Origin of the sequence: Nonomuraea sp. 3N208 (genome assembly GCF_052245935.1) — a bacterium.
In the GTDB taxonomy this organism is placed as follows: domain Bacteria; phylum Actinomycetota; class Actinomycetes; order Streptosporangiales; family Streptosporangiaceae; genus Nonomuraea.
On record NZ_JBQQBR010000002.1, the window covers coordinates 1 to 56446 of the forward strand.

Consider the following 56446-nt stretch of genomic DNA (forward strand, 5'->3'; position numbering starts at 1 on the left):
CTCCTTGGCCGGGTAGTCGTTGACGGCCACGACGTCACCCTGGCCGTTCACCCGCACCTTGGCCGCGGTGGCGAGCAGCTGCGCCGTGGTGGCGTCCTCGGCCCCGGCCACGCACGTGAGTACCCCTCGGGCGGGCGGCTGGTCCCCGGGGTAGGCGTCGGTGTCGCCGTCGCCGAAGTCCACCGCGACCGCTACCCGCTTGTGCCCGGACGCCGCGGTGTCCTTGCCGCACACGGTCTCGAACGCCGGCAGATCCCCGCCGGGAGACTCGCTCGACGCCCCGTCCGGCGCCGCGGAGAAGCGCCAGCCGATGACGGCGCCGTCCGCCGGCGTGTCCCCGGCCAAGGCCGCCAGCCAGGCCGTGCCGTCGCTCTGCCAGACGCTCCACAGCCGCGTGGCATTGGGGTCGGCAGCGCCGGGCAGGGGGGCGTTGGGATCGATCGAGAGAGAGGCGAGGGCGGAGGAGGGGAGGGAGAGGAAGGCGGCCGCCCCGAGGGCGACTCCTGCCGCAACACGGTACGCGCGCAGCATCGATTGACCTCCAAGCTCGGGAGTAGGGTTCCAGTGCCGTCGGAAGGTGCGTCGGCGAACCCGCGGAAAAGGAGCGTATGGCATGACATGGCGGTGGCGTTATGAAAATGCAAATGGTGGTGAGGTAACAGATCGCCCTTTGCCGCGAGAGGTTTTTCCGAGCCAGGCGGACGCCGAGTCCTGGCTCGGCGAGAACTGGCGTGACCTGCTCGAATTGGGTGTCGAGCGGGTCGCGCTACTCGATGAGGATCGCGTTGAATACGCGGGACTGTCATTGCGCCAGGAGTGAATTCTCGATAAATGAAAAACCCCTTGAGCACTGCTGTGGCTCAAGGGGTTTTTGCTGTGATGAGGGTTATGGGCGGGTACGGGGGCTCATGGTCTTGCTCGGGTCGCGCTCGACGACCGGGCCGAGCACGTCGTCGATCCGCCGTAGCACGTCCGCGTCCAGCTTGACGCCCGACGCCTTCACGTTGTCGTGTACCTGCTCGGGACGGCTGGCGCCGACGATGGCGCTGGAGACGTTGGGGTTCTGCAGCACCCAGGCGATCGCCAGCTGGGCCATGCTCAGCCCCAGGTCGGCGGCGACCGGCTTGAGCTCCTGCACGCGGGACAGCACGTCGTCGTTCATGAACCGGGCGATCATGGCGCTGCCGCTGGCGTCGGTGGCCCGCGAGCCCTCAGGCGGCTGCTGACCGGGCAGGTACTTGCCGGTGAGCACGCCCTGGGCGATCGGGGACCAGACGATCTGGCCGATGCCCTCCTTCTCGCTCAGCGGCACGACCTCGGCCTCGATGATCCGCCACAACATCGAGTACTGGGGCTGGCTGGAGACGATCCGGTCGAAACCCATCTCGTCGGCGATCTTCAACGCCTGGGCGATCTGGTCGGCCGTCCACTCGCTGACGCCGATGTAGAGGACCTTGCCCTGGCGTACGAGGTCGTCGAACGTCTTGAGCGTCTCCTCGAGCGGCGTCTCGTAGTCGAAGCGGTGCGCCTGGTACAGGTCGACATAGTCGGTCTGCAGGCGGCGCAGCGAGCCGTTGATCGACTCGGTGATGTGCTTGCGGGACAGGCCGCGGTCGTTCTGGCCGGGGCCTGTCGGCCAGTAGACCTTGGTGAAGATCTCCAGCGATTCCCTGCGCACGCCCTTCAGCGCCCGGCCGAGCACTTCCTCGGCCTTCGTCCCCGCGTAGACGTCCGCTGTGTCGAACGTGGTGATGCCTTCGTCGAGCGCCGCCTGAACGCACTGCTTGGCGGCGTCCTCCTCGACCTGAGACCCATGGGTGAGCCAGTTGCCGTAGCTGATTTCGCTGACTTTCAGACCACTGCGACCGAGGTGTCGGAATTCCATGGGTCCGACCTTAGTCCTGGCGCATGGGGTGATCTGTTTCGGGATAGGGTGCGCGACGTGCTGAAGCTCGTACGGCTGGCGTTGACGGCGGCGATCCTGACCGCGATAGCGGTACGGCTGCGCCGCCGTTCCCGTGTGTCCCGGGAGCGGCCCGAGTCCCCGGCGGCAAGGCCGGAGCGGAGCCCGAAGATGGGCCCGAGGATGGGCCCGGTGTGGGCCGCCATCGCGGCGATCGTGGCACTGACGCTGGCCGCCGCGCTGATCCCCACGGAGGCGGAGCACGCGGCCGAAGAGGCATGGCGGGCCTATCAGGTCGAGCAGGCGGCACTCACTGCCGAGCACGCGCTCCCGGCCGAGCTGGAGCGGCTGCCCATGGCCGCTCCCACCGGCTCGGCCACGCCCGCTCCCTCCGGGGCCCCCGTCACCCGGACGCCGCAGCCGATTCCCACCATCGACCCCACCTGGCCGCCGGCCGAGATCCCCGACCCCAACTGCTCGCCCGCCCAGCGCCCGGTCACCGTCCGGCCGATCGACCCGAAGGTCAAGCGGGCCGTGGACCGCCAGTGGCGGCGGATCGAGCGGTGGCTGCAGGCGAACGCACCCAGGACGTACATGACGCTCGGCCCGCCCGCCAGGGCGCGCACGATCGCCGTCGCCGAGTCGCAGATGGGCGTGGACTTCCCCGACGACCTGCGGGCCTCGCTCCTGCGCCACAACGGCTCGCGAGGAGCGTCGGTGTTCGGCTTCTGGTCCCACGGCGCTTACGCCCTCAGCATCCGGGAGATCAGGGACACCTGGCGCGACATGTGCTCGTGGGAGCGCACGGACATCGGGACCGATCCCGCCACCGAATACTGGAACGGCCGGATGATCCCGTTCCTCTACTTCCCGGAGCGAGATCCGGAGGAACTGGAGGCGGAGTACGCCGTGGTCGACTCCACCGGCGGCGCCGTCGGATGGGACGACACGGTCTCGGGCATGGAGCCTCGCCTGCGGTCCACCTATGCGCTGCTGCGGGCCGTCGCCGGCGCCCTCGAGCTGGGCGAGGAGGTCGACGGCTGGCGGCCCGCAGTCAGGCGAGGCGTGCTGCGCTGGGACTACGCCCAGCAGTAGCCGTCCCGTGAAGGGCTACTTCTTCTTCGGCGGGACCGGCTTGCCGCCGGGCCGGACCGAGGGCGGCGGGAAGCGCAGCTTGCGGATCTGCAGCGCCCGCATCGCCGCGTAGAAGCCCACGCCCCTGAGCGGCTCGTTGGGCAGCTTCTCCGCCACCAGTCGCTTCACCCTCCATGCCACGTAGACGGAGGTGAAGAGCACGCCCAGCATCATGACCGGCCACCCGATCGCGATGACGAGGTTGAGCACCATCGCCCGGACCTCGATGGGCCACGGAACCCACGTGGCCAGCAGGATCACTAGCGAGAACGGCAGGAAATACTGGCTCGGCAGCCGCCGCGAGTCGACCCAGTCACGCGCGAACTTGCGCGCGGGACCCTTGTCACGAGCGGGGAAATACCGCTCGTCGCCTGCGAGCATGCCCTGGCGGGCCTTGTCGCGGTCGGCGGCCTGCTTGGCCCGCATCGACCGATAGGCCTCTTTTCGGTCTTTCGGAGCATTGACCGGCTGGCGTCGTTTGCCTTCGGCATCTCGGCGCTTGGGAGTGGGACGTCCTTTACCTTGGGGCTTAGGATCGTCAGCGGGGACGGGGGTGTCGTCCACGGAGGTTTGGGAACGGCGTCGCAACACGACGTCAACCCTACCTGGACTGCAACTTAGTGACGCCCCCGTGCGTTATGCGTAGGGTAATCCCAAGGCGGCTGCGCTGCATTGGGTGACCACCAGCACGACCTAGAAGGGGACGGCCGACGCGCATGAGCGTGATGAAGAGACTTTCGATGATCTTCAAGTCCAAGGCCAACAAGGCCTTGGACAAGATGGAGGATCCGCGCGAGACCCTGGACTACTCCTATCAGCGGCAGCTGGAGCTGCTGCAGAAGGTGCGCCGGGGGGTGGCCGACGTGGCCACGTCGCGCAAGAGGGTGGAGCTGCAGATCAACGGTCTCGAGCAGTCCTCCCGGCGTCTGGAGGAGCAGGGCCGCAAGGCGCTGTCCGTCGGCCGTGAGGACCTGGCCCGGGAGGCGCTGCAGCGCCGGTCCAGCCTGCAGACGCAGATGGCCGACCTCAAGATCCAGCATGACAACCTGCAGGCCGAGGAGGAGAAGCTGACCACGGCTTCCCAGCGGCTGCAGGCCAAGGTCGACTCCTTCCGCACGAAGAAGGAGACGATCAAGGCGACCTACACCGCCGCTGAGGCGCAGACGCGCATCAATGAGGCGTTCTCCGGCATCTCGGAGGAGATGGGCGACGTCGGCCTGGCGATTCAGCGCGCCGAGGACAAGACCGCTCAGATGCAGGCCCGCGCGGGCGCCATCGACGAGCTGCTGGCCAGCGGCGCGCTCGATGACTTCACCGGCACCAAGGGCGACGACATCCAGGCCGAGCTCGACCGCATGGGCGGCGGCATGGACGTCGAGCTGGAGCTGGCCAGGATGAAGTCTGAGCTGGGCCAGGGCCCGGCGCCGCAGTCCGCCATCGAGCCAGGGCAGCCGCAGCAGCAGGCCCAGCCCCAGCAGCAGGGGCAGCCTCAGCAGCAGGGCCAGGGCCAGACCCAGCAGCTGCGCCAGCCTGGGGAGGGCGCATGATCGTCAGGATCATGGGCGAGGGCCAGGTGGAGATCTCCGCCGACGACATCACCGTGCTCAACGAGCTGGACAGCGAGCTCGAGGCGGCCATCGAAGGCGGCGACGAGAAGGCCTTCCGCGTCAAGCTGCACGCACTGCTCGACAAGGTGCGTCACGTGGGCAAGTCGCTGCCCGACGACAGCCTCGAGCCTTCAGAGCTGATCCTTCCCCCGGCGGACGCCTCGATCGATGAGGTCCGTGAGATGCTCGGCGATCAGGGCCTCATCCCCGGCTGAGCCTCTTGCGGACGCGATTCGCGTCCGGCCGGCGACAGCGGTATTCGCCGGCGTCTTGACCGCCCGGATGGCCCTGGGCGTACGGCGCCGACCGCGCTGGTGCTCGCATGCCCGAAGCCGTGGGTGGCGATCGCGGATTGCAACGTCCCCGACGCGTTCGCCACCGGCTTCCCCGCCGTTCCTGTGCGGCGATCGCCCAAAGTGATCTAATGATCACGTGGAGCGAAGGTTGTATGTGCTCGCGGCCTCCGCGTTCATCGTGGCGGCCGTGCTGGGCAGCGCCTGGATCACCGGTCAGTTCACCACTCCGGGAGTCGACAAGGCCCACGGGTACGTCACCGAACTGGCCGCCCGCGACCAGCCGTGGATGCGCCTGTTCCGGACCAGCGACGCGCTGTCCGGTCTGGCCTGCCTCCTCGGCGTGGCGTTCGTGCCCCGGGTGGAGCGTGAGTGGCTGGGCTGGCTCGCGCTGTCCGCGTATGCGCTTCTCACCACCGTCGCCGCGGTGTTCCCCCTGGACTGCGCCGCGCTGAGCGATCCCGCCTGCGGGCAGCGGGGCCTGTCCCTCGCCCATCACGCGCACCTCCTGACCGGGGCGCTGGCGGTCGGCGGCGTGGTGGCCGCGATGGTGCTGCTGGCGGCGCGGTGGCGTACGCGGATCGCCTGGTTGCTGACCTGGGTGACACTGGCCGCGACGGCGCTCACCGCGGCCGCGCTCGCCGCCGGGCGCGGCGCGGGGCTCGCGCACCGTGCGCAACTCACGCTCATCGCCGTCTGGCTGGTGTACGTGGCGCTGCGCCTGCTCGTCGCCGACCGGCAGCACCTCAGGTACGGCACGCCGCACGTCGTCGAGGAGGGCGACGGACCGGCGGTGCTCATTACGGCGGGACCGGCGGGCGCCTGGTTCCACTGGGACGCGGTCGCCGGCGCACTGGCAGGGAGCCGCCGCGTCATCCGCTTCGACCGCCCGGGGCTCGGCCTCAGCCCGCGCTCGCCGGCCCCGCCCACCCTGTACGCCGAGGTCGCCCGCCTGGCCGCGCTGGCCCCCGCCCACCCGGAGCAGGTCACGGTCGTCGCCCACGGCGTCGCCTGCTGGCACGCGGAGGCCTTCGCCCGGCTGCACCCGCTCCGCGTGGCCAAGCTCGTCCTGGTCGAGCCCGCCTGTCCGGACAGCCGCCGGCCGCAGGCCGCCGCCAGGGCAGTGGGCAGGTGGCTGCCCGCCCTGGGCGGCACGTGGGCCGCCACCGCGCTGGCCCGCCTGGCAGGGCCGGCCGCGCATCGGAGGCTGGCCGGTGTGCCCGACCCGCTCGGCGTCTACCGCATGGGCAAGGTGCCCGCGGCCGTGGCGGGGGAGTGGCTGGCCCGCCGCGACATGGCCGCCGACCTGCGCCGCATCAGGGAGGACAAGCCGTTCCCTGAGGTGCCGGTGACCGTGCTGTGCGCGGGGGAGCGGCCCGGCTGCGCGGAGCGGCTCGCCGACGACCTCGGCGGCAAGCTCGTACGTCTGCCGCGGGTCGGAGGCCAGACCCACCTCGAAGACCCGGGAGCGATCGTGGACGCGGTCTGAGGCGTACCCGGAAGCCCGCCATTACGGGTGACGGGGAACCGCGCGACGCACCAGAATGGCGAGAAAGACGCCATATATGGGAGTCGCCAATGCCAGACCTCGCGGACCCAAGGCCAGGGGATCCCGCGTCGGTGGGGGGATACACCGTGGTCGGGCGCCTCGGCGAGGGCGGGCAGGGCATCGTCTACCTCGCCACGGCCCCGGACGGCGCCAAGGTCGCGCTCAAGCTGCTGCGCGCCGACCTGGCCGGCAACGCCGAGGCGTCGGAGCGGTTCGTCCGCGAGGTGGCGATGGCCAGGCGGGTGGCGCCGTTCTGCACCGCGCAGGTCATCGAGACGGGGTTGTTCGGCGGGCGGCCGTACATCGTGAGCGAGTACATCGACGGCCCCACCCTGGCCGACGTCGTCCGCACCCAAGGGCCCCGCTCGGGCACCTCCCTGCACCGGCTCGCCATCGGCACCATCACCGCGCTCGTCGCCATCCACCAGGCCGGCATCGTGCACCGCGACTTCAAGCCGTCGAACGTGGTGCTGGCCTCCGACGGCCCCCGGGTGATCGACTTCGGCATCGCCAGGGCGCTCGACCTGTCGTCGACACTCACCGGGACGGCGATCGGGACACCCTCGTACATGGCGCCCGAGCAGCTCACCGAGTCGAGTCCCGGGCCGAAGTCGGACATGTTCGCCTGGGCGTGCACGCTGCTGTACGCGGCGTCGGGGCGGGCGCCGTTCGGGCACGACAGCCTGCCCGCGGTCGTCAACCGGATCCTGCACACCGAGCCGGACGTCGGGGCGATCGAGGATCCCGGGCTGCGGGCACTGGTGCGGGACTGCCTGGCCAAGGACCCGGCCCGGCGGCCGGCGGCGAGTGAGGCGCTGATGCGCCTGCTCGGCCACGCCCCCGCCGCGCAGCCTCCCGCCCTTCTGCAGGAAGGCAGCGCCGCGGCCGCGTCAGGACCGGTGCCCGGGGTGGCTGGGCCGGCCTGGCAGGCACCGGCACACCACAGGCCCTTCGACCAAGGCCCGCCCAACAGGCCCGCTCCACGCCGCGCCACCGGCTGGATCGTCGCCGGCAGCGCCGTCGGCGCGCTCGTGCTCATCGCGGTCACCGCCTTCGTCGCCATCCGCCTCAGCGACCTGTCCGGCGCCGGCCGTACGACCAGCGCACCACTCGCCTCCAGCGGCGCGGTGACGACCTCCACCACGCCTTCCGCGCCGACCTCCAGCGCACCACCCACCTCGAGCGGCGCGGTGACGACCTCCACCACGCCTTCGCCGACGGCTTCCGCCACACCCGCACCGACGAGCCGCTCGATCGCACTCCCCGGCACATCCGTCCGCATCGAGGAAACCGACGGCGACCCCATCAAGCTCGCGTCTTACACCGTCAACAGTGGCAAGCGCCTCTACGTGCGCAAGCACGCGACCAACGCCTTCTCCGCCGACTCCCGCTACTTCGAGTACGCCCTGGACGCCAAGACCGGCCTGGCCCTGGGCACCGACGTGGACTACAGCACCGACTCCTTCGCCACCGTGTCGATCATCAATCACGTCAGCGGCACCAAGCGGATCGTCAAGGTGAGCAGGAAACCGGTCTTCCCCACCACGCCCCGCTGGTCCCCGGACGGCAAGCACGGGCTGGTCACCCTCTACAAGGACGCTGGCGGCGACTCCGTCGAGTACGGGTACGGCATCATCGACGTCACCGCCGAGCGGGGACGCGCGTTCGAGATCAAGGAGACGGGGGCGGGGGAGTGGCGCTTCTTCTGGGACGCGGGCGGCCGGGCGGTCGGCACGTGGGTGGGCGGCCAGATGAAGTTCTACGACCTCAACGGCAAACTGCTGCGTACTCTGTCGAACGTGGGGTCGCCGGTGTGGGTGGAGGGCGACGACATCTCCCCGTCCGGCACCCGCTTCCTGGCCCACTGCACGCCGGCGGGCACCGCGCTCTGCGCCCGCTCCACATCCGGTGACGACCCGCAGCCGATCACGATCCCGTTCGCCAGCAGCCGCCTCATCGGATGGTGGGACGACGACCACCTCGCGGTGTGGCGCAGCAAGGGCACCGGGTACGAGGCCGTGGTGATCGACCTGACCGGGCAGGTCAGCCGGGTGCTGGCGACCGCCCCCACGAAGGCCGAGTTCGACAAGATGGGCTTCCGCTTCACCCGTACCGCCGCATGAGCTTCGGCTTGCCGGGCATGCGTCTTAGGATCAAGGGCGGAACCCATCAGAGGGGGTTGGCGTGGACATCACCGTCATCGGCGAGGGCGCCGTCCTGGCCGCGCCCGACATCCTGCGCCTGCACGCCGGCGTCGAGGTACGCAGGGCGTCCGCCGCGGAGTCCTTCACCGCCGTCCGCGCCGCCGCCGCCCGCCTCGCCGACGCGCTGCGCCAGGTGGGGATCGCCGCGGAGGACGTACGGACGGTCGAGCTGTCGCTGGGACCGGAGTACGAGACGTACCCGAAAGTGGCCGCCTACCGTGCGGCTCAAGGCGTGGAGGTCGTGGTGCGCGACCTGACCCAGGCCGATCGCGTGATCGACACGGTGGCCGGGGTCGGCGAGGAGGCCAGGCTCAACGGCGTGGCCTTCGAGCTGTCGAGCCCCGCCGACGTGCTGCGGGAGGCCAGGACCAGAGCGTTCCGCGACGCCGCCGCCAAGGCCGCGCAATACGCCGAGCTGGCCGGCCGCCCGCTGGGCCGGGTCGTCTCGGTGAGCGAGGACGTCAAGGGCGGCCCCCAGCCGCTGATGACCCTGGCCGCCGCGGCAGCCGACACCAGCGCCTCGATCAGCCCCGGCCGCCAGACCCTCACGGTCACCGTCGAAGTCGGCTACGACTTCGCCTAGGAGGCGCCGAGCCCCGCCCGGCGGGACGCCGGACGGGGCACGGGTGGGTGTGTCACCTCACATGGGGTGGCGCTTGAGGAACGCGTGGGCGGCCTCGCCCACGGCCACCGGGTTCATGCTCTGCATCCCGTGCGTGGCGTTGGGGATGCCGGCCCGCTCGGCCTGCGGCAGCCAGTTCATGAGGAACCGCTGCGTCTCGCGGAACCCGGGCATCACGGACTCGCTGTCCAGGCCCATCACCGCGAGCACTGGCATGTCCGGTTTCCGCGTGACCAGCCGGTCGGCCTCCGACGGCTTGAAGCCCCACTGCGAGATCGCCGGGAAGTCGACGGTGAACGTCGTGTCGACGCACTGCTCGACGCGGTCCCACACGTCGAGCGGGCCCGTCATCTCGACGGCGGGCAGGAAGCTCGGCCCGCACACCGCCTCCATGTACAGCTGGGCAGCGCCCAGCTTGTCGCCCGTCTCGTATAGCTTCATCGCGTTCATGAACGCGTCGACGTTGGCGGCGATCGCGTCCGGCTCCTCGCGCGGCAGGTACGGCTCCAGCAGGATCGCGCTGTGCGCCCGCTCGGGGTAGTTCAGCAGGAACTGGAAGGCGATCACACCGCCGAAGGAGAAGGCCATGATGTGCGCCTTCTCGATGCCCAGGTGATCGAGCAGTTCGCGGGCGTGCTGGGCGCCGCCCTCGATGCTCAGCTCGGGCTTGTCCAGTGTGCTGCCGTTGTAGCCGGCGCGGTAGTAGCTGATGAGCTGGTAGTCGTTCATCAGCGGCGGGTGGAACCGCATCGGCGTGATGAGGCTGTCGGCGATGCTGGTGCCGTGGATGCACAGCACGGGCTCGCCCTCGCCCAGTACGGTGTACCTGAGCTCGGCGTCGCTCACCTGCGCCCGCCGGTCGTGCTCGACGTTCCATTCGCGCCCGATGTACAGGGCGTTTCGCATCATGGCTTGTGCTCCAATCCGGCCCGGTGGCCGATCTCGTCCAGGCTCGGCATGAGATCGAAGACGAGGAACTCCAGGTAGTAGCGGCCCCACAGCAGGCTCCAGAGCGGGAACCGCTCGTTGAACTCCTCGCCGCGCTCGCGCGCCAGCCGCTCCTCCAGCTCCCAGATCAGCGAGTTGAACTCCGCCGCGGTGAACGGCAGCCCGGCCGCGGCCGCCGCCGCGATGACCTCGTCCTTGGACCTGTCCTTGAGCCGGTCGCACTGCTCGGGCCGCTCGGCCAGGCCGCGCAGGAAGTCGATGAGATTGGCTTCACTCACGACAGCTCCTCGTCGGTGAACCGCGCCACCACGTGGTGGACCAGATAGTCCAGGTAGCGGGTGCCCCACATGTGCCGCCACAGGGTGCTGCCGCCGTCGAACGGCTCCTTGTCCTTGTCGACGATGACGCCGGCCTCCAGCCGGCCGATGACCCGCTCGGCGTCGGCCTGGGTGAAGGCGAACCCCTCGTTGCGGGCGTGGAAGAGGACCTGGGGCAGGTCCATGGGGGAATAGCGGGCCAGCAGGCCGGGATCCGACCGGGCCGACTCCAGGAATCTGACGAACTCCGCCTCGGACACGACTAGCTCTCCAGAGCGTGCCGGATCACGTCGTCGATGGCCTTCACGTCCGGCTCGGCCAGCCCGAACGTGGCCAGGTGGCCGAAGATGCTGTCGATCTGCCGGAAGGTCGCGCCGGGGATCCACCCGGCGTACTCCTTGAGCTCGTCCGGCGGGAACAGCGCGTCGCCGGTGAACGCGGCGATCGTGGTCTTGGCCTTGATGCGGCCCAGGGCCTCCCGGAGCGATTCGCCCTCGGCGCCCGGCCAGGCCGCGTACGCCTTGCGGGCCTGGCTGACCACGTCGTTGGGGTCCTGCGGCAGCCAGAAACCCTCCCAGAAGCCCGCGACGAACGCGTCCACGCTGTCGAAGCCGAGGTTGCGCCACACCTCGGCGCTGTCGTAGTAGAACGTGCGCGGCGGGGCGGTGAGTGCGGTGCCGTGGGCCACGCGGGCCAGGCCGCCGCGCACGCTGGCCGCGTCCTCGTAGGCGCCGTCGTTGTAGTTCGGGTCCGCGGTGATGGGCTCCTCCACGACCGTCTTCAGCCAGAGCTTGGTCCACGGCGGCGGGGTCGGGGCCCCGGCGATGGGGGCGATGCTCCGTACGATGTCGCCGAAGCGCAGCGCCCACTCGTACACCTGGATCGCGCCGATCGACCAGCCGAGCGCCAGCCGGATCTCGCGCACGCCGAACACCTCCTCCAGCAGGCGCTGCTGGGCGATGACGTCGTCGGCGACCGAGACGGCGGGGAAGGGGCGCGCCGGGGTGTTGCTCGGCGCGGAGGACGGCGGCAGGCCGAAGTGGCCCGGCAGCACGATGAAGTGGGTGCGGGGATCCAGCGCCCGGTTCTCGCCGATCCAGCCGTTGAGCACCTCGGCGGGGGCGCCGAGGAAGGTCGGGAAGACGACCACGTTGTCCTTGGCCTGGTTGAGCTCACCGAAGGTCTGGTAGGCCAGCCGGGCACCGGGGAGCGTGGCGCCGGAGGTGAGGGGGAAGTCGCCGAGATCGAAGGTGTTCATCACTGGCTCCAAACGTCGTCACGCGTCGAACCGCAGAATGGTCTTGATGTTCTTGCCGGACCTGAAGTCCTCCGCCGCCGTCTGGATGTCGGCGAAGCCGTACTCCTTGATGAGCGGCTGCACGGGCAGCCGGCCGCCCCGGATCAGCCGGGCCAGCAGCGGGACCAGCCGGTCCGGGTCGCTGTCGCCCTCGCACACGCCCAGCACGCGGCGGCCGGGCAGCAGCCGGTGCACGTCGATGGAGACCTCCACGCCGTACGGGGGAGCGCCCACGACGGCGACGGCGCCGCGCGGCGCGAGGGCGTCGATGCCGGCGCGCAGCACCTCGGGGTTGCCGACCGCCTCGATCACATAGTCCACGCCCGCGCCGCCGGTCACTTTGCGCAGCTCGGCGGCCACGTCCAGGCCGGAGGCGTCGATGGTGTGGGTAGCGCCGATCTTGGCGGCCAGCTCGAGCTGCGCCGGCCGGCGGCCCACGGCGATGATCTCACTCACCGGGGTGAGTGCCGCGCCCATGATGGCCGCCAGCCCCACCGCGCCCGTGCCGATCACCGCGATCGACGTGCCGGGCTCCGGGCGCAGCGTGTTCCACACCGCGCCGCAGCCGGTCTGCACGCTGCAGGCCAGCGGGGCCAGCAGCTCGAACGGCAGGTCCGGGTCGACCTTGACCACGCTGCGCTCGTCGGCGATGGAGAGCCGGGAGAACGACGACTGGCCGAAGAACCGGCCGCCGAGCGCGACGCCGTCCCTGCTGATCGGCGAGCTGCCGTCGCGGCGCTTGCCGCCGATGAGGTTCTGCGGGATCCACGTGGTGCAGTAGGCCGGGTGGCCGGTCCGGCAGGAGGGGCAGCTCCCACAGGAGGTGAAGGTGAGCACCACGTGGTCGCCGGGCCGGACCTTGGTCACGCCGGGGCCGGTCTCCTCGACGACGCCTGCCCCCTCGTGCCCGAGCACTCCGGGCAGCGGGAACGGGATATGTCCTGCGGCGACTGTGAGGTCTGTGTGGCAGATGCCGGCCGCCTTCATCCGGACCAGGACCTCCCCGGGACGCGGGGCGTCCAGCTCGACGTCCCGCACGGTGAAGGGCGCTCCTGGCGACTCGACGACTGCCGCTTGCGTGATGGTCACGAGTGTCTCCGATCGTCGGGGGTGAGGGTGTACGTGCTCGTGACGCGGGTCCACTCTCCCGGCCCCCACTCCGCGCCGTGCCCGACCTGGGGCGGTTCGCCGACCACGCGGACGACGTAGTAGTCCAGCAGGCCGGGGGCGCGGCGGGTCCAGATCGAGCCGAGCTCGTCGTGGTGGCGCTGACCGAAGTAGAGCCGGTCGCCGTCGCCGTTCCCGGCGCCCGAGCGGGCCAGGCCGAGAAGGTCGTACTCGAGCGGGCACTCGTCCACGCCGGGCAGGTCGATGATGGAGCAGCCACCGTGGGAGACGTCCTGCCACTCGCCCGGCCGCCAGTTGCCGTCGCCCGCCTTGATCTCGTCGGCGCCGGCCACCAGACCGCTGTCGAACAGGCGCAGACAGACCTTGACCCGGGAGAAATCCGCATCCCGTGCCTCGGGCGTGTTCCGGCCCGGGCCGAGCAACTCGAACATGCCCATGATGATGAGTTCGAAGAGCCGGCCTTCGCAGCGGGCGTCCTTGTACGCGTTGAAATGAATCGCCCAGAATGGAGTCTGCAGCCAGAAATCGTCCACGCCGAATATCCCCGGGAATACTTCGGCGGCTTCTGGGCTGCGCCACCTGCCGGAAATCTCTCCGAGCGTGAAATCGGCGGTGATATCCATGACATCTCGCATAATCGATTCTCTTTCCGGCGGCCCGGCCGGCGTCAAAGAGGCGGCGCGTACATTGGCAAGTCGGCCGGGCCGCGCGAGGTAATTCGTGCAGTTCTACTCCGGCCGGAGGGCCGGCGGCACGTGCGCGCCCACCTGATCGGCCAGCTCGGCCACCCGTGTCCCGGCCGCCGCGGCGAGCGCCGCCGCCGGCCCTCCTGCCCGCGCCGCGGCGCGGCAGCGCTCCTCGAGCATCCGCATCCGCTCGTGCAGCAGCGCCCACGATGGCTCGCGCCAGGGCACGTAGTTGCTCATGGCGTAGTACATCTCGAACGCGAACCCCGCCGTACGGCCGGGGTGCTCGGGGCCGATGGGCAGCGTCGCCATGACGGCGGCCAGGGGGCGCAGCACGTCGGCCATCAGGCTGATGGACGTGCCGACGAGCAGGCCGAGCTGCTCCTCGGTCTCGTCGGTGTGGGTGAAGAAGCGGGTCAGGATGTGCAGGACCAGCTCGTAGGCCACCGCCGCCAGCTCGGCCGTACGGCGGGTGGCGGGGTCGGTGATCAGGGGCTGGGGCTCGGCGATGTTGTACGGTTGCCGCAGGTAGCCGGCCAGCGCCGGCCGCGCAGGCTCGAAGCCCGGATCCCGCTCGCGTAGCTCGCCGAACTGCCGCCACATCGCCAGGAAGCGCCCGTAGTGGGCCTGCTGCCAGTCGCCGCGCGCGCCCTCGCCCTGCTCGATGATCACCTCGATAGCGGCGAGCGCGGACTTCAGATCCGTGACGGCGACGAGCTGGGGCCAGCGGAAGAGCTCCGGGGTGGCCTGGGCGCGCGCGGACCCCACGAACACCGCGTTCTCCCCGAGCTTGTCGCACAGGGCGCGCAGCCCCTCCTCCAGCCCGCGGTACAGGTGGCCGATCGTCTCGTACTCCTGGCCACGGGGCATGAGCTCGGCGGGGTCGAGCCGGGCCCGGGAGGGCGGGACCGGCTCGAACGCCTCGGCGTCCTGCAGCTGCATGCCCTCGGGGCGCTCCAGATACAGGAAATGACGCAGCGCCTGCTCGCCGAACGGCAGCAGGTCGAGCTGGATGCCGGACGGGAAGTATCCCGAGCGTTGCGGGAAGTTGGGGCGGCCGAAAGTGGGCGCGGCGCCGATGGCGGCCAGCAGGTTGGACACCAGCGCCAGGTGCAGCATCTCCTCGACCGCGATGGAGCTCAGGACCTTGCGCCAGCCGGCGACCGCGTCCGCCTGCTCCGCCGTCAGGCCCTCCTCCGTCCCGCTCTTGAGGCTGGCCTCGGCGAAGAGATACTGGCAAAGGATCATGTGTTCCAGCTGGGAGGCCTCGTTGAGCAGCCACCACAGGTGCTCCCGGTTCGCCACGACGATCGGGGGCTCGGACATGTGGGAATCCTCCTCAGTTGGGTTGAAGCACGGCGCGGTAGCGAACCTGGCCGGCTTCCACGCGCTTGAGCACCTCGTTGATCTCGGCGATCGGATAGGTCTCCACGCGGGGCTTGACCTTGCCCGCGGCCATGAGGGAGAGCACCTCGACCAGGTCGGAGCGGTTGTTGTGGGTGCTGCCCTTGATGGAGCACTGCTTGAACAGCAGCGTCGCCATGTCGTCGATCTTGAGCGGTCCCGTGACGCCCATCGTGACCAGCCGGCCGCCGTAGCGCAGGCCGGACAGCACGCGGGCGACGAGGTCGGCGGAGGTGGTCGTGGCCAGGATGATGTCGGCGCCGCCGGCGTCGGTCAGCGCCTTGCCGGGGTCGTCGCCCACGACGACGCCCTCCGCCGCGCCCAGCTCCCTGGCGTATTCGGCCTTGTCGGGCGAGGTGGTCAGCACCACCGTCTCCAGGCCGATCGCGGCGGCCAGCTGCACCGCCATGTGCCCGAGCCCGCCGACGCCGAGCACGCAGACGCGCTCGCCCGGCTGGGGTGCGGCGTTGCGCAGGCCGCTCATCGAGGTGAACCCGGCGCAGAAGGCCACGGCCGCGTCGGTGTAGCCCAGGCCCTCGGGCAGTAGCGTGCACCCGGACTCCCAGGCCAGCATCAGGTCGGCGTAGCCGCCGCCGAGGTCCATCCAGGTCTGGAAGTGCTCGCAGGCCACCGGGTGCCAGCTCTGGCAGTGGACGCAGCGACCCTCGCCGCGCTGGTTCCACGACACGCCCACCCGGTCGCCCACGCGAAGCGTGGTGGTGCCGGGCCCGAGGGCGACGACCTCGCCGACCGGCTCGTGCCCGGGCACGATCGGCAGGCGGACGGGCCAGTGGCCGCGGTGAACCAGCACGTCGCTGAAGCACATGCCGCACGCGTGGATGCGCACGACGACCTGGCCGGGCCCGGGCTCAGGATCGGCCACGTCCTGGAATTCCCATGCTGAATTGAGTGCGGTGATGACTGCTGCGCGCACGGTTTCCTCCTTTGCGCGGACAGGTGAGAAGGCCCACGATAAATATCGGGAACGCACTTGCGGCACCCCGACTTAACGCTTTGTCAGGCCGGGTCCTGACTTTCTCGGCCGGCCGCTCGTCGAACGACTCCGCTGCGGTATTCCGCGGCCACGGGAATAACGAGTTTCCATGCGGCCGGGAGAATCGCCGTCAAGCAACCGGGCACCGGGACGCTCGCGAGCGTCAGTCGCCGACGTCGTCCGGGTCGTCGGGCCGGTCGTAACGCAGCCGGGTCTCCATGGCGTAGGCGAGGGGCGCGTACCCGGTGCGGAGGTCCTGGAAGACCGTCCACGCCTCCTGCGCGTCGCGCTCGGCCGGCAGCCCCGCCTCGCCCGCCAGCAGCAGCGTGTCGGAGAAGTTGCGCTCCTCCCGCCCCTCCAAGCTCACCGGGATGGGCGGCAGCCTGATGCACATTCCGGCGGCCAGCCGGCGCACGCAGCGCGTCCCGGTCATGAGCAGGGCCTTGGTGTGCGCGGGGGCCCAGCTCGGCGCGAGCGCCTCGATGAGTGCGGCCACGTCCAGGACGATGACCGCGGCCTTGAGCCAGTCCAGGTCCCCCGCAGGGCGGCGGAAGGTGAGCGCCGGGTGGGCCAGGTGGGAGTGCTCCACCTCGGTCATCCACCCCGTCCACTCGGCGAACAGGGTGTCGAGGTGGTCGCGCGAGCCGGTCTTGAGGTAGACCGCGAGCAGCGTCTCGGCGTCGCGCGGGTTGCACACGCTGCCCGCCAGCCTGGCGACGAGCCGCTCCCGGCGGCCGTAGGCGGAGGCGAAGCGCACCAGGTACGTCGTGATGGCCGCCACCAGCACGAGCCTGGAGGTCCACTCGGCCGCGCGCAGCGGCGTCCCGTCCAGCAGCGCGAACCCGGCGGACGACGCGCCGAGCCAGATCCCGGCCACACTGAGGACGGCCAGTGGCCCGCACAGGTCGAGCAGCGGCTCGCGGAGGGCGGTCGGGAGCCGGCCGCCCACCGCGAGAAGGGGGCCGGCGAACGTCCGCAGGACGCAGCGGACAAGCCGGGTCGGTCTGCCCCGGGGGGTGAACACGGTCAGCACCACGCTCAGCCACACCGCCACCACGAGCGCGGTACCGGCCAGAGCTTGCACCACGGCTGTCACCATGCCACGTATCCTCCGGCTCTTGACAAGAAAACCCCAGAATCAGTTAGTGCTAGTAGTCGGAATACCACCTTCAGATGAGCGAAACGAGGCTCCGCATGTGGCGGAGCCTCGTTTCCGAATAGCGTTTTCCGAACGCCGATCAGCGCACCGCGGCCGTCCGTAATTCGGTGGTGAGGTCGAGCAGCGTCCCGGGGCCGAGGAGGAGGCGGACCGGCACGTCCACGCCCAGCTCCCGCCGCATCCGCTCGCGGAACCTGGTGGCCAGCACGGAGTCCAGCCCGAGCAGCGTGAGCGGCACGTCGACGCCGATCTCGTGCCCGGGCACCGCCAGGACCTGCGCCGCCAGGTCGGCGATCAGCGCCGCCAGCTCGGTCTCCGGCACGCCGGCCAGGTCAGGGCGCTCCCCGCGCCCGGGGCCGGGCTCGTGGGCGGTCTCGGGCGGGATCGCGGTCGTGGCCGAGCCGGGCCAGAAGCGCCGCCGCTGCCAGGGGTAGTTGGGGAGACGGACGTACCCGCCGCCGGGGTAGACGCGGTCCCAGCGGGGGCGGCAGCCCAGCACGTACGCCTGGCCGAGCGCGGCCGCCAGAGCGGCCGCCTCCTGATCGTCCCGCCGCAGGCAGGACACGACGGCGGCGGCCGCGCCGGCCGCCTCGACCTCGTCCTCCAGCGAGGACTGCAGCACCGGGTGCGGGCTCATCTCGATGAACACCGTGGGACGGTCGCCGGCGAGTGCGGCGCGGGTGGCGTCCGCGAATCGGACGGGCAGCCGCAGGTTCTCGAACCAGTAGCCGGCGTCCAGTTCCGCGCCGTCGACCACCCGGTCCCACGCGCTGGAGTGGATGGGCACGGCGCAGGGGGACGGCCGGATGCCGGACAGCGCGTCCAGCAGCGCCTCGCGTACCGGCTCCACCTGTGGCGCGTGTGAGGCGTAGTCCACGTCCACCTGGCGGCAGAACACGCCGCGGCGGCGCAGCGGCTCGACCACCCGCTCCAGCGCGACGGGATCGCCGGACAGCACCGTGGAGTGGCCGCTGTTGACCACCCCCACGCACACCCGGCCGGCGTGCTCGCCGATGGCCTGGCGGGCCGCCTCCTCCCCGAGCCCCACTGCCCACATGGCGCCCGGGGCGGGCAGCTCACGCAGCAGCCGGCTCCTCCTGGCCACGACGGCGGCGCCGTCGGCCACACTGAGCGCTCCTGCGGTGACGGCCGCGGCGATCTCGCCCATGCTGTGGCCGATGAGCAGGTCGGGGTCGATGCCCCACTCACGCCAGACGGCGGCCAGCGCCACCTGCATCGCCCACAGAGTGGGCTGGATCTGGTCCACGCGCGCCAGCCGCTCCCCGCGCACCAGGACGTCCACGGGCGACCAGCCGAGCTCGGCCTCCACCGCACGGGCGCACTGCCGCAGCCGCCGGGCGAAAGCGGGCTCGGCGGCGAGCAGCTGCCGGCCCATGCCGGCCCACTGGCCGCCCTGGCCGGGGAACACGAACACGACCTTCGGCTCCTTGGTGACGCGGTGCCCGCTCACGAGCCTGGACCGCCCATCGCCCGGCTCGCTCACGAGCCCGGACCGCCCGTCGCCCGGCGAGCTCACGATCGGAGAGCGCCCGCCGTCCTGTGTGCTCGCGCGGAGCTCGCGCAGGCAGCCGGCCAGGGACCGCACGTCCTCGGCGACCGCGGCCAGCCGGTACTCGTGGTGCGTGCGCCTGGCGCCCGCGCTGAAGCAAAGGTCCCCGACGTCGAGTCCGGCGTCGAGCAGGTCGGCGTAGGCGCCGGCGAGCGCGTCGAGCGCCCGCGGGTCCCGCGCCGACAGCGGCAGGACGTAGTGCGATCGGGTCCGCGTGCTCGCCGGGTGCGCCGGCCCGGGCGCCTCGGAGAGCACGAGGTGGATGTTGGCGCCCGACATGCCGAAAGAGCTGACGCCCGCCAGGGCCGGCCCCTCCCGCTCCGGCCAGTCCTGCCCGCGCAGCGCGAGCTCGATGGCCGCGGTCGGCCGCCGCACGACGGCGTGCGGCTCCTCCACGTGCAGGGTCGGCGGTATGGTGCGGTGCCGGAGCGCCAGAGCCGTCTTGAGCAGCCCCGCCAGCCCCGACACGAACTCGGTGTGCCCGATGTTGGACTTGACCGACCCGACCAGGCAGCGCTGCCCGGGATCGCGGCCCTCCCGCATGACCACGTCCAGGGCCGCCAGCTCGGTCGGGTCTCCCACGTGGGTGCCGGGCCCGTGCGCCTCGACGTAGTCGACGTCGCCGGGAGAGACGCCGGCGTCGGCGTACGCGCTGCGCAGCATCGTCTCGTGGCCCTCCAGCCCCGGGGCGACCATCGAGCCGCCGGTGCGGCCGTCATGGGTGGCGGCGCTGCCCAGGATCACCGCGTACGGGCGGTCGCCGTCGGCCACAGCGCGCGACAGCGGCTTGAGTATCACGGCCAGCACACCCTCGCTGCGTACGTACCCGTCGCCTGACACGTCGCCGAACCGGCACCGCCCCGAGCTGGACAGCACCCCGGCGTCGGCGAGCGCGAAATACAGGTCCGGCACGATCTGCAGGTTGGCGCCGCCCACGATGGCCAGGTCGATCTCGCCCGACCACAGCGCCCGGCAGGCCACGTGCACCGCCATCAACGACGTCGCACACGCGGCCTCCACTCCCATGCTGGGGCCGCGCAGGTCGAGCTTGGTAGAGATGCGCCCGGGGAAGATGCCGCTGACGGCGGCCCCAAGCGCGGCGTGCATGTCGTACATGCCCGCGCTGCGCAGGAGGTCCCAGTAGCCCGAGGGCAGCAGGCTCGTGTAGACGCCCGTGGAGCTCCCGGCCAGGCTCCCTGCCGGGATACCCGCGTCGTCCAGCGCCTCCCAGGTGACCTCGAGCAGGATCCGCTGCTGCGGGTCCATCCGCAGGGCCTCGAACGGCGTGACGCCGAAGAAGCGGGAGTCGAACCCCGCGATGTCGTCCAGGTAGCCGCCCGCGCCCTCCAGGACCTCCGGCCGTCGGCCAGGGGTCGCGCCGAGGTCGAACCTCTCCTGAGGGATCGTGCCGATCGCGTCCCGGCCACCGCTGACGATCTGCCACAGGTCCGCCGGGCTCTCCGCGCCTGGCAGCCGGCAGGCGGCGCCCACCATCGCTATGGGATCTCGCTCGCGATTCACATGCATGAGTCCCGTCCCCGTCCGCGCCTTGGTCATCGATGAATTCGGTGACGCCCGGGCGCACTCGTCGATTGGCTCCATGACATGACCTAAGGTCCGGGTCACGCCACGTGGGTGTCAATTAATAGGTGACGAAATACGTGGACAGAGAAAAGCGCTATTCGTCCGCGGGCGCCGGGAAATGGATGACGAGCCCGACCAAAGGCTCATCCGGGGTCACCATCAGAGCCATGCGCAGCGTCCGCAGGCCCAGCCGGGGATGGCGGAAACGGCGGGTGAGGGTACGGTGCTCCAGCACCTCGTGCCTGCGCCACAGGGAGGCGAACAGGGGGCTCAGCCGGTTGAACTCGGCGATCCTCGCCGTCAGCCGCTCGTCGTGCGGCCACCTGGCCAGCTCCGAGCGCCATCGGGCGACGACGTCGCTCGTGACGTCCTCCCAGTCGGGCAGTCGCTCCTTGGCCTTCGGCGAGACCAGCAGCCAGCGCAGCATGTTGCGGTGCTCGGGGTCGTAGCTGCCCCAGTCGTCGTACCATTCGGCGGCGGCAGTGTTCCAGGCGGTCAGGTCGCAGTGGATGTCAGCGGCGTATACCGGATACTCGCTGTCGTCCATCAGCCTGATCAGCGGCCCCATCACGTCGCCCGTCCATTGTTGCCCATCGAGCGGCTGCGGGTTGGTCACCTGACCGTGCACCAGTGTGTGGAGGTAACGGCGCTCGTCCTCGGTGAGGTCGAGCACCCGAGCCAGGCTGTCGAGCACCTGGACGGAGGGGTTGATGTCACGGCCCTGCTCGAGGTAGGTGTACCAGGTCGGGCTCAGGCCGGCGAGCACCGCCACCTCCTCGCGACGCAGCCCCTTCGTACGGCGGCCCACTCCCTCGGGGAGCCCCACGTTCCGCGGCATCACCCGTGCTCGCCTGCTCCGTAAGAACCGCGCGAGCTCCTGACGACTCCAGCTGTCGCCTGACACAAGCGCCCCCCTGGATTCCCCCGGCTGCGCATGCAGATCGGCCAGTTTGTCCCTGAGTCTAGGAGCGTTGACGAATGTTTGTCACGAGACGCTGATTTCGTCAATTTGGCGTTGACATTACGGCACTGTACTCAAAAGATGAATTCTGAAATTTCTCTCTTAAGGATTCACGGAATGAACTGGTATTTCGTCGGGCGGCGTGAACAGCTCGCCGCGATTGGGTCAGTCCTTCGAGCCGCCGATGGCGGTCCCATAATCGTCACCGGTGAGCCTGGCGCCGGGCGTACCCGGCTGGTCGAGCACGTGCTCGAATCGGGTGAGGTGGCCCGCTACGAGACCGTCCTGCTGGGCCCCAGGGACGGCGCCGGCGAGATCGCCGCCCGCGTGCAGGCGGTCCCCCGAGACCGCCCGTTGCTGCTGGTCATGGACGACGCGCAGGCGAGCGACGACGAGAGCCTGCTCGCGCTGCGCGCGGCCGTCGGCCGAAGCCCGCACGCCAGGCTGCTGGTCACCACGGTGTCGGGCCCCGCGGCACGGCGTCCGGATCCGGTGGACTGCCTCCGGTTCGAGCCGGGCGCGCACATCGTCGACGTGCCCCCGTTCACGGCCGATGAGGTGAGCGCTCTGCTGGCCGGGCTGGCCGGCGGGCACGTGCGGCAGGCTACCGCCGATGCCCTGCACGCGGCGACCGGCGGCAATCCCGGCCTGCTGCGCGAGTTCCTGGTCGGGCGCGGGTTGAGCGAGCGCCTGACCCGCGGCGTGGCCGGGTGGGAGTTCCAGTGCGCCACCGAGTGGCCGCCCCCGCCGGATCCGGCCTCGGCCACCCCGCGCCTGGTGAACGCGACGCGGGAGGCGTGGGCGTCCCTGGCCTTCGACCGGGCCTTCGAGCTGTGCAAGGCGGCGGTCTGGTGCGGTGAGGGCCACGCCGTCTCCGTGCCGCTGGCCCACCTGCTGCTCCTGCGCGGCAGGGGGCGCGACAGCATGGCGTTCCTGGACTCGCTGCCGGACGGCGTCGTGCAGAGCACGCCGCACCTGGCGCTCGCCCGCGCCGTCAACCTCACCCGCGGGCCGGGCGGGCCGGCGGGCGCCGCCGAGTTCCTGCTGCGTGCCGCCGTCGCCGCCGGGCCCAGGCCCCGGCCGCTCCTGTTGGCCTACCGGGCGTGGATCCTGGCGCTGACCGGCCGGCCCGCCAAGGACGCCGGCGCGATCGAGCGGCCGGACCGGGAGACCGCCCTGTTCGTGCACGCGGCGCAGGCCATGGCGACCCTCCGGACCCGCCCCGAGGAGGCGGTCTTCCACCTGCGGCGCGCGCTCGCCCTCACCGCCGGGGGAATGGAGGCGGGCCCGCCCTGGCTGCCGCCGCACCTGACGGCCTGCCTGATCGACGCGCTGCTGCTGGCGGGCCGGGCGGGTGAGGCGACGTTGCTGGCGGCCGGCTTCCACAGAGGCGAGCCCGGCTCCGGCTGGGACGTCGCCCTCGCGATGTCGCTGCTGGCCGCCTGACGCCGGGGGATGGGGCGCTGGAGCCGGCGCTCGTCGCGTCAAACCAGGTTCCTGGTCAGTGCCAGGGTCGTGATGTCGTCGGACTGCTCGGCGGTGCCCACGAAACCCCGCACGGCCGTGTCCACCGCCGCGAGCAGGTCCTGCGCGTGCGCCCCCGTCCCGGCCAGCACCTCCTGAAGGCGGGCGGTGCCGTACAGGGAGTGCGCGGCGTTCCTCGCCTCCACAACGCCGTCGGTGTAGGCGAACAACGCGTCGCCAGGGCCGAGCTGCACGTGCCCCAGCGTGTACGAGCTGTCGGCCAGGATGCCGACCGCCGGTCCCGTCGGCGGCAGCAACGTCTGCCGGCCGTCGGCGTGCACGACGATCGGTGGATTGTGCCCCCCGTTGATGTAGAGCAGGTCCCCGGACCACGGGTCGAGCACACCGAAGAACATCGTGGCGAAGTACGCCTGCTTCAGGTGGTTGCGCGCCATGTACCGGTTGGTCCCGACCACCGCTTGAATGAGCGGCCCCGCGCCCAGCGACAGCAGCGGCAGCGCCGTGTCGCCCGTGGCATCGTTCAGGGCCATCGCGGCGTCGTCGCCGACATCCTGGACGATCCCGGTGTGCTCGGCCGTGTGCCGCAGCAAGGTCCTGATCAAGGCCATGAACAGCGCCGCGCCTACGCCCTTGTCGCACACGTCGGCCACCACCAGAGCCAGCTTGCGCCCGTTGACGAGGGTGAACACGTCGTAGAAGTCGCCGGCCACCTGCCGGGCCGGACGGAAGCTGGCCGCGATCTCCCAGCCGTCCAGCATGGGCATCGACTCCGGCAGGAACCCCGCCTGGATATCGCGGGCGATGCGTAGTTCCCGCTCGTACTCCCGCAGGCTGGCCAGGGCCGCCATCTCCTCGACCGTGGTGCTCAGCTGCCACCGCTCCCAGCAGGAGTTCGCCCTGCTGCGCAGCAAGCTGGGCAGGAAGGGGCGGGTCACGAAGTCGAAACCGCCGCGTACGCACTCCTCCAGGGCGGCGAGGTCGTCGTCGGGAAAGGCCACGATGGTGGGCATCCGCCCGTCCACCAGGAACCGCTGGCTCACCAGCGCCATGCGCTGCAGCCCGAGGGCGGCCGAGATCAGCAGCAGATCGGGGTGGGGGTGCTGCAGCACCAGGGCGTCCGGGACGACGTGCTGGACCTCGAAGCCCTCTTGGCGCAGCGCTCCGTCCAATTCGAGCACCGCCGGGGACGCGGGCTTACCCGGTTCGGCGACCACCAGGGCCGTGGGCATTCGAGCCTCCAAGCAATCGCATGATCAGGGTGTTGCGGTTGCGGCCGCCGACGTACTCGTAGTGGAATTCGTCGACCTTGCCCATGGCCAGGAGCAGTCCGTAACCGCCTTCTTCGCGCTGCCCGGGCGGCAGCGCCAGCCGCGGCGCGGGGTCGTAGCAGGTGGGGTCGAACCGCGGCGCGTCGTCCTCGATGCTGACCCGCAGCCGGTCGTGCTCGATCGCGCCGGACAGGTCCACGACCCCCGCTCCTCCGCGGTAGCCGTGCTGGGCGATGTTCGTGGTGATCTCGTCCGTGGCCAGCCGCAGCCAGTAGGCCTGGCGGGAGGTCAGTCCCGCCTCGTCTGCCAGCGCCTCGATGAAATCGGCCACCACGCCCGGCAAGGACGTGTGCTGAGCATCTATCTTGAGCCGTTTCTTGAGCCGCCAGTCGAGCATCACTGCATCACGATGCTGCGGTCGAAGCCGGTGAGCCGGATCGTCTCCGCCACCTCCGGCTTGGTTCCCACCAGGGTGATCTCCGAGCCGTGCGGCAGCTTCTGATGCGCGAACACCAGGCAGCGCACGCCGGCCGACGACATGTACGTCAACTCGTCGAGGAGCAGGACCAGCTTTCCCACCTGCCGCCCTACGGCCTGTGTCACGAGGTCGTTGAGCTGGGGCGCGGTGCTGCCGTCGAGCTCACCGGCCAGCCGGATCGTGGCGGTGTCGCCCTCCACGTTCATCTTCATGTTGAATGCCATGACATGCTTCCCTTCACTAGTGCGTGACCAGGATCGTGACGCTTCTGGGGCCGGCCACCAGGTGTGACTGGTTGGCCAGCGGCGGCTCGGCGTCCGGCTCGAAGGCGTCCATCGGCGGGGCGGCGGCGGTGTCGGCGAACAGATGCCAGGTCTGCCCGCGGGGCGCATCGGGGAGCTCCAGCGTGTGCGGCTCCCAGTGGGCGTTGGCGGCCACGTACACGCAGTCGTCCCCGCCTCCGTCGAACATCGCGGCCAGCACCCGCGAGTGCGCCGACCAGTCCGGCGACCAGGCGCGCACGCCGTGCCAGTGCACCGAGGCAGGTGAGCCGCCCCGCAGCACCGGGTGCGCCCGGCGGAATGCGATGGCGCGCCGGGTGAAGCGGAACAGGTCGGCGTTCTCCTCCAGCAGCCGCCAGTCGAGCCACGTGAGCGGCCCGTCGTGGCAGTAGGCGTTGTTGTTGCCGCGCTGCGTGCGCCCGATCTCGTCGCCGGCCAGCAGCATCGGCACGCCCCGGCTGGCCAGCAGGAGCAGGAGCGCGTTGCGCTGCTGCCGGGCGCGCAGCGCCAGCACCGCCGGGTCGCCGGTGTCGCCTTCCTGCCCGCAGTTCCACGAGTGGTTGCCGTCGTCGCCGTCCCTGTTGCCCTCGCCGTTGGCCTCGTTGTGCTTGTGGTCGTACGAGACCAGGTCCCGCAGGGTGAACCCGTCGTGCGAGGTGACGAAGTTGACCGTGGCGGCAGTGCCGCGGCGGCTGTACATGTCGGGCGAGCCGATCATGCGGGTGGCCAGCTCCCCGGTGACGCCGAGATCGCCTTTGACGAACCTGCGCACCGTGTCGCGGTAGCGGCCGTTCCACTCCGACCACCTGCTGTAGTGCGGGAAGCTGCCCACCTGATAGAGCCCGGCCGCGTCCCAGGCCTCCGCGATCAGCTTGCGGTCGCGCAGCACCGGGTCGTAGGCCAGCGACTCCAGCAGCGGCGGGTTGTGCAGCAACTCACCGTCGGAACCCCGCCCGAGTATGGCCGCCAGGTCGAACCTGAACCCGTCCACGTGGCACTCGGCCGCCCAGTAACGCAGGCAGTCGAGCACGAACCCGCGCACCACCGGGTGGTTGCAGTTGAGCGTGTTGCCGGTGCCGCTGAAGTTGTAGTAGTAGCCGTCGGGCGTGAGCATGTAGTACGTGGCGTTGTCCAGCCCCTTGAAGCTGATCGACGGCCCGCGCTCATCACCCTCTGCCGTGTGGTTGAACACCACGTCGAGCAGCACCTCGATGCCCGCCCGGTGCATCTCCTTGACGAGGTGCTTGAACTCGTCGACCTGCATGTGCTCCCGGCCGGTGACCGCGTAGGACGCCTTCGGTGCGAAAAACCCGATCGGGCTGTATCCCCAGTAATTAGCCCCCGTGAACACGTTGTCGGTCTCGTCGAACTCGAACACCGGCATCAGCTCGACGCAGTTGACCCCTAGCTCCCGCAGGTAGGGAATCTTCTCCACCAGGCCCGCGTACGTGCCGGGCGCCGACACTCCCGAGGACGGATGCCTGGTGAACCCGCGCACGTGCAGCTCGTAGATCACCAGGTCGTCATGTGCCACGTGCGGCGGGCGGTCGTCCTCCCAGTCGAAGTCGTCGAGCGCGACCCGCGAGCGGTGCCGGTACGGTCCGTGGCCGGTCAGCATCCTGGCGTACGGATCGCTGAGCACGACGTCAGGGTCGAAGCGGTGGCCGCGCCACGGCAGGTGGGGTCCGTCCACGCGGTAGCCGTACTCCAAGCCCTCGACGTCGAGGCCGAACACGGTCATCGCGTAGACGCTGCCCACTCGGAACGACTCCGGGAAGGGCAGCTCGGCCATCGGCTCGGGCTCCCCCTCCCGGTAGAGCACCAGCGTCACGGACGTGGCGTGGTTGGAGTAGACAGAGAAGTTGACGCCCCCGGGCACCCGCGTGGCGCCGAACGGCAGCGACCGCCCCGCGCGCACGGGAAACCCGGCGATCCGCTGCGTGGGGTAGGCGTCGATCGGCTCCAGGATGGTCATACAGTCAACGCCTCCACGCCCTCTTCGATCGACTCCACTACGGTGAAGAACCCGAGGAAGCCCGTCGCGTCCATGATCGCCCGCACGTCGGGAGCCAGCCCGGTGAGCGCCAGGCGCACCGTGCTGCGCTGCGCCTGCCGATAGATCAGCAGCAGCACCCGCAGCCCGGCGCTGGACATGTACAGGGTGTGGCTCAGGTCCAGCACGACCTGGCCCTCCTCAGGGAAGAGAGCCTGCAGCTCCTGCTGGACGCGGGGCGCGGTCTCGCTGTCAAGACGGCCGTCCATGCTGATGACGGTGACCCTGCCGCGCAGCTGTTTCCGCAGGTTCATGGTCATGTCATTCCTCCACCGGAGCGAGGTGGGCGCGTACCGTCACTGCCGAGGCGGAGTCGGGCAGCTTGACGGTCATCGCCGCGGCGTCGAACAGCTGGTACGGCGAGCCGTCCACCTCCACCCAGTCCAGGCGCACCCTGCCGGGCGGGAGCGCGTCGGGCGAGACCCGCAGCACCCGGTCGCGGAACCCGTCCGGCCGCGGCTTGAACCACAGCGTCAGCGGCAGCCTGTCGATCAGGAGCCGCTGGTAGACGGTCGCCAGGAAGCACAGCTCGGCCGCGTGGCACATGCTCATGGAGTGGCTGCCCTTGAACCGCTCGTTGCCGAGCAGGTACGGGTAGCCGTTGGCGAGCACGTTGAAGTACACGCCGCCCTCGTCGTGGTCGAGGAAGAAGGCGCTGTAGAAGGCGGCCGACTCCCGCGCCCTGCGCAGGAACCCCTCCTCGCCGCTCAGTCCGGCCAGGATCTGGTAGGCGAGGATCGCCTGCTCCTGCTGCCACCAGGCCTTCCTGTCGTGCCAGACGAACCGGTGCACGTGCTGGCCCGGCGCGAGCCGGCGCTCGACGACGTCGTACCAGCCGCCGCGCTGCGGGTCGCTGCCGAGGGCCGGCATCTTCTCGCCGATCTCGGTGGCCAGCGTCCGGTAGCGGTCCTTGGGCCGGATCGACATCATCCGCATGAGGTTCCAGGCGATCTTGAGGTTGTGCCCCACCACCGCCCGGTCCTGCTGCCAGTGCCAGGTGGTGTCCGGCGTCCAGTCGGCGTGGAAACGCTCCTGCACGTAGGGGCTGTCCTTCCTGGGCATGTGCTCGACGATGAGATCGAACGTCTCCTCGAGCATGTCGGCGTGCCGGTCCTCGCCGGTGGCCAGGAGCAGGTTGATGAGGTAGGCGGGCGCGTGGTCGCCGACGGAGTTCCAGTTCTTCCTCGACCGGTTCGGGCCCAGCGACTCGTGATGCGGGTTGAGCAGGATCGGGTCGATGTGCGAGAAATACCCGCCCTTGTCGGGGTCGTGGAAGAACTTGGCGAACAGCCGCAGCGTGCCGTCGATGTCGGCGGCGATGCGCGGGTCGCCGGTCAGCCGGTAGAGCTGCGTGGGGCCGGCCAGGGCGTAGATCTGCTCGTACATCGGGATGGCGTCGTAGTCGTCGCCGAACTCCGAGGTGAACAGCTTGCGCTCGGTCCCGTCGCGCACGTCGATGCCGTGGTACCAGTACACGACGTCCTCGTCGCGGTCCACGAAGCGCATGTGCTCGCGCAGGTAGGCGGTGCCCTGCTCGGCCACCTCCAGGAAGTCCTCCTCGCCGGTGAGCATGTACGCCGAGGACATGCCGTACACCAGCCGGGAGATCGTGTCGGTCTCCTGCACATACCCGTCGGCCTTGTCGCCGCCCAGCCGCAGCATCGTCCGGTAGGCCGAGTAGTCGATCGGCCCGTCGGCCCCGAACTGGGCCTTGCGGTAGAACCGGCCCAGCTCGCGAATCTGCTTGACCCACCAGTCGGGCTGCTCGAAGGCGTATTGTCCCGGCTGCCTGCCGAGGAAGGTTAGCGCCTTGGCCTCGATCGTGTGGGAGCCGTTCTCGTAGTAGAAGATCCCCTTGACGAACACGTAGGTGCCCGGCGTGAGCAGCTGCTCCAGGTGTGCCGAGGCGTCCACGTACGGCTCGGCCAGGTTGCGCACGAACTCGGCCGAGGTGGTGCCGGTGAGGCGCACCCGCATCGGCCGCCCGTCGTTGGTACGCAGCCTGATCTCGCCGTGGTCGAAACCGGTGACGTAGCCGGCCACCAGGTCGGAGAAGGTGAAGTCGGGCCGGTAGGCCGTCTCGGCGGTCCCATCGGCCGCCACCAGATCGATGATCATGCGGGCGAAGGCGGCGCAGTGCTCGGCGGTGCGGCCGGTCACCAGGTCGCGGTCCACCACCACGTCCTGGTCGGTGTAGACGGCGCCCATGTTCCGCACGTCCGCGACCAGGTTGTTGTGGCAGGTCACGCGCCGGCCCTCGACCGCGCCGGCGATGGGCGCGGCCAGCCAGAGCCCGTGGCAGATGATCCCCTTGATGATCCGGCGGTCGTCGAAGGCGTCCTTCAGCAGCCGGACCGCGGGGGCGAGCTCGTGGACGTCCTCGCTGTAGCGCAACCGGTCCGACACCATCCCGGACGGCACGATCAGCACGTCGATCTCGCTCAGATCGGCGCGCTCCAGGTCGCCCGTCACGGTGAACGGCATCTTGTACTCGTGGCCGTGGAAGGTCAGCGAGTCCTGGCCCCACAACCGGGTGAGGAACTGGACTCGCGCCCCCTCCTCGGCGAAGCGCCGCTGGTAATAGTGCAACTCCTGCTCGACGAAGTCGCTCTCCATCAGGATCGCGACAGTGCGCCCGGCCAGTCGCTTCTCACGCACGATGTACCTCTCAGGTGGTAATCAGATCAACGAGGAACGGCCCCGGCGCCGCCAGCATCCGCTGGACCGCGGCCTCCACCTGGGCGGGCTTGCTCACCCTGACGCCGGGGACTCCCAGGCTCGCGGCCAGCCGCACGAAGTCGATCTCGGGGTGGGACAGGTCGAAGCCCTCGGGATGGGGGTGCGAGACGATGCCCCGCTCGCGCCAGTACTGCTCGAGGTTGTCGTCGAGCAACTGGTAGCGGCGGTTGTCACAGATCACGAACCGGGCGGCGACGCCGTACCTGACGGCGGTCCACAGGGCCTGGATGGTGTACATGCTGCCGCCGTCGCCGGTGAAGGCCACCACTTCGGCCTCGGGACGCGCCAGCTTGATCCCGATCGCGCCGGGAATGCCGACGCCCAGCGAGCCGCCCCTGGTCTGGAAGTAGGTGCCGGGGCGGCTCGGCGGCAGCTGCCTGAGCAGGGCGGGGGAGCCGGTTAACGCCTCGTCGAAGATCACCAGCTCGTCCGGGGCCCGGGCCGCCAGCTCGGCCGCGAACACGTCCATCAACGTCTCGCCGTACGGCTCGGCGGGCTCGCGGGCGGGCCCGGGGCGCGCCGGGCCGAGCAGGCCGGCCAGCGCCGCGAGGGTCGGCTTGGGGTCGGCGACGAGCGCGACGTCGACGGGGAAGTTCTTGGCGATCTCGTAGTCGTCCAGGTCGACGTGGACGATCGCGACCCCCTCCTGGAAGGGGCTGGTCAGCAGCGGGAACACCTCGGGGAAGAGGTACGTCCCTACCACGAGCACGGCGTCGGCCCCGGCCACCGCGGCGGCGCTGTGCTCGCCGAACATGTGCCCCAGGTCACCCCGGTAGAGCGGGTGCGTGGTGTCGATGTTCAGCTCCGAGGAGTTCACCGTCCACACCGGGGCGCCGAGCGCCTCGGCCGTCCTGGCCAGCTCCTCCTGGGCGCCGGACACCGCCACCCCGTCGCCGGCCAGCACCACCGGCCGGCGGGCGCCACGCAGCGCGGCCGCGGCCCGCTCCAGCTCCCCGGCGACCGGCAGCGTGGCCCGGCTGGGGATCGTGCTGGGCACGGCGGGCTCGTCGGTGTCCTCGTCGAGCACGTCCATCGGCAGGGCCACGAAGACCGGCCCGCGCGGCGGCGTCATCGCGGTCTTGATCGCGCGACGCAGCACCCGGAGCACCGAGCCCGGATGCGTCACCCTCATGGCCTGCTTGGTGACCGGGCGGGCCATCGCCACCAGGTCCACCGCCATCTGGCCGTCCAGCGCCTCGTACCGCACGCCGGCCTCGCCGGCGATCACCACCAGCGGCGAGTGGCCGCGCTTGGCCTGGTAGAGCAGGCCGACGCCGTTGCCGAGGCCGACCCCGCTGTGCAGCTGGACCAGCGCCGGGCCACCGGTGGCCCGCGCGTAGCCGTCGGCGATGCCGACCGCCGCGGACTCCTGCAGGGCCAGCACATACCTGAAGCCCGGCGTCTCCTCCAGCACGTCCAGGAAGCCCTGCTCCACCGTGCCCGGGTTGCCGACCATCAGCGTGAGGCCGTCGGCCGCGAACTGCTCGAAGATCGCCTTCTTGGCGGGACGGGCGGCCATGGGTCACCAGCCGTAGCGGCGCAGGCCGGACTCGAGCACCTCGACCAGCTTCTCGCCGGACAGGTAGGAGTCCGGGGTCGACCGGCCGGTCACGAAGGGATAGTCCACGATCACCGACGTCTCCTTGCCCACGTTGCCGTGGTAGCGGCCGTCGGGAGCGGTGGCGTCGCGCAGGATGTACTCCAGCGGATACGGCGGCGGCCCCATGTTGAAGTCGACGCCCAGGAAGCCGGTGCCGTCCTTGTAGTCGTACTCCTTGCAGTGGCCCGTCACGTGCTTACCCCGCAGGATGCTCGTGCGGTCCTCCCAGTCGCGGGCGAAGGCCAGGCAGGCGATGCCGTAACACTCGGCGAGCACCGGCTTGCCGGCCCGCACGAAGGCGAGGATCAGGTCGTGCACCCGCCCGTTGTTGGCCAGGTCCACGATCGGGCCGCTGCCGCCCACGATGACCAGCGCGTCGTACTGCTCGACGTCCCGGTCCAGCCGGCCGAGCTCCCGGTAGTAGCCCTCGACCTTCCTGAGATATCCGTCCTCGCTGTTGTAGGGCCGCTCGGGAATCCAGTCGGCCAGGCTGAGCGGCGCGTCCAACCGGTCCGACTCGTCCAGCTGTCTGGCCGCCACGGCCACTTCGGGCGTGGTCACCGAGCGGCCCAGCGGCGGGTCGATGTACCCCGGGTCGAGGCTGGGGGGCAGCGCCCGCGCCCGCTTGCCGGTGGGGGTGGCGAACACGCTCCGGTAGCCCTGCCGATCGAAGGCGGCCAGCGGGCCGACGAGTTCCTCTCCCCAATATCCGTACTCGGAGAGAATAATAAGAATGGTGCGCGTCATGCGTTAATTGGAGCAATAGGCGAGATTCGCGGACAAGGCCGGCCTGCCTATTCCGTCAAGTCAATGAAATTCACCCGCACTTCGTCAGGTGTCGGGGCACGGTCCCGGAAATGGCGGCAGAATGGTCGGCAGCCGATTCTGGAGGCTTGTGATGCCCGAGCAGCACCGGCCCGTTCTGCTGGCCGTCGACGACGACGACCACGTGCTCCGCGCGGTGCGGCGCGATCTGTCGCGCGCCTACCAGGAGCGCTACCGGGTGCTCGCGTCGAGGTCGCCGATCGAGGCCCTGCGCGTCCTCGACGCGCTGCGCGAGCGCGGCGAGGAGGCCGCGCTGATCCTGTCCGACCAGCGGATGCCCGAGATGACCGGGATCGAGTTCCTGGTGGAGGCCGGCCGGCGCTTCCCCGCGGCCCGCCGCGTACTGCTGACCGCCTACGCCGACACCAGTGTCGCCATCTCGGCGATCAACGAGGTGCGGCTCGACCACTACCTGGTCAAGCCGTGGGAGCCGCCGGAGGAGCGGCTCTATCCCGTGCTCGACGACCTGCTGTCGGACTGGGAGTCCGCCTACGAGCCGCCGTACCAGGGCATCCGGCTGGTCGGCCACCGCTTCGCACCGGCCACGCACCGGCTGCGCGACCTGCTCACCCGCTACCGGCTGCCGTTCAGGTTCGAGGAGGGGACGCCGGGCGACGCCTCGCTGCCCGAGGTGGTGCTGCCCGACGGGCGACGCCTGGCCCGCCCGGGGCACGGTGACGTGGTGGAGGCGCTCGGCCTGGCCATGGAGCTCAGCCACCCGCATTACGACGTGGCGATCGTCGGCGGAGGCCCGACGGGGCTGGCCGCGTCGGTCTACGCCTCTTCCGAGGGCATGACGACGTTGCTGATCGAGGCGTACGTGCCGGGCGGCCAGGCCGGCACGTCCAGCAGAATCGAAAACTACCTGGGCTTCCCCTCCGGCATCTCCGGCGTCGACCTGACCAGCCGCGCGATGGCCCAGGCACGCAGGTTCGGCGTGGACGTGCTCGCGCCCGTCGAGGCCGAGCGGCTGAGCCGGGACGGGCGGGCCTGCGTGCTGCGCCTGTCCGACGGCAAGGAGATCACCGCAGCCACCGTGCTGCTGTCCACCGGGCTCTCCTACCGCAGCCTCGACGCCGAGGGCGCGAGCCGCTTCGAAGGGGCGGGCATCTACTACGGCGCGGCGCTGACGGAGACCGAGTCCTGCGCCGGGCGGCACGTGTGGATCGTCGGCGGCGCCAACTCCGCGGGCCAGGCGGCACTGCACTTCGCCCGCCACGCCAGCCACGTCACCATGGTGGTGCGCGCCGGCAGCCTGGACAGCGGCATGTCCGCCTACCTCGTGGACGAGATCGCCGCGAACGGCGACATCACGGTCATGACCACCACCCGCGTGGTCGCGGCCGACGGCTCGGACCGGCTGAAGCGCATCACGCTGTGCGACACCGCGACGGGGAGGCTGACCACGCACGACGCCGAGCACGTCTTCGTCTTCATCGGCGCCCGCCCGCGCACCGAGTGGCTGGACGGCCTGGTGCGCAGGGACAGTCGCGGGTTTCTGCTGACCGGCCCGGACCTCGGTCCGGCCACCGAGCTACCCGCCTGGGACCTGCCGCGGCCGCCGCTGCTGCTGGAGACGAGCGTGCCCGGCGTGTTCGCGGCCGGAGACGCGCGCGCCGGCTCGATCAAGCGGCTGGCGTCGGGCGTCGGTGAGGGCGCGATGGCGGTGTCGATGATCCATCGCTATCACTCGGAGAGCTGAGACAGCGGGAGCCGGACCACGAAACGCGTGTCGCCGGGCCGCGAAGTCACCTCCATCGAGCCGCCGTGCCGCTGCGCCACGATGTCCATGCTGACGTGCAGCCCGAGGCCGGTTCCCTTGCCCAGGTCCTTGGTGGTGAAGAAGGGCTGGAACACCATCGGCAGCACGTCGGCGGGGATGCCGGGGCCGCTGTCGCGGAACTCCACCACGGCGTGGTCGCCCTCGCGCCTGGTGCTGATCGTCAGCTCGCCCTCGCCGCCCATGGCGTCCACGGCGTTGTCGATGAGGTTGGTCCAGACCTGGTTGAGCTCGCTGGGGAAGGCCCGGAGGTCGGGCAGGCCACCGTACTCGCGGCGCACGCGGACGTTGCGCAGCTTGGGCGCCATGAGGGCGAGCGTGGCCTCCAGCCCCTCGCGGAGGTCGGCCTCCCGCTCGGGAGCGCGGTCCAGGTTGGTATAGGAGGAGGTGCGCCGTACCAGCTCCACCACTCGCTCGGACGCCTCGGCGGCGTCGCCGGCGAGCGTCGCCGCCCGCAGCGCCGGCGCCAGGTACGCCAGCGCCGTGATCAGGACGCCGGGCCGCATCCCCGCGGCCAGCTCGTCGAGCGCGGCGCGGTCCACGCCGTGCTCGGCCAGGTCGTCGCAGAGCTCGGCGAGCTCGCCGAGGCCGCGTTCGCGTAGCCAGTCCGCGACGTCGTCGGCCGCTTCCGCCTCGGCCAGAGGGTCCCGCCCGCGCCTGGCCGGCGGGCCGAGACGGACGTCCTCGCTTCGCGGATCCGGCTCTGCCGGGTCGAGCCGCTCCTGGATCCGCTCCAGGAGCAGCAGTTCGGAGTGCTCGGCGGTGCGGCCCCACTCGACCGCGGCCGCGGCCAGCCGGGGCGCGAGGCCGCGTAGCTCACGCGTGGCCCGCACCGCTGCCGCGGCGGGGTTGTTCAGCTCGTGGGCCAGGCCCGCCGCCAGCATGCCCAGCCCCTCCAGCATGCGGCTGCGGCCGGCCTGACGCTCCATGGCGTTGATGCGCCCGGCCAGCACGGGCAGCAACATCCGGCACACCTGCGGGCAGCGCTCCAGCATGTCGAAGAACGCGCTCTTGTCGTAGACCACCACCCGCGCACCGGAGCTCGGCCCCACGGCCAGCGCGGTTGCCAGGTACTCGTCACTGGTGAGCAGTGGTAGCTCGCCGATGAACTGGTGCTCCAGCGTGTCGCCGACGTGCCGGGCGAGCACCTGCTCGCGGCCGCCGACCAGCTTGGAGACCACGATCTCGCCGTCCAGCAGGACGAAGAAGGCGTCCGCCGGCGCGCCCTCGACGAAGAGCACCTCCCCGTCGGAGAGGTCCTTGACCGTCCCCGTGCGCGCGAGCCAGTCGAGCTGCTCCCTGGACAACCCGGCGAACAGCTCGACGCCGGCGAGCCGGTCAGTCAGCCATGCGGGCGCAGGCACAGTTCCTCCTCCTGCCCGGCCAGGCCGCGCAGCTGCCGGTAGCCGTGGGCCACTGACACCAGCGTGACGTGGTGATGCCAGCCCTGATAGGAGCGGCCTTCGAAGTGCTGCAGGCCCGACTCGGCGGCGACCGCGTTCATGACGGCCGCCGCCCTGTTGCGCATCCTGACCAGCCCGGCCAGGTCCGGGACCCGGTTGCGCCCCAGGTCGGTGAGCCACATCGTCCGTGCCGGAGCTCGGCCCGATCGGGGACGCCAGTTCTGGCCCGGCCCGTGCGGGCGCGGGCCCACCTGCGCCGGCACCACGTGCAGTCGCGGCCTGGCCGGCTCCGGCACCGGGCGCGCGGGCAGGCCGGGCCCGGCGGCCGGCATGGTTCCGGGCGAGACCCGTACGAGATAGGGCAGTCCGCGCTCGGCGAGCCCGGCGAGCAGGAACTCCACGCCGGGCATCGCCCTGCCGTCCACCACGACGGGCGCGGGCGGCAGCCCCCAATCGAGCACCATCTCGTCGATGGCCTGGAGCAGGTGGCGCCAGTGCGGCCTGCTGCGCTCGTGCTCGGGCAGACGGGTCCGGCTACGCAGGCCGGCGTCGTCGTCCCACGAGCGGGGGAGCAGCAGCCGCCAATTCACGGGGCAGCCGCCCTCGTCTCCCACCATAACGACGGCCAGGCCGAGCTGGCAGTTCATGAGCCGCCCCGCCGAGGGGACGAACTGTCGCGCCACGCCCACCGACTTGGAGCCGTTCTTCGGGAACACCACCTCTTCCAGCACCCAGGCCTTCGGGCGGATGGCCTCGACGAGGAACTGGGCCAGGCGCTGCCGCACCGGTGCCCAGTCCCAGGGACTCTGGTTGATGAACTGTTGCAGGCACTGGTCGACAGGTTCCCCCACCACCTCGGTGGAGATCCGGCGAATCGACTTGCGGCCGGGGACCGAGATCAGTCCCTGGACGTAGACCTCGCCCCATCTGCGCTGGTCGGAGCGGAGGAAGGATGAGAATAGATCCTCGCAGAAAGGAGAGAGCCAAATCTCCCGTGTATCCAAATCCGAGTAGATGGCCATAGGACCAACCCCTATAAAATCCGAACGTCCCCCTTTCTTTCATTATGGAAATACGCCGGACGAGATGACAGGAGCGGTTTGTGCTGGCACTCTCAGTTCTATTTATGAGGACGGGCCGGCCGCGCCCGCGACGAAGTCGGCCGCACGCTCGCCGATCATCACGACCGTGGTGTGCGGATGCGCGCTGACCAGCGAGGGCATGACCGAGGCGTCGGCCACGCGCAGCCCCTCGACGCCGCGCACGCGCAGCATGGGGTCGACCACGGCCGCGTCGTCCGTGCCCATCCGGCAGGAGCCGGCGAAGTGGTAGTACGACCCGGTGTTGGCCTTCACCCAGGCGCGCAGCTCGTCGCGGGTGGTCACGTCGGGCCCCGGCGCCACCTCGGAGAGCCCCCAGCCGTCGGCGAACGCCTTGGTGCGGTAGACCTCCCTGGCGATCTCCACGACCGTGACCGTGCGCTCCAGGTCGTACGGGTCGCCGAAGTAGTTGGCGTTGATCCTCGGATAGGCGGTGGGGTCGGTCCCGGCCAGCCGTACCCATCCTCGCGAGACCGGTCCCATCAGGCCGGACAGGCTCAGGATCACGTGCGGGTCCACCAGCTCCCGCACCGGCGCGACCGGCTGGCCGGTCTGCACGCGGCGGATGACGTTGGCGAAGAACTTCTCGCCGAACGGCGCCCGGTGCACCAGCGCGATCTCCAGGTCAGGCACCTGCAGCCCCTCCTCCGACCCGCAGAACAACGCGACCTCGGTCACCTGGCCGCGCGGGTCGTCGCCGGGCTTGGCCATGTAGCCGATCGGCCCGATGACCAGAGGGTGGTCGTGGAAGTTGGCCCCGACGCCGGGCAGGTCGGCCACGACCGGGATGCCCAGGCCGGTCAGGTCGCCGGCCGGCCCCAGACCGGACAGCAGCAGCAGCTTGGGTGATTGGATCGCACCCGCGCACACCACGACCTCGGCCTCGGCCCGCGCCGTGCGCGTGGCGCCGTCGCGCACGTACTCCACGCCGACACAGCGCGTCCCCTCGAACAGCAGCCGGGCGGCCATGGCGGCGGTCAGCACGGTGAGGTTCGGCCGGCCGAGCGCGGGATCGAGATAGGCCTCGCGGGCGCCCCAGCGCCGCCCCTCCTTGATGTTCACGTGATGCCAGCCGGCGCCGGACAGGCCCGCGTTGAAGTCGTCCAGCCGCGGGTAACCAAGTTCGGCGCAGGCCTCGATGAACGTCTGCGAGACCGGGTTGCCCGTCTCGGCCGCGTCGGCCACGGTCATCGGGCCGCCCCTGCCGGCCAGCGGGTTGTGCCCGTCCCGCTGGTCTTCCAGTCGTTGCAGGTAGGGCAGCACGTCGTCGAAGGACCAGCCGGGACAGCCCCGGCGGGCCCAGCCGTCGTAGTCCTGCGGGCGGCCCCTGGTGTGCATCATGTGGTAGATGTTCGAGGTGCCGCCCAGGCCCCGGCCGGCGGCCGAGTAGACGCGTGTGCCGTCCAGGCCCGGCTGCGGCTCGCTCATGTACGCCCAGTCCAGGTCGGTCAGCAGGACCTCGTTCCACCGCCACGGCGTCGTGACCGCGTCGGTGACGGGCGCGTCGCCGGCCTCCAGAAGGAGCACGGAGGCGCCGGGATCCTCGCTGAGCCGGGCCGCGAGCACTGATCCGGCCGCGCCTGCGCCGATGACGATGTACCTGTAGCTGTCTGCCACGGTGGGCTCCTTCATGTGAGCAGGTCGGCCGCCCGCTCCCCGATCATGATGCTGGCGGCGGCGGTGTTGCCTGCGGGGATGGACGGCATGATCGAGGCGTCGGCCACGCGCAGCCGGTCGATGCCGTGCACGCACAGCGCTGGATCGACCACGGCCAGCGGGTCGCGCCCCATCCGGCAGGTGCCCACCGGGTGCCACACGGTGGTCGCGGTGGAGCGGACGTAGGAGGCCAGGTCGGCCGCGCGTCCCGGCGCGCTCTCGTGGTCGTGGAAGGAGCCCAGCGCGCCGGTGTGCGCCAGCTCCCTGCACAGCTCGATCCCGCGTACCAGCGCCGCGAGATCGGCCTGCTCCTCCAGGTAGCGGGGGTCGACGAGGGGCGGGTCCGCCGGGTCGGGCGAGCGCAGGGCCAGCGTTCCCCTGCTGCGCGGCCGGGCGAGCACCGGGGCGAAGGTGAAGACCGGGCCGTCCACGCGGTACTCGTCGGCCACGAACTGCACCGGCCCGAACAGCAGTTGCAGGTCGGTGTCGTCCGGCGGGAACATCCCCACCTCGGCCAGGAGCTCCGGCAGCGGCAGCTCGGACCGCGCGCGGTAGGCCACGCCGAGGATGACGTGGTCGTGCAGGTTGGCGCCGACGCCGGGCAGGTCGGCGACGACCGGGATCCCGTGCTCGCGGAGGGCCGCGGCCGGGCCGATCCCGGACAGGTGCAGCAGCTTGGGCGTCGCCAGCGCGCCGCAGGAGACGATCACCTCGGTGCTCGCCTCGGTGCGGTGGACGGCGCCGTCGCGCACGTACTCGACGCCCGTCGCCGTCGTGCCGTCCATCAGCACGCGGGTGGCCGTCGCGCCGGTCACGACGGTGAGGCGGGGGTGGCCGCGCAGCGGTTCGAGGTACGCGGACGCCGTGCTCGACCGCTGGGCGTCCTTGGTCCGGAAGGACTGGTAGGCGAACGTGCCCTCTTGCGCGGCGCCGTTGTAGTCCCAGTCCTCGCCACCGGGGAAGCCCAGCTCGCGGGCCGCCTCGAGGAAGGCGCGCGACACCTCCGACATCGCCGACAGGCGGGCGACCTTGAGCGGACCGTCCGCCCCGTGGTACGGCCCGGCGCCGTCCTCGTAGTCCTCGGCCCGCTTGAAGCAGGGAAGCACCTGGTCGTAAGCCCAGCCCTCGTTGCCTGCGGCGGCCCAGCCGTCGTAGTCGCGGCGGTTGCCCCGGACGTACAGCATGGCGTTGACCGAACTGCCGCCGCCCAGCACCTTGCCCTGCGGCAGCGGGATCGTCCGCCCGTTCAGCCCGGCCTGCGGGACCGTGACGTGCGGCCAGGTGACGGCCGGGTCCTGCCACAGCGAGGCCATGCCCGGGATGCCGGTCTGGCGGATGGCCGGCAGATCGGCCTCGCCGCCGGCCTCCAGCAGGAGCACGCGTGCCGTGGTGCGCTCGACCAGCCGGGCGGCGACCACCGCGCCGGCCGCGCCGCCGCCCACGACGACGTAGTCGTGGCCGGACATCAGCGGCTCTCCGGTCCGATGACCCAGTGCTCGGTGACGACCATCCGGTGCAGGTACCGCGCCTCGGCCAGCGTCTCCATGTCGGCCTTGACCTTGGCGAACTCCGGCGAGGCGAGCGCCGCGGCCAACGCGTCCCGGTCGTCGAACCACAGCAGGTGGGCGGCGTCGAGCACGGCCTCCCCGATGGCGTAGGCGCCGTCCTTGACGTGGCACTGGAGGTAACGGCGCAGGCCCGGCACCCGCGCGACCAGCTCGGCGTGGGCGCCGAGGCTGGCGCTGCGGAAGTCCGGCAGCGGCAGCCCTTCCTTCCGCTTGGCCAGCACGATGAGCTTCACGCCCTCCGGAGGGGCGAGCTCGGGCCCGGCGACCAGCTCGTGCGCGTCCGTGTCGAGCACGACCGTGCGCCAGAACGCCGCCCAGCGCGGCTCGTCCATCCGGGCGCCCTCCAGGAACTCGGGCGTCTGCAGCGACTCCAGCTGCTCCTTCTCGTCGCGCAGCCAGATCTCCGCGACGCCGCTCCACAGCGGCTCGCCCTCGTCGGGCCAGAACGGGATCCTGGTGTCGATGAGGTACTTCCTGATCTGCGGGATCTTGCCGGCGTACCTGACGGCGTGCACGTTCAGCCAGTACTGCTGGAATTCCTCCTCCGTCATTCCCGGCTTGGGCGCGGCGAAGATGAGTTGATGGATCACGGTGTTCTCCTCCGTCACTCGGTGTGTACGACGCTAGGAGCGCGGGTCCGCGGCGAGAAGGGAGCGCCGCGGCGTCGCGGTGACAAAGTCAAGTAAGGCGCGGCACTTGGCCAGGTGCCCTACGGAAGGGCGACCGACTGCGCGTGCCGGAAGACCTCGCGCGGGTCGTAGGCGGCCTTGACCTGCTGGAGCCGGGGGTAGTTGCCCTTGTAGTACAGCGTGTGCCAGGGCACGCCCGACCGGTTGAACGCGGGGTCGGTGATATCCGGGTCCGGATTGTTGACATAGCAGCCGTCGGCCTGGTCGCTGGGCACCGGGTAGCCGCCGGTGGCCGACCATACCGAGGCATACAGGTCGCGGAGCCAGCCGATGTTGGCGGCGTCGGCGGCCGGGTCCTGCCACTGGGTCTCGAACAGCGTCCAGAACGCGGCCTCGCGGTGCGCGAGCGCGGTCCTGGCGGGTGGGACGGCGTTGATCGCGCCGCCGCTGAACCCGGCCAGCGTCACCGCGGCGGCCGGGTTGGCGAAGTCCGTGCGGGTGAGCGCGTCGTACATCGCGCCCGCCTGCTCGGCCGTGTACGAGCGTTGTAGATATGCCGACTTGGACGAGCCGCGCAACGTCGGGTTGACGAAGGACGGGATGCTGGCCGCGATCAGTTTGACCGCGCGCAGCCACGGGAGCTTCTGGGGTGGCTGGGCCGCCACGGCCGCGTCGACGCCGAGTCCGGCGGTCAGGGCGCGGAGGTAGTCGTCGAGGAGCCGGCTCGCGCCGGAAGCGGTGGCGTCCACTTGGGTCAGCAGGAAGACGTTCCCACTGGAGCGGTGCGCCAGCGAGGCGACGCCGGACAGGATCCTGGCCGCCGACGTGGGGGCCGCATGCTGCTCGTACCAGGCGCCCCAGTTGGTGACGAGCGTGGCGAACTTCGCCCGGTCCAGCGTGCTCCACGGGATGCCGACGGCGCTGAGCAGCACGTCCTTGGGCGGGTTGACGAGCAGGCGGCCCGGGTCGGCGCCGCTCGTGCCCGGGGTGCGGAACCAGAACCGGGTGACGACGCCGAAGTTGCCGCCGCCACCGCCGGCGCAGGCCCACCACAGGTCGTGGTGGGGGTCGGCCGGGTCCCTCGAGGCGACCACGGCCCGCGCCCTGCCCGCGCGGTCCACGACCACGACCTCGACCGCCGCCAGATGGTCGATCACGGCCCCGAACTGCCTGGACAGGAAGCCGTACCCGCCGCCGGTGGCGTGGCCGCCGATGCCGACCGTCGGGCACATGCCCCCGGGGATGGTCACGCCCCACTTCTTGTACAGCGTGTCGTAGACGCCTGACAGCCGGGCGCCGCCCTCGACCGTGAACGCGTTGCGCTGCGTGTCGAAGTACACCTCGTCCAGCCCGGACAGGTCGATGACGACGTCCACGTCGGCGTTGAAGACGAACGGGGCCAGGCAGTGGCCGCCGGAGACCACCGAGATCCGCCTGCCCGCGTCCACCGCCTCCTGGACCGCGGCGACGACCTGGACGGTCGAGCTGACCACCCGGACGTAGTCGGGGGAGCCGACCCAGCGTTGGTTGTAGCCGACGGTCAGCTCCTGGTAGCGGGGGTCGCCGGGGTAGACGGTGACGGGCCCGGTGATCGACGCAGCGGCACGCGCGGGTGAGGCCGGCGCCGCCGCCACGCCCGCGACGAGCGCGGCGCCGCCCAGTAATCCTCGCCTTGACGGACCGTTCATGATCGCTCCCTCCCTAGGATTCGACGAGGCCCTGGCCCAGGTAGCCCCCAGAGCCGGGTGCTCCGGGCAGCGCGTAGTAGAAGCCGCCGCCCTCCGGCCGGGTGAACGCCTCCATCGGCTCGCCCTTCAGCCGCTCCTGGGCCTGCAGGAAGTTGGCCAGCCTGCGCTGGTAGCTGACGAACACCAGCCCCTGGTCGAGCAGGGCGTCGGCGTCGAGCCCGCGCGCGTAGTTGAAGCCCTTGCGCAGCATGCCCTTGTCTGGTCCGGCGGTGCGCGGGTTGGCCAGCCGGATGTGGGAGTCGAGCGGGGTGCGCTCGCCGTCGGGGTCCTCGGCGTACCTCGGCACGTCGGTCTCCTTCTCGCCGTCCAGCGGCGCGCCCGAGAGCTTGCGCCGTCCCATGACCCGTTCCTGGGCGTCGAGCGAGGTGCGGTCCCATTGCTCCACGAGGAGCCTGATCAGCCGGACGGCGACGTACGTGCCGCCCACGGCCCACTCCGGCTCGCCGTCGCCGGCACTCACCCACACCACCTGGTCCATCAGCGCCGGGTTGGCCGCGTCGGGGTTGCCCGTGCCGTCCTTGAAGCCGAGCAGGTTGCGGTTGCCCGTGGCGCCGGCCGTGGCGACCGGGTCCGGCCGCGCGAATCCGTCCTGTGACCAGGCGGGCCCGAGCGACCCGCCGGCCGCACGCGTGAGCCGGCGCAGCGCGTGCACGCACACGTCCGGGTGGTCGGCCTGGATCAGCACCAGCAGGTCCCCGTGGGTACGGGCGGGATCGAGCCGGTCGTTGGCCAGCACGCTCATCGGCACCAGCTCGGCGGGCCTGCGATCGGCGAGACCGTACCGGTCGTCGAACAGGGAAGCGCCGACGCTGAGCGTGACCAGCACCGGCTGCCTGCCCTGCCCGAGCAGGATCGCGCTGTCGGCAGGCGGTTGCCCGGAAGGGACGGGCTGGGGCTCGCGACCGGCCATCAGCGCGTCCATCTCGGCCGACAGCCTGCGTAGCGTGCCGGCCAGCGCGCGGCGGTCGCGGTCGCGGCAGTGGAAGGCGGCCACCAGGCAGGCCAGGGCCGGTCCGGTGAGGATCCCCGGCTGGTGCGCCGCCTTGAACGAGGCCGGCGCGACCTGGCCGTTCCCGGACGCGAGCAGGGCGTTGCCGTGCCGGGGCGAGTCGCTGTTCGTGGCCGCCACCAGTCCCGCGCCGCCGGCGGCGCCTGCGGCCAGCCCCGCCCCCACACCCAGGAACGACCGCCGCGAAGGCCCGCGCCCCAACTCGTCGCTCGCCCCTTCCCTATGGTTCCGAGGAGACATGTCGCATCCACTCCAGGTGATCGTCAGAACACCCTCATGGTGTCCCGGCCCCGGCGCGGACGGCGATGAAAAGAGCTGGACCCCGTTACCTCCGAGCGCCCGCCTCACGAAGAGCGCGGCCGACCTCACGAAGTACCGCCGCCACGACGCTCCTCTCATGTCCGGCTTCGAGGCGGCGGCTGATCGTCAAGATTCAAGTCGCAACGGCGCGGAGTCGAGGATCTCCAGCATCTTGGCTTCGGGAAGAACGGGGTTCTGGGCCGCCACCGGTGCGGTCCGCGGATCGGCGAACAAGGCCAGCACGCGGTCCACGGGCAGACGCGGATCGCTGGAGGCCGAGCTCAGGGGGAACTCTTCGCTGAGAGTTCGGATCAGGGCGGACGGGGCGGTCGGGTCGAGGACCGCGAGCAGGCGTGTCCTCGGGTCGGGTGAGGAGGCGACGCGGGCGGCCAGGCCGGCTCGGGGGAAGTTCGCGTGGTGCACCAGGTCGTACTTGGTAACGAACTCCGACTCGATGGTGGTCGAGAGCAGCAGTTCGCCGGGGGCGTCCGGGTGGTGCTCCGCGAGCAGGAGCCGGACGATGAAATCCGCGTCGGTGGCCAGTCGTGTCAGCAGGTCGGGCGGGAGGAACGGGCTGTAGGCGGCCGCGCGGCGCAGTCCCAGGTGGGCGGAGTCGGCGGCCTGCCGCATGAGTTGAAGATCGTCCAGGTGGCTGAACCACCAGGACGGAGGCCGGACGCGGTCGTGCGGGCCGACAGAGTAATCGATCGCGGCGCGTTCCTGCTCGGACAGGAGCGGGTTCATCGACGCGGCTAGCCGTATCGACGGATCCGGGTCGTGTCCGAGGAGGAGCAGGACGTCGTGCGGGACGTGACGGTTGGCGGCGACCGCGGCCCTGACACCAGCGTCGGGAGTGGCGGCCAGGTGGGCGAAGCGAGTCCGAGGCAGGGCGGCTGCGGACAGCAGGTCATCGTGACGCCAGGCCGGCACAGTTGGATCATCGAGGAGAGCCGCCGCGAGGTCGGGCCGGCACGGAGCCAGCCGCAGCGCGGCGGACCGACGTACGGCCGGATGCGGATCGTCAAGCAGGGCCTGCAAGAGATGGTCCGGCAGGCGGGGAGCCTGGGTCAGCGCCTGCCGAACCGCGGCGTCTTCGTCGGTGGCGAGCACCTCGTAGGCCGGGGCGGGAAGCGTCAGGGCGTGGCGCGCCGCGTCGGTGTCGCCCGCGGCGAGCGTCGCCCGGACGGCAGGATCGGAGTCGTGGACCATGCGTGCTCGCTGTTCGTCGGGCACATACGGGTTCTCGGCAAGGATCCGCCTGATCTTCGGGCGGGGATGGGCCGCCATCGTGTCGACGAGCTCGCCCGGCAGGTGCCTGCGGAAGAGGAATTCGACGGCGGCGTCGGTGTCGAGCAGTCGGACGAGAATGTGCGCGGGCGCACCCGGGTTGCGAGCGAGCCCGTGCAGGGGTGTGGGATACACAGTCCCATTGTTGGTTGTGTGCGGAAGCTACTTAGCTAGAAGGCGGAGATCAACTGCCGGCACGCTCCCGATCATTTGGAGACCATACTGGCTCGCATGGAGGGCGAGACGGACACGACGGAGGACGGCGTAAGACTCTGGGCGGTAGTCGACACGGTGGCCGGGGTCGGCGAGGAGGCCGCCCAATACGCGGAGCTGGCCGGCCGCCCGCTGGGCCGGGTCGTCTCGGTGAACGAGGACGTCGAGGGCGGGGTCATTGCCTTTCACCGGTCCCACAGGGCGCTGATCGGCAGCGCGGTCAGCCGGTCGCCGAAGGCGAGTGAGCGCTTCCCGGTGTAGAGCACGAATCCGTGGACGAATTGATCGCCTAGAGCGTCCCTGAGGGTCGTCAAGCCCTTGAAGTCCTTGAGGTCCACGGCATCGGTGGCTTTGGCCTCCACCCCGATCACCCGGCCGTTGGTCCGCTCGATCACCAGGTCGACCTCGGCTCCCTGGCTGAGGCGCCAGTGAAAGAGATTCATCCGGTACGGCGCCCATGTCGCTTGCTTGGCCAGCTCATTGGCGATGAAGGTCTCCACGAGCGCCCCGCGGGCGGGCGCCACGCGTGCAGACAACCCTTCGGCGTCCACGGACAGCAAGTACGCGGCCAGCCCGGTGTCGGTGATGTGCATCTTGGGGCGGCGGACGGCCCTGGCGTTGAGATTGCGCGACCAGGCGGGCAGCGACTGCACGAGGAAAACCGTTTCTAGAAGGCCTAGGTAGCGACTGACCGTGGTGCGGTGGAGCCCGAGATCGCTGGCGGTCTTGACGACGTTGAGCTCCTGAGCGGTGGAAGCTGCGACAAGTCTCAGAAGCTGCCGCAGGTTGCTGGGCTCATCGATCTTCGCCATCTCTCGAATGTCGGTGTCGATGATGGACTGCGCGTAGGCGCTGTACCACTCGCCGCGGGCCAGTTCCGACCGCATCGCCATGACTTCGGGATAGAAGCCCCGGGCGATGAGATCGAAGTATTCCGCCCTGCCGTACGAGCTCGGTGCCGTCGTCCTGAAGGCCTCGGGCTCCTCGAATGCTCTCTCGAGAAAGGACGTGTCGCCGCCCGCGAGCTCCTGCTGCGCGAAGGGCCAGACCTCAATGATGCTCGCACGTCCGGCCAGAGATTCGCTCAGCGACGGAGTCGCAAGAAACCTGGTCGATCCTGCGAGTACGAACTGCCCGCGTTCCGCTGAGCGGTCCACGGCCGATTTGATCGCCAGCACGAGGTCGTCACCGCCCCGCTGGATCTCGTCGATCATCATCGGCTTGGGCCCGTCGGCTACGAACACCTCTGGATCGGCATGCGCGGCGGCGCGGAGCGTGCCATCGTCCAATGTCAGGTACGTGCCGCCACGACAAGCCTCAAGTTGCCGCAGGAGTGTGGTCTTCCCGGACTGGCGAGGCCCGTTGATGATCACCACTCTGAAGGCCGCCAGGAACTCCACTGCATGATCGACAATGCGCCTTGGCACAAGATCCACGAGCACCCCCGTCTGTAGAACCGACATTCTACGGAAGCGGAACCGACATTTCACGGCCCTTCTAACCGACATAGTTGAACCGGAGCGCCGACATTTGGCGAGGACTTGAGCCGACATACTTGGCAGACACCAGTCCCAGCTCTGGACAGCCGATCGACGGAGTAAGTGCACGACGGCGTGCCGGTGCGCCGCCCGTGCGAAACCACAGCAGTGCCCGGTCGTCGCCCGACGAGATCGGCTCCCGATGACCTGGAGACCATACTGGCTCCCATGGAGCGCGAGACGGTCACGACGGAAGACGGCGTACGACTCTGGGCGGCGCGGAGCGGCCACGGCGCCCCTGTGGTCTTCTGCCACGGCGGTCCCGGCCTGTGGGATTACTTCGAAGATGTGGCCGCGCTTCTGGCCGGCGTCGCCACCGTATACCGCTGGGACCAGCGCGGCTGCGGCCGCTCGGAGCGGCGCGGCCCGTACTCGATGGCCCGATCGGCAGCCGACCTCGACGCCGTACGGCGGCATTTCGGCCTGAAGGCGATGGCACTCCTCGGCCACTCCTGGGGTGCCCAGCTGGCCCTGCGGTACACGCTGGACCATCCCGACCGGGTCCGCGCGCTCGTCTACGTCTCCGGCACGGGCATCGACCCGAAGGCCACCTGGCGGGAGGAGTACGTCCGCAATCTCCGCAGCATGCTGGGAGAGCACGTGGACCGCTGGGAGGAGTTGCAGAAGCATGATCGCGGGCCCGAGGAGGACCGGGAGTTCGCGGTGCTGCAATGGTCGGCCGACTTCGCCGACCGGGCGCGTGCGCTGGAGCACGCCGAGCGCATGGCGACGCCGTGGCTCGGGGTCAACTTCGAGTGCAACGCCACCATCAACGCTCAGGACAAGCGCCACTGGGGCACTCCCGAGCTGCGGGCACGGTGCGAGTCCCTCCAGGTCCCCACACTGATCGTCGACGGAGCCCAGGACATCCGGCCGCGCCGGTCGGTGGATTCCCTGGAACGGGCGCTGCCCCGCGTGTCCCGCGTGGCCCTTCCGCAGGCCAGCCACGTGCCCTGGGTCGATGACCCGGACGGCTTCCGGACGGCGGTGACCGCGTTTTTGGCAGACCGGCTGTGATGGGCGTGCGGCTCGCTCACTGACGGCTGTCGTACCCCCGGCGGGCCGCCGTGATGACCGGCGCGGCACGACGGGCCCAGGCCGTGAGCGCCTCCAACGGCTCGCGGATGTCCTCGATCAAAGGCGTGGTGGCGTACTCGACGCGCGGCGGCGAGTCCGGATAGACGGTGCGCGTGACGAGCCCGTTGCGTTCCAGGTCGCGCAGGCTCACGGTCAGCATGCGGCGGCTGATCCCTGGGATAGCCCGCTCCAGCTGGGTGAACCTGCGCGGGCCGTCGCCCAGTTCCACCAGCACCTGGGCGCTCCACTTGCCGCCGATCAAGGCCAGCACCTCAGGCAAGGGGCATTCGTCGGGGCCGCCCGCTTCGCTCCCGGCCGCAAGCTGGTCTGTTACCGCGGTGTTCCGTTGCGACAAGAAAGTGCCTCCTTCCGGCCCGTCCGATCATGCTCCACGATAGGTCCCGTTACAAGTCGTAACGTTCCTGCGTACAAGCCTTTTGGAGGACGTGTGCCCACTGCCCGCAGCAACGGTTTCAAGATCTCCTATGAGGTCGCCGGCGACGGCCCGCCGCTGGTGCTCCACCCCGGAATGTTCCAGGACGGAGCACATTGGACCCACAGCGGTTACACCTCGTCCCTGACGCCTGCGTACACGGTGATCGCCATCGACCCGCTGGGGCTGGGCGCCAGCGACGCGCCGCGCGCGGCCGAGGCGTACGCGCTGGAACGGCGCGTCGCGTCCGTGACGGCCGTGCTCGACGACGTGGGCGCCGGCCGTGCCGCGTTCTGGGGCTACTCGCTGGGCGCCATGACCGGTTACGCGGTCGCCGCGCTGGCGCCAGACCGCCTGACCTGCCTGGTGGCCGGCGCCTGGGATCCCATCGACGGCTTCCGCTCGGCGATCGAGCCCACGCTGCGGCAATTGGGCCTGTGCGCCGACACCGACCCCTACACCTTGATCAAACAGGGCGCCGCCACCGACCCCTACCAGGCCGCCCTGATCGACTCCGGCGATCCAGGAGCCTTCCGCGCCAACTACGAGGCGTTCTCCCACGAGCCTGGTCTGCACGCCGGGCTGGCCGCCTCCGGCGTGCCCATGCTGCTGTACGCGGGCACGGCGGATGCATGGCACGACCCGATGCGCACCTTCGCCGACCGCACCGGTGTTGCGGCTTTCTTCTCCTTGCCCGATGCCGATCACAAGGGGGGCTGGGACAGGTCCAGAGACGTGCTTCCCCAGGTGCTGCCATTCCTGGCCGCCAACACCTGACCACGCACTATCTAGCCCCAGGACAGCAGTTGCGATGACATGCGATCATCTGCGCCATGACGTCCTTCCCCGATCAGGGCACCCGCCTGTTTGGCGCTTTCGGCTTCAGCGTCGTATGTGTGGCGGCCCTCACCGGCTACGGGCTGTTGGCTTGGAGCCTCTGGAAGTTGGAGTGGCTAACCACGGAGCTGATCAACGGAGGCGGCATCGCGGCCGTGGCTCTTCCTGCCGCTGGCATGGCTGTGGGGCGAGCGGTCTCGGCAGGGCGACCTCGTGACGTGCGAATCTTCGCAGTTGCGGCGGGCGCGGCCCTCGGTGCGGTGTGCCTGCTTGTCGGCTCGGTTGGCTACGTCATGTTCTCGTTGTTTGGGAACCTGTAGGGCCTTCGCTTCTCCTGATGGGATGGCTCCTTCCAGCAGCCACCGCTTCGAGCTGGCGGTCGCTCAGATGGTCGAGCTGCTCGGCAAGAACCCCGTCCACCTGAACAGCCCTGAGCCGCGGCACCAGCTAGTGTCCCGCGCGCCGTCAGAGCCCGAGATCGTCCAATTCTTTCAGTAGCGTGGCCCGAGAGTTCGGGTCAGGGGACGCCGTTGCGGGCCGGGGGCGGCCGCGGTCGCGGAACAACCAGCCGCCCAGCAGACCCCCGAGGAAGCCGAACACGTGAGCCTGCCAGCCGATGCCCTCCTGGGGCAGCAATCCGGCGAACTGATAGGCGCTCGGGGGAGGTGGGCTCCCCCGTGAGAGGAGCCCGGAGCCCAGTCGCGCGTAGCGCGTCCCCTGCGGAGGTCCATGCGGTTGGGCGGGGGATATGGAGATAAATCGGCCTATGGGAGGGCGAGCATGCGGTCCAGGGCGACCTTGGCCCAGTGTGTCGTGTCCTCGTCCACCGTGATCTGGTTCACGACCTCACCCAGAACCAGCGATTCCAGGGCCCACACCAAATGGGGGAGGTCGATCCTGTTCATCGTGGAGCAGTAGCAGACCGTCCGGTCCAGGAACGAGACGTTCTTGTCGGGGAATCTCTGGGCCAGACGCTTCACCAGGTTCAGTTCCGTGCCGATCGCCCAGCTCGAGCCGGCGGGAGCCGCCTCCAGCTTTTTGATGATGTATTCCGTCGAGCCCACGTAGTCGGCCTTGAGCACGACGTCGTGGCGGCACTCCGGGTGCACGAGGACGTTCACGCCGGGGATGCGGGCGCGTACGTCGTCCACCGAGTCGGCCGTGAAGCGGCCGTGCACCGAGCAGTGGCCGCGCCAAAGGATCATCCTGGCACGCTCCAGCTGCTCCTGGGTGAGGCCGCCGTTCGGGCGGTGCGGGTTCCAGACCACGCAGTCGTCCAGGGACATGCCCATCTCCAGCACCGCCGTGTTGCGGCCCAGGTGCTGGTCCGGCAGGAACAGCACCTTCTCGCCCTGCTCGAACGCCCAGTCCAGGGCCCGGCGGGCATTGGAGGAGGTGCAGACGGCGCCGCCGTTGCGGCCGCAGAAGGCCTTGATGTCGGCGCTGGAGTTCATGTATGTGACCGGGATCACCTGATCGGCCAGACCGGCGTCCTCCAGGGCCTCCCAGCACTCCTCGACCTGGTCGAACGTGGCCATGTCGGCCATGGAGCACCCGGCCGCCAGGTCGGGAAGTATCACCTTCTGGTCATCGCCTGTGAGGATGTCGGCGGACTCGGCCATGAAGTGCACGCCGCAGAAGACGATGTACTCCGCCTCCGGCCGCGCCGCCGCCTGCTGGGCGAGCTTGAACGAGTCGCCCGTCACGTCGGCGAACTGGATGACCTCGTCGCGCTGGTAGTGGTGGCCGAGCACGAACAGGCGCTCGCCGAGCGCCTCCTTGGCCTTGCGGGCACGTTCGACCAGACCGGGGTCGGACGCGGGCGGCAGCTCGCCCGGGCAGTCGACCCCCTTCTCGCTGTGCGGATCGGCGTCCCGGCCGAGGACGTAGAGCGGCAGCCCAGTCTGGGTGGCCATGGCCATACCCCCTTATCGTCGAATTGACGATACTCATGATGACACACGGACGGCCCTGCTTTATTCCGGGGTGGGGGCCCGGGAATGTGTGGCATCGGCCAGGTGTTGGTAGCGTCATTAGTAGGACGTCGAAAACAGACAGCCGGGTTAGGGAGTCGCAGATGACGGTTGAGAGCAGCGAGACCACGACGCAGGGCCTGATCCTGACTGACGCGGCCGCCGCCAAGGTCAAGAGCCTGCTGGAACAGCAGGGTGAAGAGGGTCTGCAGCTGCGGGTCGCCGTGCAGCCGGGTGGTTGCTCCGGCCTGCGCTACCAGCTCTTCTTCGATGACCGTTCGATGGACGGCGACGTGGTGTCGGACTTCGGCGGTGTCAGCGTGGTCACCGACCGGATGAGCGCTCCTTACCTGATGGGCGCCTCGATCGACTTCGTCGACACCATCGAGAAGCAGGGCTTCACGATCGACAACCCCAACGCCACCGGCTCGTGCGCCTGTGGCGACTCGTTCAACTAGTCGTAGGCAACTGGTCGTAGATCGGTCGCCAGGTCCCGTCTGCCTTTGTGCGGGCGGGACCTTCGCGTATTCTCGTGGGGCTCATTGGCCTGCTGACAACGAGGAAGAAGAATCCCGTGCGCATCGCCGTCACCGGCTCCATCGCGACAGACCACTTGATGACCTTCCCAGGAAGCTTCGGCGATCAGCTCATCGCCGAGCAGCTCGACCGGGTGTCACTCTCGTTCCTGGTCGACGACCTTCAGATCAGGCGCGGCGGGTGCGCCGCGAACATCGCGTTCGGCATGGGCTGCCTCGGCCTGAAGCCGATTCTCGTGGGAGCCGTCGGCAACGATTTCGCCGACTACCGGTCCTGGCTGGAGCGCCACGGTGTCGACTGCGGCTCCGTGCACATCTCCGAGACCCAGCACACCGCGCGTTTCCTGTGCACCACTGACGAGCACCACAACCAGATCGCCTCGTTCTACACCGGCGCCATGGCCGAGGCCCGGCTCATCGAGCTGCAGCCCGTCGTCGACCGCATCGGCGGCCTCGACCTTGTGCTCATCAGCCCCAACGACCCCGACGCGATGCTGCGGCACACCGACGAGTGCCGCCAGCGTGGCATCCCGTTCGCCGCCGACATCTCCCAGCAGCTGGCCCGCATGGAGGACGAGCAGATCCGCCAGCTCGTCGACGGCGCCGCCTATCTCTTCTCCAACGACTACGAGAAGGGGCTCATCGAGCAGAAGACCGGCTGGTCGGATGAGGAGATCCTGGACCGGGTCGGCGTGCGGGTCACCACGCTCGGGCCCAAGGGCGCCGTCATCGACCGGCAGGGCGAGCCGTCCATCCAGGTGGCGCCCGCTCCCGAGCGGGGCAAGGCCGACCCCACCGGCGTCGGCGACGCCTTCCGGGCGGGGTTCATGTCCGGCCTGGCCTGGGGGCTGCCGCTGGAGCGGTGCGGGCAGATCGGCAACCTCACCGCCACGCACGTGCTGGAGCGGGTCGGCGGGCAGGAGTACGAGCTCGGGCAGCAGGGCTTCCTCGAGCGGTTCGCCGCCGCGTACGGTGCTGAGGCGGCCGGGGAGATCGCCGAGCACGTGCGCTGCTACCACCCCTGAGCCGGCTTCAAGCGGCGTGCATCAGACCGCCCCGTCCTCGGCCGATGCGCCGGGGCGGGGCGTTTTCGTCGAGCCGGCCCAGCGCATATGTCCGGAAAAATCGGCACCGGAACAATCAATAATTGCGTCTTACGTGGATAGCCCAGCCGCCCTCCGGCAGTTCGTACGAGCCGACATGGCGATGCGACTTCAGCCGGCACCATGCCGGTACGTCCGTATAGGCGGCAGGATCGTCGGCCAGCACGGCCACCACGGCGTTCAGCGGGACGTAGTTGATCTGCTCGGCGAGCATGATGATCGGGATCGGGCACTTCTTCCCGAGCGCGTCGATCGTCAAAGCCGGCTGAGTAACCTCGGTCATGCGACTCCTGCGTCCTGGCGGATGCGGCGCACCATCTCGGGCAGCACGGCGAGGAACCTGTCCACCTCGGCCGCGGAGACGCCCCTGGGCAGCGACACCCGGACATTCCCATGCGTCAGCACGCCCATCGCTTCAAGAACGTGCGATGGACGAAGCGTACTAGCGGTGCACGAACTTCCGGACGATACGGCGAATCCCGCCTTGTCCAGCTCAGTGAGCAGGGCCTCGCCGTCGACGTACAGGCACGAGAAGGTCACGATGTGCGGCGCCCGCTCCACGGGGTCGCCGATCACCTCCACGTCCTCGACGATCTTCGGCACCGTCTCCCTGATCTTCCCGACGAGCTCGGAGATCCGCGCCTGCTCCTGGGCCGCCTCCGCGGCCATCGCGCGCAGGGCGGCCGCCGCGGCCACGATGCCGGGCACGTTCTCGAAGCCCGGCACCCGCCGCCGCTCCCGCTCGTCCTCCGGCAGGAACGAGCGGAACCGGGTGCCCTTGCGCACCACCAGCACGCCCACCCCGGCCGGGCCGCCCCATTTGTGTGCGCTGGCGGTGAGCACCGCCCAGCCGGGCGGCATCGGCATCCGGCCGGCCGTCTGCGCCGCGTCCACCAGGAGCGGAACGCCGTGCGCCCGGCACGCCGCGGCCGCCTCCGCCACCGGCTGCAGGGTGCCGACCTCGTGGTTGGCCGTCTGCAGGCAGGCCAGCGCGGTGCCGGGCCGCGCCACGGCCTCGGCGAACCTGTCGAGGTCCACCCGGCCGGTCAGATCCACTCCCACCGTCTCCACCGTGCCCCCGTCGCGCTCGTGCACGCCGCCGGCGTGCAGCACGCTGGAGTGCTCGACCGCGCTCGTCACCAGATGGCGCCCGGCCCTGCGCCTGCCGTGTAGGGTGCCGAGCACGCCGAGATGCACGGCCTGCGTGCCGGAAGAGGTGAACGACACCTCGTCCGGGCGCGCGCCGAGCGCCTCGGCCACCTCCGTGCGGGCCTGCTCGAGCAGCAGATGCGCGCGGCGGGCCTGGCTGTAGAGTCTCGCGGGATCGGCCCAGCCGACGTCGATCGCCGCCAGCAGCGCCTCACGCGCCTGCGGGTGGAGCGGCTCGCTCGAAGCCGCGTCGAAATACGCCACGAGACCCATCGTCCCACTTGCCGGGCCATCGAGGGGTCGCGCGGTGGGGCGAGGCAGGTGCACGCTAATGTGTCTGCAATCAGCTGAGCATCTGGAAAATCTGGAAATACGAGCGCCCAAGGGGAAGACTCTTGGGCTTCATCTGTGGGGTAGGCGATCCGTGAGTCCGACTCGCCGTACGACGCGGCGTTCGTTGGCCCGGCGCAGGGTGCCACGCGCCGCCGCTTTGGCGTTGCTGCTGGCCACTGCTACGGCGTGTGCTAATGACGTCCCCGAGGCCGACTGGTCTCGCGGCCTTCTTCCCGAACACATCACCGAGCAGGGTGGCCCGATCCAGACTCTGTGGAACGGGGCCTGGATCGCCGCACTCGCCACGGGCGCCGTCGTGATCGTCCTGATCGTGTGGGCGGCCATTTTCCACCGCAAGCGCAAGGCGAAAGCCGATCTCCCGCCGCAGGTCCGCTACAACCTGCCGATCGAGATGCTTTACACCTTGATCCCGCTGGTCATGGTGTCGGTGTTCTTCTTCTTCACCGCCCGCGACAGCGAATACCTCACCCGCATGTCGAACAACCCGGATGTGCGGGTCAAGGTCGAGGCTTTCCAGTGGAGCTGGCGCTTCACCACGACTGTCGGCGGCAAGACGCTGCAGCCGGTCGCCGGCATGCCGGTGAACGACTACAAGCAGGGCCCCCAGCTCGTCCTGCCCGTGAACAAGACGGTCGAGTTCGACCTGTCGTCGGACGACGTCATCCACTCTTTCTGGGTGCCGGCGTTCCTGTTCAAGCGTGACGTGATCCCCGGCATCCCGGAGGGCAACCCCGGCCGCAAGTTCGAGATCAAGACGCTGAACAAGCCGGGCGTCTACGCGGGCCGTTGCGCCGAGCTGTGCGGTGTCGACCACAGCAAGATGCTCTTCTCGGTGAAGCTCGTCAATGACACCGAGTGGAACCAGTACATCGCTACACAGGCTGGGAGTGCCCAGTGACCGCCATTCAAGAACCACTTCGCGCGCCGGTCGGGCGGCCCACCACCAAGGGCCAGGTGATCGCCAAGTGGCTTTCCTCCACCGACCATAAGATCATCGGGCACCTGTACCTGATCTCGTCGTTCATCTTCTTCCTGATCGGCGGCGTCATGGCGCTGATCATGCGGGCGGAGCTCGCGCAGCCGGGACTGCAGTTCACCAGCAACGAGCAGTTCAACCAGCTGTTCACCATGCACGGCACGATCATGCTGCTGATGTTCGCGACGCCGCTGTTCGCCGGCTTCGCCAATGAACTGATGCCGCTGCAGATCGGTGCCCCTGACGTGGCGTTCCCGCGCCTCAACATGGTGAGCTACTGGCTCTACCTGTTCGGCAGCATCATCGCCGTGTCCGGCTTCCTCACCCCGGGCGGAGCCGCGTCGTTCGGCTGGTTCGCCTACACGCCGCTGTCGAACGCGATCAACTCGCCCGGCATCGGCGGCGACCTGTGGATCATGGGCCTGGCCCTGTCCGGTCTGGGCACGATCCTCGGCTCGGTCAACTTCATCACCACGATCATCTGCATGCGCGCGCCCGGCATGACCATGTTCCGTATGCCGATCTTCACCTGGAACGTCCTGCTCACCAGCATGCTCGTGCTGATGGCGTTCCCGGTGCTGGCCGCCGCGCTGCTGGCCCTGGAGGCCGACCGCAAACTCGGCACCCACATCTTCGACGCGACGAACGGCGGGGCGCTGCTCTGGCAGCACCTGTTCTGGTTCTTCGGCCATCCCGAGGTGTACATCATCGCGTTGCCGTTCTTCGGCATCGTGACCGAGGTGCTGCCGGTCTTCAGCCGCAAGCCGATCTTCGGCTACATCAGCCTCGTGGCCGCGACGATCTCGATCGCCGGTCTGTCCATCACGGTCTGGGCGCACCACATGTTCCCGACCGGGCAGGTGTTGTTGCCGTTCTTCTCGTTCATGACGTTCCTCATCGCGGTGCCGACGGGCGTGAAGTTCTTCAACTGGGTCGGCACCATGTGGCGAGGCCATCTGTCGTTCGAGTCGCCGATGTTGTTCTCGGTCGGCTTCTTGATCACGTTCCTCCTGGGCGGTCTGACGGGCGTCATCCTGGCCTCGCCGCCGCTCGACTTCCACATCAGCGACACCTACTTCGTCGTCGCCCACTTCCACTACGTGGTCTTCGGCACCGTGGTGTTCGCCATGTTCGCCGGCTTCTACTTCTGGTGGCCCAAGTTCACCGGCAAGATGCTCGACGACAAGCTGGGCAAGCTGCACTTCTGGCTGCTGTTCATCGGCTTCCACACCACGTTCCTCGTGCAGCACTGGCTGGGCATGGCGGGCTTCCCGCGCCGCTACGCCGACTACAGCGCGGCCGACGGCTTCACCGACCTCAACCTGCTGTCGTCGGTGGGCGCGTTCATCCTGGGCCTGTCCACGCTGCCGTTCTTCTACAACGTGTGGAAGACCTGGCGCAGCGCGCCCAAGGTCACGGTCGACGATCCCTGGGGCTACGGCGGCTCGCTCGAGTGGGCGACCTCCTGCCCGCCGCCGCGGCACAACTTCACCTCGCTGCCGCGCATCCGGTCCGAGCGCCCCGCGTTCGACCTGCACTATCCGCACGTGTCCGCCAAGCCCGTCCAGGAGGTGGAGGCCTGATGAGGGTTCAAGGGTGGCTGTTCCTCGCGTGCGGCCTGTTCTTCGCCGGCGTCGACGTCGCCTACTGGTTCTGGACCAAGGCCGCCACGGGCCAGGGTGAGCCGG

The 56446-nt window shown here is 70.2% G+C and carries 54 protein-coding genes (1 of these 54 cut by a window edge); 19 read left to right on the forward strand and 35 right to left on the reverse strand.

Features of this window, described 5'->3' with window-relative positions:
* Positions 1-531 (reverse strand): SCO2322 family protein (locus tag ACTWPT_RS02365; RefSeq protein WP_443175540.1); only part of this gene is annotated, 531 nt, incomplete at its 3' end.
* Positions 532-613: 82 nt separating this feature from the next.
* Here ACTWPT_RS02365 and ACTWPT_RS02370 point away from each other — a divergent pair.
* A complete protein-coding gene (locus tag ACTWPT_RS02370; RefSeq protein ID WP_443175541.1) occupies positions 614-820 on the forward strand; it encodes a hypothetical protein in 207 nt (68 codons plus the stop codon).
* Positions 821-886: 66 nt separating this feature from the next.
* On the opposite strand, the gene ACTWPT_RS02375 is transcribed toward ACTWPT_RS02370, so the two are convergent.
* The gene (locus ACTWPT_RS02375; RefSeq protein ID WP_443175542.1) at positions 887-1885 is read right to left on the reverse strand and encodes an aldo/keto reductase family protein; all 999 of its coding nucleotides are present in this window, start codon (positions 1883-1885) and stop codon (positions 887-889) included.
* A 57-nt stretch (positions 1886-1942) separates the two neighbouring features.
* Here ACTWPT_RS02375 and ACTWPT_RS02380 point away from each other — a divergent pair, with 57 nt between their 5' ends.
* Positions 1943-2998: an SMI1/KNR4 family protein gene (locus ACTWPT_RS02380; protein ID WP_443175543.1), complete on the forward strand. Its 1056-nt coding sequence runs from the start codon at positions 1943-1945 to the stop codon at positions 2996-2998.
* A gap of 15 nt (positions 2999-3013) precedes the next feature.
* Here the strand turns inward: ACTWPT_RS02380 and ACTWPT_RS02385 are convergent, their stop codons facing one another.
* Positions 3014-3601, reverse strand: a complete 588-nt coding sequence (locus ACTWPT_RS02385) for a DUF3043 domain-containing protein (protein WP_443175929.1) — start codon at positions 3599-3601, stop codon at positions 3014-3016.
* A gap of 152 nt (positions 3602-3753) precedes the next feature.
* Between ACTWPT_RS02385 and ACTWPT_RS02390 the strand changes: the two genes are divergently transcribed.
* The 5 genes from ACTWPT_RS02390 to ACTWPT_RS02410 all read left to right on the forward strand — a co-directional run bounded on the left by ACTWPT_RS02390 (position 3754) and on the right by ACTWPT_RS02410 (position 9273).
* On the forward strand, positions 3754-4584 hold the full coding sequence (locus ACTWPT_RS02390; protein WP_443175544.1) for a PspA/IM30 family protein: 831 nt from the start codon (positions 3754-3756) through the stop codon (positions 4582-4584).
* Complete coding sequence (gene pspAA, locus ACTWPT_RS02395) at positions 4581-4859, forward strand: PspA-associated protein PspAA (RefSeq protein WP_443175545.1); 279 nt, start codon at positions 4581-4583, stop codon at positions 4857-4859. The genes ACTWPT_RS02390 and pspAA overlap by 4 nt, the downstream gene beginning before the upstream one ends.
* A gap of 217 nt (positions 4860-5076) precedes the next feature.
* Complete coding sequence (locus ACTWPT_RS02400) at positions 5077-6426, forward strand: alpha/beta fold hydrolase (protein WP_443175546.1); 1350 nt, start codon at positions 5077-5079, stop codon at positions 6424-6426.
* A 146-nt stretch (positions 6427-6572) separates the two neighbouring features.
* Positions 6573-8609, forward strand: coding sequence for a protein kinase domain-containing protein (locus ACTWPT_RS02405; RefSeq protein WP_443175547.1), 2037 nt, complete (start codon positions 6573-6575; stop codon positions 8607-8609).
* A gap of 61 nt (positions 8610-8670) precedes the next feature.
* Entirely contained in the window at positions 8671-9273 is a 603-nt protein-coding gene (locus tag ACTWPT_RS02410) for an SIMPL domain-containing protein (protein ID WP_443175548.1), read from the forward strand.
* Between the two features lie 57 nt (positions 9274-9330).
* Here ACTWPT_RS02410 and ACTWPT_RS02415 read toward each other — a convergent pair whose 3' ends face one another.
* The 11 genes from ACTWPT_RS02415 to ACTWPT_RS02465 all read right to left on the reverse strand — a co-directional run bounded on the left by ACTWPT_RS02415 (position 9331) and on the right by ACTWPT_RS02465 (position 21303).
* A complete protein-coding gene (locus ACTWPT_RS02415; RefSeq protein ID WP_443175549.1) occupies positions 9331-10221 on the reverse strand; it encodes an alpha/beta fold hydrolase in 891 nt (296 codons plus the stop codon).
* Positions 10218-10538, reverse strand: coding sequence for a Nif11 family protein (locus ACTWPT_RS02420; protein WP_443175550.1), 321 nt, complete (start codon positions 10536-10538; stop codon positions 10218-10220). Before ACTWPT_RS02420 ends, ACTWPT_RS02415 begins: the two co-directional genes overlap by 4 nt.
* Complete coding sequence (locus ACTWPT_RS02425; protein ID WP_443160434.1) at positions 10535-10837, reverse strand: Nif11-like leader peptide family natural product precursor; 303 nt, start codon at positions 10835-10837, stop codon at positions 10535-10537. The genes ACTWPT_RS02420 and ACTWPT_RS02425 overlap by 4 nt, the downstream gene beginning before the upstream one ends.
* A gap of 2 nt (positions 10838-10839) precedes the next feature.
* A complete protein-coding gene (locus ACTWPT_RS02430) occupies positions 10840-11835 on the reverse strand; it encodes an alpha/beta fold hydrolase (RefSeq protein WP_443175551.1) in 996 nt (331 codons plus the stop codon).
* A gap of 18 nt (positions 11836-11853) precedes the next feature.
* A complete protein-coding gene (locus tag ACTWPT_RS02435) occupies positions 11854-12963 on the reverse strand; it encodes an NAD(P)-dependent alcohol dehydrogenase (RefSeq protein ID WP_443175552.1) in 1110 nt (369 codons plus the stop codon).
* Positions 12960-13535, reverse strand: coding sequence for a hypothetical protein (locus ACTWPT_RS02440; RefSeq protein WP_443175553.1), 576 nt, complete (start codon positions 13533-13535; stop codon positions 12960-12962). The genes ACTWPT_RS02435 and ACTWPT_RS02440 overlap by 4 nt, the downstream gene beginning before the upstream one ends.
* Positions 13536-13730: 195 nt before the next feature.
* The gene (locus ACTWPT_RS02445) at positions 13731-15014 is read right to left on the reverse strand and encodes a ferritin-like domain-containing protein (RefSeq protein WP_443175554.1); all 1284 of its coding nucleotides are present in this window, start codon (positions 15012-15014) and stop codon (positions 13731-13733) included.
* Between the two features lie 13 nt (positions 15015-15027).
* Positions 15028-16026, reverse strand: coding sequence for an alcohol dehydrogenase catalytic domain-containing protein (locus tag ACTWPT_RS02450; RefSeq protein ID WP_443175555.1), 999 nt, complete (start codon positions 16024-16026; stop codon positions 15028-15030).
* A 223-nt stretch (positions 16027-16249) separates the two neighbouring features.
* Entirely contained in the window at positions 16250-17185 is a 936-nt protein-coding gene (locus tag ACTWPT_RS02455) for a hypothetical protein (protein WP_443175556.1), read from the reverse strand.
* A gap of 139 nt (positions 17186-17324) precedes the next feature.
* Positions 17325-20342, reverse strand: coding sequence for a type I polyketide synthase (locus tag ACTWPT_RS02460; protein WP_443175557.1), 3018 nt, complete (start codon positions 20340-20342; stop codon positions 17325-17327).
* Positions 20343-20493: 151 nt separating this feature from the next.
* Positions 20494-21303: a helix-turn-helix transcriptional regulator gene (locus ACTWPT_RS02465; RefSeq protein WP_443175558.1), complete on the reverse strand. Its 810-nt coding sequence runs from the start codon at positions 21301-21303 to the stop codon at positions 20494-20496.
* 174 nt (positions 21304-21477) lie between these two features.
* Between ACTWPT_RS02465 and ACTWPT_RS02470 the strand changes: the two genes are divergently transcribed.
* Positions 21478-22806 (forward strand): hypothetical protein, encoded by a 1329-nt coding sequence (locus ACTWPT_RS02470; protein ID WP_443175559.1) that lies wholly within the window; start codon positions 21478-21480, stop codon positions 22804-22806.
* A gap of 38 nt (positions 22807-22844) precedes the next feature.
* On the opposite strand, the gene ACTWPT_RS02475 is transcribed toward ACTWPT_RS02470, so the two are convergent.
* From ACTWPT_RS02475 to ACTWPT_RS02510, 8 genes are read right to left on the reverse strand one after another with little or no spacing between them, the layout of a single operon-like run.
* Entirely contained in the window at positions 22845-24074 is a 1230-nt protein-coding gene (locus ACTWPT_RS02475) for a PP2C family protein-serine/threonine phosphatase (protein WP_443175560.1), read from the reverse strand.
* The gene (locus ACTWPT_RS02480) at positions 24040-24510 is read right to left on the reverse strand and encodes an ATP-binding protein (RefSeq protein ID WP_443175930.1); all 471 of its coding nucleotides are present in this window, start codon (positions 24508-24510) and stop codon (positions 24040-24042) included. The genes ACTWPT_RS02475 and ACTWPT_RS02480 overlap by 35 nt, the downstream gene beginning before the upstream one ends.
* The gene (locus ACTWPT_RS02485) at positions 24510-24815 is read right to left on the reverse strand and encodes an anti-sigma factor antagonist (RefSeq protein ID WP_305919856.1); all 306 of its coding nucleotides are present in this window, start codon (positions 24813-24815) and stop codon (positions 24510-24512) included. Before ACTWPT_RS02485 ends, ACTWPT_RS02480 begins: the two co-directional genes overlap by 1 nt.
* Before the next feature lie 16 nt (positions 24816-24831).
* On the reverse strand, positions 24832-26847 hold the full coding sequence (locus ACTWPT_RS02490; RefSeq protein WP_443175561.1) for a glycogen debranching protein: 2016 nt from the start codon (positions 26845-26847) through the stop codon (positions 24832-24834).
* A complete protein-coding gene (locus tag ACTWPT_RS02495; protein ID WP_443175562.1) occupies positions 26844-27185 on the reverse strand; it encodes an STAS domain-containing protein in 342 nt (113 codons plus the stop codon). Before ACTWPT_RS02495 ends, ACTWPT_RS02490 begins: the two co-directional genes overlap by 4 nt.
* 1 nt (position 27186) lies before the next feature.
* A complete protein-coding gene (locus tag ACTWPT_RS02500; RefSeq protein WP_443175563.1) occupies positions 27187-29583 on the reverse strand; it encodes a DJ-1/PfpI family protein in 2397 nt (798 codons plus the stop codon).
* A 10-nt stretch (positions 29584-29593) separates the two neighbouring features.
* Positions 29594-31183, reverse strand: coding sequence for a thiamine pyrophosphate-binding protein (locus tag ACTWPT_RS02505; protein WP_443175564.1), 1590 nt, complete (start codon positions 31181-31183; stop codon positions 29594-29596).
* Positions 31184-31186: 3 nt separating this feature from the next.
* A complete protein-coding gene (locus tag ACTWPT_RS02510; RefSeq protein WP_443175565.1) occupies positions 31187-32011 on the reverse strand; it encodes a type 1 glutamine amidotransferase domain-containing protein in 825 nt (274 codons plus the stop codon).
* 151 nt (positions 32012-32162) lie between these two features.
* On the opposite strand from ACTWPT_RS02510, the gene ACTWPT_RS02515 reads away from it, so the two are divergent.
* Positions 32163-33791, forward strand: coding sequence for an FAD-dependent oxidoreductase (locus ACTWPT_RS02515; protein WP_443175566.1), 1629 nt, complete (start codon positions 32163-32165; stop codon positions 33789-33791).
* On the opposite strand, the gene ACTWPT_RS02520 is transcribed toward ACTWPT_RS02515, so the two are convergent.
* The 8 genes from ACTWPT_RS02520 to ACTWPT_RS02555 form a co-directional block, all read right to left on the reverse strand.
* Positions 33776-35233, reverse strand: coding sequence for an ATP-binding protein (locus ACTWPT_RS02520; protein WP_443175567.1), 1458 nt, complete (start codon positions 35231-35233; stop codon positions 33776-33778). The two genes, ACTWPT_RS02515 and ACTWPT_RS02520, sit on opposite strands and share 16 nt — an antisense overlap.
* Positions 35212-36294 carry an IS701 family transposase gene (locus ACTWPT_RS02525; RefSeq protein WP_443175568.1) on the reverse strand — a complete coding sequence of 361 codons (1083 nt, stop codon included), beginning with the start codon at positions 36292-36294 and terminating at the stop codon, positions 35212-35214. Before ACTWPT_RS02525 ends, ACTWPT_RS02520 begins: the two co-directional genes overlap by 22 nt.
* Before the next feature lie 102 nt (positions 36295-36396).
* Positions 36397-37989: a GMC family oxidoreductase gene (locus ACTWPT_RS02530; RefSeq protein ID WP_443175569.1), complete on the reverse strand. Its 1593-nt coding sequence runs from the start codon at positions 37987-37989 to the stop codon at positions 36397-36399.
* An 11-nt stretch (positions 37990-38000) separates the two neighbouring features.
* Positions 38001-39494 carry a GMC family oxidoreductase gene (locus ACTWPT_RS02535; protein ID WP_443175570.1) on the reverse strand — a complete coding sequence of 498 codons (1494 nt, stop codon included), beginning with the start codon at positions 39492-39494 and terminating at the stop codon, positions 38001-38003.
* Positions 39494-40186, reverse strand: coding sequence for an EthD domain-containing protein (locus tag ACTWPT_RS02540; protein WP_443175571.1), 693 nt, complete (start codon positions 40184-40186; stop codon positions 39494-39496). The genes ACTWPT_RS02535 and ACTWPT_RS02540 overlap by 1 nt, the downstream gene beginning before the upstream one ends.
* 119 nt (positions 40187-40305) lie before the next feature.
* On the reverse strand, positions 40306-41913 hold the full coding sequence (locus ACTWPT_RS02545; protein ID WP_443175572.1) for an FAD-binding oxidoreductase: 1608 nt from the start codon (positions 41911-41913) through the stop codon (positions 40306-40308).
* Between the two features lie 13 nt (positions 41914-41926).
* Positions 41927-43222: a Dyp-type peroxidase gene (locus ACTWPT_RS02550; RefSeq protein WP_443175573.1), complete on the reverse strand. Its 1296-nt coding sequence runs from the start codon at positions 43220-43222 to the stop codon at positions 41927-41929.
* 186 nt (positions 43223-43408) lie between these two features.
* Positions 43409-44704 carry a hypothetical protein gene (locus ACTWPT_RS02555; RefSeq protein WP_443175574.1) on the reverse strand — a complete coding sequence of 432 codons (1296 nt, stop codon included), beginning with the start codon at positions 44702-44704 and terminating at the stop codon, positions 43409-43411.
* A 96-nt stretch (positions 44705-44800) separates the two neighbouring features.
* Here ACTWPT_RS02555 and ACTWPT_RS02560 point away from each other — a divergent pair, with 96 nt between their 5' ends.
* Entirely contained in the window at positions 44801-45043 is a 243-nt protein-coding gene (locus ACTWPT_RS02560; protein WP_443175575.1) for a hypothetical protein, read from the forward strand.
* Here ACTWPT_RS02560 and ACTWPT_RS02565 read toward each other — a convergent pair.
* Positions 44968-46209 carry an ATP-binding protein gene (locus ACTWPT_RS02565; RefSeq protein ID WP_443175576.1) on the reverse strand — a complete coding sequence of 414 codons (1242 nt, stop codon included), beginning with the start codon at positions 46207-46209 and terminating at the stop codon, positions 44968-44970. The genes ACTWPT_RS02560 and ACTWPT_RS02565 overlap by 76 nt on opposite strands.
* 279 nt (positions 46210-46488) lie before the next feature.
* Here ACTWPT_RS02565 and ACTWPT_RS02570 point away from each other — a divergent pair, with 279 nt between their 5' ends.
* The gene (locus tag ACTWPT_RS02570; RefSeq protein ID WP_443175577.1) at positions 46489-47337 is read left to right on the forward strand and encodes an alpha/beta fold hydrolase; all 849 of its coding nucleotides are present in this window, start codon (positions 46489-46491) and stop codon (positions 47335-47337) included.
* Positions 47338-47353: 16 nt separating this feature from the next.
* Here the strand turns inward: ACTWPT_RS02570 and ACTWPT_RS02575 are convergent, their stop codons facing one another.
* Positions 47354-47752, reverse strand: coding sequence for a winged helix-turn-helix transcriptional regulator (locus ACTWPT_RS02575; protein WP_443175578.1), 399 nt, complete (start codon positions 47750-47752; stop codon positions 47354-47356).
* A 93-nt stretch (positions 47753-47845) separates the two neighbouring features.
* Here ACTWPT_RS02575 and ACTWPT_RS02580 point away from each other — a divergent pair, with 93 nt between their 5' ends.
* From ACTWPT_RS02580 to ACTWPT_RS02590, 3 genes are read left to right on the forward strand one after another with little or no spacing between them, the layout of a single operon-like run.
* A complete protein-coding gene (locus tag ACTWPT_RS02580; protein ID WP_443175579.1) occupies positions 47846-48607 on the forward strand; it encodes an alpha/beta fold hydrolase in 762 nt (253 codons plus the stop codon).
* 56 nt (positions 48608-48663) lie between these two features.
* Complete coding sequence (locus ACTWPT_RS02585) at positions 48664-48987, forward strand: hypothetical protein (protein ID WP_443175580.1); 324 nt, start codon at positions 48664-48666, stop codon at positions 48985-48987.
* Positions 48988-49009: 22 nt separating this feature from the next.
* On the forward strand, positions 49010-49165 hold the full coding sequence (locus ACTWPT_RS02590; RefSeq protein WP_443175581.1) for a hypothetical protein: 156 nt from the start codon (positions 49010-49012) through the stop codon (positions 49163-49165).
* Between the two features lie 266 nt (positions 49166-49431).
* Here the strand turns inward: ACTWPT_RS02590 and nadA are convergent, their stop codons facing one another.
* A complete protein-coding gene (gene nadA / locus ACTWPT_RS02595) occupies positions 49432-50589 on the reverse strand; it encodes a quinolinate synthase NadA (protein ID WP_443175582.1) in 1158 nt (385 codons plus the stop codon).
* A 155-nt stretch (positions 50590-50744) separates the two neighbouring features.
* On the opposite strand from nadA, the gene erpA reads away from it, so the two are divergent.
* Complete coding sequence (erpA, locus tag ACTWPT_RS02600) at positions 50745-51098, forward strand: iron-sulfur cluster insertion protein ErpA (RefSeq protein ID WP_090930529.1); 354 nt, start codon at positions 50745-50747, stop codon at positions 51096-51098.
* 116 nt (positions 51099-51214) lie between these two features.
* A complete protein-coding gene (locus ACTWPT_RS02605) occupies positions 51215-52201 on the forward strand; it encodes a carbohydrate kinase family protein (protein WP_443175583.1) in 987 nt (328 codons plus the stop codon).
* A gap of 115 nt (positions 52202-52316) precedes the next feature.
* Here ACTWPT_RS02605 and ACTWPT_RS02610 read toward each other — a convergent pair whose 3' ends face one another.
* Both ACTWPT_RS02610 and ACTWPT_RS02615 read right to left on the reverse strand, forming a co-directional pair.
* Positions 52317-52562: a sulfurtransferase TusA family protein gene (locus tag ACTWPT_RS02610; RefSeq protein ID WP_043638353.1), complete on the reverse strand. Its 246-nt coding sequence runs from the start codon at positions 52560-52562 to the stop codon at positions 52317-52319.
* Positions 52559-53692: a cysteine desulfurase family protein gene (locus tag ACTWPT_RS02615; protein ID WP_443175584.1), complete on the reverse strand. Its 1134-nt coding sequence runs from the start codon at positions 53690-53692 to the stop codon at positions 52559-52561. Before ACTWPT_RS02615 ends, ACTWPT_RS02610 begins: the two co-directional genes overlap by 4 nt.
* 160 nt (positions 53693-53852) lie before the next feature.
* On the opposite strand from ACTWPT_RS02615, the gene ctaC reads away from it, so the two are divergent.
* The 3 genes in view from ctaC to ACTWPT_RS02630 are tightly spaced (each overlapping or abutting the next) and all read left to right on the forward strand, a layout consistent with a single transcriptional unit that may run on beyond the window.
* Positions 53853-54680, forward strand: coding sequence for an aa3-type cytochrome oxidase subunit II (gene ctaC / locus ACTWPT_RS02620; RefSeq protein WP_443175585.1), 828 nt, complete (start codon positions 53853-53855; stop codon positions 54678-54680).
* The gene (gene ctaD / locus ACTWPT_RS02625; protein ID WP_443175586.1) at positions 54677-56341 is read left to right on the forward strand and encodes an aa3-type cytochrome oxidase subunit I; all 1665 of its coding nucleotides are present in this window, start codon (positions 54677-54679) and stop codon (positions 56339-56341) included. Before ctaC ends, ctaD begins: the two co-directional genes overlap by 4 nt.
* On the forward strand, positions 56341-56446 hold the 5' portion of the coding sequence (locus ACTWPT_RS02630) for a cytochrome c oxidase subunit 4 (RefSeq protein WP_443175587.1). Its footprint extends 308 nt past the window's final position; 106 of the gene's 414 nt are visible here — the first part of the coding sequence; it begins with the start codon at positions 56341-56343; its stop codon lies off the right edge, out of view. The genes ctaD and ACTWPT_RS02630 overlap by 1 nt, the downstream gene beginning before the upstream one ends.

Excerpts from the sequence above, each read along its gene's own strand:
- ACTWPT_RS02370 (WP_443175541.1), top strand. The coding sequence starts at position 614 with ATGACATGGCGGTGGCGTTATGAAAATGCAAATGGTGGTGAGGTAACA.
- ACTWPT_RS02375 (WP_443175542.1), bottom strand. The coding sequence starts at position 1,885 with ATGGAATTCCGACACCTCGGTCGCAGTGGTCTGAAAGTCAGCGAAATC.
- ACTWPT_RS02390 (WP_443175544.1), top strand. The coding sequence starts at position 3,754 with ATGAGCGTGATGAAGAGACTTTCGATGATCTTCAAGTCCAAGGCCAAC.
- pspAA (WP_443175545.1), top strand. The coding sequence starts at position 4,581 with ATGATCGTCAGGATCATGGGCGAGGGCCAGGTGGAGATCTCCGCCGAC.
- ACTWPT_RS02415 (WP_443175549.1), bottom strand. The coding sequence starts at position 10,221 with ATGATGCGAAACGCCCTGTACATCGGGCGCGAATGGAACGTCGAGCAC.
- ACTWPT_RS02430 (WP_443175551.1), bottom strand. The coding sequence starts at position 11,835 with ATGAACACCTTCGATCTCGGCGACTTCCCCCTCACCTCCGGCGCCACG.
- ACTWPT_RS02445 (WP_443175554.1), bottom strand. The coding sequence starts at position 15,014 with ATGTCCGAGCCCCCGATCGTCGTGGCGAACCGGGAGCACCTGTGGTGG.
- ACTWPT_RS02455 (WP_443175556.1), bottom strand. The coding sequence starts at position 17,185 with ATGGTGACAGCCGTGGTGCAAGCTCTGGCCGGTACCGCGCTCGTGGTG.
- ACTWPT_RS02460 (WP_443175557.1), bottom strand. The coding sequence starts at position 20,342 with ATGCATGTGAATCGCGAGCGAGATCCCATAGCGATGGTGGGCGCCGCC.
- ACTWPT_RS02470 (WP_443175559.1), top strand. The coding sequence starts at position 21,478 with ATGAACTGGTATTTCGTCGGGCGGCGTGAACAGCTCGCCGCGATTGGG.
- ACTWPT_RS02475 (WP_443175560.1), bottom strand. The coding sequence starts at position 24,074 with ATGCCCACGGCCCTGGTGGTCGCCGAACCGGGTAAGCCCGCGTCCCCG.
- ACTWPT_RS02480 (WP_443175930.1), bottom strand. The coding sequence starts at position 24,510 with ATGCTCGACTGGCGGCTCAAGAAACGGCTCAAGATAGATGCTCAGCAC.
- ACTWPT_RS02485 (WP_305919856.1), bottom strand. The coding sequence starts at position 24,815 with ATGGCATTCAACATGAAGATGAACGTGGAGGGCGACACCGCCACGATC.
- ACTWPT_RS02490 (WP_443175561.1), bottom strand. The coding sequence starts at position 26,847 with ATGACCATCCTGGAGCCGATCGACGCCTACCCCACGCAGCGGATCGCC.
- ACTWPT_RS02495 (WP_443175562.1), bottom strand. The coding sequence starts at position 27,185 with ATGACCATGAACCTGCGGAAACAGCTGCGCGGCAGGGTCACCGTCATC.
- ACTWPT_RS02505 (WP_443175564.1), bottom strand. The coding sequence starts at position 31,183 with ATGGCCGCCCGTCCCGCCAAGAAGGCGATCTTCGAGCAGTTCGCGGCC.
- ACTWPT_RS02510 (WP_443175565.1), bottom strand. The coding sequence starts at position 32,011 with ATGACGCGCACCATTCTTATTATTCTCTCCGAGTACGGATATTGGGGA.
- ACTWPT_RS02515 (WP_443175566.1), top strand. The coding sequence starts at position 32,163 with ATGCCCGAGCAGCACCGGCCCGTTCTGCTGGCCGTCGACGACGACGAC.
- ACTWPT_RS02525 (WP_443175568.1), bottom strand. The coding sequence starts at position 36,294 with ATGGCCATCTACTCGGATTTGGATACACGGGAGATTTGGCTCTCTCCT.
- ACTWPT_RS02535 (WP_443175570.1), bottom strand. The coding sequence starts at position 39,494 with ATGTCCGGCCACGACTACGTCGTCGTGGGCGGCGGCGCGGCCGGCGCG.
- ACTWPT_RS02545 (WP_443175572.1), bottom strand. The coding sequence starts at position 41,913 with ATGAACGGTCCGTCAAGGCGAGGATTACTGGGCGGCGCCGCGCTCGTC.
- ACTWPT_RS02550 (WP_443175573.1), bottom strand. The coding sequence starts at position 43,222 with ATGTCTCCTCGGAACCATAGGGAAGGGGCGAGCGACGAGTTGGGGCGC.
- ACTWPT_RS02560 (WP_443175575.1), top strand. The coding sequence starts at position 44,801 with ATGGAGGGCGAGACGGACACGACGGAGGACGGCGTAAGACTCTGGGCG.
- ACTWPT_RS02570 (WP_443175577.1), top strand. The coding sequence starts at position 46,489 with ATGGAGCGCGAGACGGTCACGACGGAAGACGGCGTACGACTCTGGGCG.
- ACTWPT_RS02585 (WP_443175580.1), top strand. The coding sequence starts at position 48,664 with ATGACGTCCTTCCCCGATCAGGGCACCCGCCTGTTTGGCGCTTTCGGC.
- ACTWPT_RS02590 (WP_443175581.1), top strand. The coding sequence starts at position 49,010 with ATGGCTCCTTCCAGCAGCCACCGCTTCGAGCTGGCGGTCGCTCAGATG.
- nadA (WP_443175582.1), bottom strand. The coding sequence starts at position 50,589 with ATGGCCATGGCCACCCAGACTGGGCTGCCGCTCTACGTCCTCGGCCGG.
- erpA (WP_090930529.1), top strand. The coding sequence starts at position 50,745 with ATGACGGTTGAGAGCAGCGAGACCACGACGCAGGGCCTGATCCTGACT.
- ACTWPT_RS02610 (WP_043638353.1), bottom strand. The coding sequence starts at position 52,562 with ATGACCGAGGTTACTCAGCCGGCTTTGACGATCGACGCGCTCGGGAAG.